This window comes from Janthinobacterium sp. 35 (genome assembly GCF_002754575.1).
In the GTDB taxonomy this organism is placed as follows: Bacteria; Pseudomonadota; Gammaproteobacteria; order Burkholderiales; family Burkholderiaceae_D; genus Janthinobacterium; species Janthinobacterium tructae.
In genome coordinates, this window is the sequence record NZ_PEFN01000001.1 from 1317285 (window position 1) to 1374086 (window position 56802).

Below are 56802 nucleotides of genomic sequence, written 5' to 3' on the forward strand. Positions count from 1 at the left end.
GTTCACGTCTTCGATGCCGCCGCCGCTGGCGTACTCGCTCACCAGCGCGTCGACCATGCTTTTATAGTTCTTGCGGTTTGGCGGGTCGCCGAGGATGCCATCGATCTGGCCTTCCAGCTCGCGCGACTGGTACGCGAATTCAGGGTGTACTCTTCTCATGCTGTGCTTTCCAATGTAATGCGCGGCACTTTTACTTAAAAGCAAAAGCACCATTGTTTGTTGTTTTTCAAATCATTCAGGCTGGCCGGGCGACCGCCCGCAGGCTTAGTCTGCTGGCAGTACTGTGCCATGCAGGCGGAACACGCCGCACCACAGGGCATAGGCTTCCGCTTCCGGATCGATGATGATGCGGTGGTTCACGCTCTGGTCGTATTCGGCGCGCTTGACCGGGTCGGCCAGGATTTCATACGCCTTGGTGACGCTCTTGAAGCGCGCCTCGGCGCCGGGGGCCTGGTTGCGGTCGGGGTGGAAGCGCATGGCCAGCGAACGGTAAACCTTCTTGATTTCATCGTCGCTGGCATTGGGCGCGACACCGAGGACGTTATATAAATTTTCCATAAATGGCTCCGGGGTCACGTTTTGTTTGCTAATTAAAGGCAGATTATCCTATAGAACGGCGCCCGCGTCGCTTGCATGCTGGGATATGGGGGCAAATACGTGCTTATAAAGCGCTTGCGGTACGGTAAAATGCTTTTTACTGTCACTCTTCCGCATTGATCAATGAGCAACGATAAACCGAATACCGCCGCGCCAGCGCTGGCGCCCAATTTCTTGCGTAACATCATCGAAGCCGACCTGGCTGCCGGCACCCACGTGCGTCCCGGCCTGCCCCAGGTGATCACGCGTTTCCCGCCGGAGCCGAACGGCTACCTGCACGTGGGCCACGCCAAGTCGATCTGCGTCAACTTCGGCCTGGCGCGCGATTACGCCGGCCAGTGCAACCTGCGCTTCGACGATACCAATCCGGCGAAGGAAGAGCAGGAATACGTCGACACCATCATGGACAGCGTGAAATGGCTGGGCTTTGACTGGGAACCGAAGCATGCCGATGGCCAGAGCCACCTGCACTACGCGAGCGATTATTTCGACCAGCTGTACGCGATGGCCGAGTACCTGATCACGGCCGGCTTTGCCTATGTGGACAGCCAGAGCGCCGAGGACATGGCCGCCAACCGGGGCAATTTCGGCCAGGCCGGCAAGAATTCGCCGTTCCGCGACCGTCCGCGCGACGAATCGCTGACCCTGTTCCGCGCCATGAAGGCGGGCGCATTCAAGGATGGCGAGCACATCCTGCGCGCGAAGATGAGCGAAGATGCCATGCGTTCGCCGAACATGAACTTGCGCGACCCGGCCATCTACCGCATCCGCCATGCGCATCACCACCGTACGGGCGACGCCTGGTGCATCTATCCGATGTACGACTACACGCACCCGATCTCGGACGCGCTGGAAAACATCACGCATTCGATCTGCACGCTGGAATTCCAGGATCACCGCCCGTTCTATGACTGGCTGCTGGAAACCCTGTCGGCCGGCGGCTTCTTCCAGCAACCGGTGCCGCGCCAGTTCGAGTTCTCGCGCCTGAACCTGACCTACATCGTCACCAGCAAGCGCAAGCTGCGCCAGCTGGTGGAAGAGCACATCGTCGACGGCTGGGACGACCCGCGCATGCCGACCCTGGTGGGCATGCGCCGCCGCGGCTACACGCCGGAAGCGATTCAATTGATGTGCGAACGCACGGGCGTGACCAAGTCCGACGGCTGGATCGATTACAGCGTGCTCGAAGGCTGCCTGCGCGAAGACCTGGACCCGAAGGCGCCGCGCACGGTGGCCGTGCTGCGTCCGTTGAAACTGATCATCGACAATTTCCCTGAAAACGACAGCGTGGAATGCACGGCGCCCGTGCACCCGCACTTCCCCGAGCGCGGCTTGCGCACCTTCCCCATCTCGCGCGAGCTGTGGATCGAGGAAGACGATTTCATGGAAGTGCCGAACAAGGGCTATTTCCGCCTGTACCCGCCCATAGCCGACAAGGCAGGCAGCCGCGTGCGCCTGCGCTACGGCTATGTGATCGAGTGCACGGGCTTTGACAAGGATGCAAACGGCAAGGTCATCGCCGTGCATTGCAACTATTTCGAAGACAGCAAGTCGGGCACGGAAGGCAGCTCGACCTACAAGGTCAAGGGCAATATGCACTGGGTCAGCGCAGCGACGGCGATCCCCGCCGAAGTACGCCTGTACGACCGCTTGTTTACCGACCCGCAGCCGGACGCGGGCGGCAAGGACTTCAAGCTGGCCCTGAACCCGCTGGCCAAGGACGTGGTGCAAGCGTGGCTGGAACCGGGCGCGGAACTGGCTCAGCCGGAACAGCGCTTCCAGTTCGAGCGCCACGGCTATTTCGCGGCCGACCGGGTCGACAGCCAGCCTGGCAAGCCCGTCTTCAACCGCATCGTCACCCTGAAAGACAGCTGGCAGCCCGCCAAGTAAGGCGCCGCACGATCCCCAAAAAAACCGCTGCGGCGGTTTTTTTTCGTTCTCAACAGAAATATTGCCTGTTGACTATATTCACGATAATTTTGTATATTAGGCAGCTATTGAGCAATTTGCAATGTCGTTAGTGCTTGTGCAACTTGGTACAGCCTCCAGCACACAGGCGGCACCCGATTCCTCTTCCTGATGCGGATGGCGATGTCTACTACTGCCGGCAAACACTTATCTGCTGAAAAAAAACCGCTCTGGCTGCTCGGCGTCGTGATGTCGCTGATGGTGGGCCTGCTGTTCTACATGGCCGCCTCGCTGTCGATCGAAAACGATGCCAGCGAGCTATTCAACAATCTGGCGCGCAATACCCAGAAAAACATCGCATCGCGCCTCAAGTCGTATACCAACTTGCTGCGCGGCACGGCCAGCCTGTTCCACGCCAACGAACACGTGAGCCGCGAGCAATTCCACCGCTACGTGGCCAATATCGCCTTGCAACAGAACTACCCGGGCGTGATGAATCTCAATTACAGCCGGGAACTCGACGAGTCGCAGCGCGCCGCCTTCGAAACGGCCATGCAGCGCGACTATGCGCCCGGGCGCGACGACTATCCGGCGTTTGCCATCCATCCGCCCGGTCCGCGCCCCCGTTATTCCGTACTGGTGTACATTGAGCCGATTGCCAGCGCCCCGGAAAAGTATGGCTATGACATCGCTTCGCGACCCCTGATCGCCGAAGCGCTGGAACAGTCGCGCGATACCGGGCAGCTCAGCAATTCCGGCGTGCCCGTGCCGATGGATGGCCGGCCGCAGCTGACGGGCATGGCCATGCGCCTGCCCGTGTACCGCTTCGGCATGCCAACCGGCACGCTGGAGCAAAGGCGCGCGGCCTACCAGGGTTCCGTCGGCATCGGCTACGACCTGGTGACGATGATGCGCAGCGCGCTGGCCGACATGCCGGTCCGCAATGTCCGCCTGACCCTGTTCGATATCGGCCCGCAGGCGCTGGAACAGCCGGACTTGCCGCTGCAACTGCCCCACAATATGCGCCCCATCTTCGACAGCACGACGGCGGGCATGCATGCGCCATGGTGGCTACCCGGCAACTCGGGCCGCTACCTGAGCAGCACGATGCTGATCGAACACAATGGCCGCGTCTGGCAAGCGCTGTTCAGCGTGCGCAAGAGCGACCTGTACACGCGCTTCGACGCCTTCTTGCCGTGGCTGGCCCTGCTGACCGGCTTTACCAGCACCATGCTGCTGTACATGCTGTTCCACACCCTGGCGTCGTCGCGCTGGCGCGCCATCCAGATGGCGACGGGCATGACGGCGGAATTGCGCGCCAGCCAGATCCGCCTGCAACTGTCGCACCAGAAACTGCGCCGCCTGGCGGCCCACGCCGACCGGATCAAGGAAGAGGAGCGCAAGCGCATCGCGCGCGAAATCCACGACGACCTGGGACAAAACCTGCTGGTCTTGCGCATCGACGCCGACATGCTGGCCTCGCGCACGCAGCGCCGCCATCCGCGCCTGAACGCCCGCGCCCGCTCAACCCTGGAGCAGATCGACGCCACGATCAAAAGCGTGCGGCAGATCATCAACGACTTGCGTCCCACCGTGCTGGACCTCGGCGTGAATGCGGCCGTCGAATGGCAGGTGGCGCAATTTCGCCAGCGCACCGGCATCGCCTGCGAAGTGAGCGAAAGCCATGACGACATTTGCCTCAGCGATCAATGCGCCACGGCCCTGTTCCGCATCCTGCAAGAGTCACTCAGCAATATTTCCCAGCATGCGAATGCCAGCCGCGTGCAAGTCAAGCTGGAAAAGTGCCGCGACACCGTATCGATGAGCGTCAGCGACAACGGCGTGGGCGCGGCCATCGACGGACGCAACAAGCTGGGCTCGTTTGGCCTGGTGGGCATCGAGGAGCGCATCAAGTTATTGGGTGGCACTTTCTACATCGAAAGCAGCCCCGGCGCAGGCATGCGCGTGCATGTCAGCGTGCCGCTGGGCGCGGACGCCACGGCGTTTCCCTACCAGGAAGATGGCCGGGCCAGCGCCTGACAGGCACGTCCCGCATGAAACAAGCTAAGCTTGCGTATTTTGTAATTAGATGCAATATTGATGTAGAACAACTCAGCGCCTGCCCGCCATGGGCCAGGCATTCCTCGACTATTTACCAGGAGTACGCACCCGCCACTCTCCCTTGTTGCACTGTATTTCCCACAACGCTCTTTACCACAAGGACATTCATGGATACGAACGACAGTTTCAAGGCAATTGCCGATTTGAATTTGGACGCGATCAAAGTCAAGCTGATGCACCGGGAGTCAGGCGAAGGATGGAGCCTGGAAAAGGCCAATGCGGTGGAGTTCGAGTACCGGCGCTTCCTGATCCTGATGAAACAGTTTCCGCAAGAAGAAACGGCGCCGCTGATGGACGTCGATACCTTCTGGCACTACCACATCCTCGACACCCTGAAATATGCGGCGGACTGCGAACAGGTGTTCGGCTACTTCCTGCATCACTTTCCGTACATCGGCCTGCGCGGCGAAGACGACGAAGCGGCGCACCAGCGCGTGGGCGAGCGCATGAAGCAGTTGTATGAGCAAACGTTCGGGGAAGATTATATCCGCGCAGAAACGGCGTATTCGGGGCGTGCGGTACAGGCAGCGTATTCGGGACGGGCCGTGCAGGCCGCGTATTCAGGGCGTGCGGTACAGGCGACGGCCTACTCGGGCCGGGCCGTGCAAACGGCGTTTTCCAGTGCGGCGGTGCAGGCGACGGCGTATTCGGGCCGCGCGACGGGGGCTGCCAGCACGGCATTTTCCAGCGCGCCCGCCACCTTGGCAGCAGCGCTGCTCAAGTCGTCTTCGAGCGGCCTGGAAATGGGGCGTTTCTATGTCGATCGTCCGGTGCTGAACCGCGACCCGCAATAGAAAAACAGATGTGGCTGCCGCACGCGGCAAGCCTGACTTACCCAGACGGCACCTCTCAGTTTGCCGTCTGTCAGGCGCTCTTAGGCAGCCATCAACTCGCGCAGTTCACGAATGCTGAAATCGCTGATTTCATGCATGCGGATGAGGATCGTGGCGCCAATCGGCAAGGTGTTGTGACGAATCTTGCTGATGACCGGTGGCGCCACTTCCAGCGCTCGCGACAGGGCGGCATCGTTTTTCAGTTGCAGCTTGTCGATGATTGCATCGAGCACGCGATTCGGGTTGTAGGTAGGCAAAGAGGTAATTTGTTTGAGAGACATGATCGAAAATCCGTACTTGTTGTATTAGGGCAAAAAGAAACAAAATGTCTCTTCTGCAATAATTCAGGGTAAACACACTAAAAAGCGCCATCACTTATGCGGCATTCAGGCCACAAACAATATAATACACGCTATTGTTGATTTTTGCGTAACTTAAAGCAAAATTGTGATAATTGAAGAGAATTGACGCACTTGGAATGTGCTAGAGGATAACTCAAATCGGGAAAATTTGCTGCACGTCATCAATTTTTACGATGAGCAACACCGCCGTGCATCAGCCAGGCTATGGCCATGAGGGTGCCCAGGCGGGCCATGTCGGCGGATAAATGCCAGCCTTGCGCGGCCAGGCCGGCCGGGGTGGCCGGAAGGCACATGCCGGGGAAGGCGTCCACGCGGCACCAGGCCAGTTGCCGGCGAATTTCATCGGGCGGCGGTGGCGGCTGCAGCGCACGTTCGCGACGCCGCATATAGGCGCGCACCTGCTCCTTGCTGGGGTGACTCGTAGCTCGCATGGATCGCTCCTGCTGACGGGAAACAACGTCACGCCAATTGTAGATGCCGAGCCCGCCACAACCAGCCAGGACGCGTGACGACATTGCTCAGCATATCGCCAGTTCGCCATGCTGCCCTTGCGTTGCATCAAATGGCCAGGCCCCGGCATTGCGCCGAAGCCCGCACTGCGCCATGCTCCGGCGGCCTGGCGGAGAATGGCTGGCGCTTATTTCTTTTGCTGGCGCACGCGCTGTTGCTGTTTTTCCTGCGTTTGCTGACGATTCTGCTTGCGCTCGAACAGGGTGACCGCATCCTTCTTGGCTTGCTCGGCGGTACGCATTTCCTCATGCGCATCGTGCGGAACAAAAAATTCGGCATCCTGCGCCGCCACGACCAGCTTGATGGCGGCCTCGTCGTCGAGGTCATACAGTTCCGTCAGGACGGTGGTGACCTCGTCCAGGTATTCTTCGTAAGTGAGGGTGGTCATGCTGTAGTCCTTAAGTGAATGGCGCGCCGCCGCAACGGCGCGCTGCGCACCGGTCCGGCAAAGTGCGCAGATAACCGGCCATTTTACCCGATGCCGGCCGTATCGGCAGACAGCGACTGCAAGGCATCGGCCACGCGCGCGTAGCGCAGGCGCACGCCCAGCTCGCGCTTGAGGCGCGTATTGTGCAGGCGGCGCGATTCGGACATGAACGACAACAGCATCGGCGTGACCACTTGCCGCAGCTCGGCACGCGGCAGGCGCGGCGGGCGCGGCAGGCCAAACGTATCGGCCACGGCATCGAAATATTCCGCCATCTTGAGTTCGCTATCATCGCTGGCGTGATACACGCGTCCCGGTTTGCCGCGCCACAAGGCCCGTTCGATGATGCGCGCCAAATCATCGGCATGGATATGGTTGGTGTACACATCATCGCCAGCGGCCAGGGCCGGCGTACCTTCGCGCAGGCGCTTCAGGGGCAGGCGGTCGGGCGCATAAATGCCGGGCACGCGCAGGATGGCCACGCTCGCGCCGCGGCGCGCGCCCCAGCCACGCAAAACCTGTTCCGCATCCACGCGCCGCTTCGCGCGCGCATTGCCCGGCGCCGTGGGGCGCGTCTCATCGACCCAGGCGCCGCCGCAATCGCCATACACGCCGCTGGTACTCACATACACCAGGCGTGCATGCTCGGGTAAAATGGCGACCAGATTGCGCGTGCGCCGGTCCAGCAAGCCCGACGACAGGGGCGGCGCCAGATGCACGATCGTCGACGCCAGTCCCGCCAGCCGTTTCAGGCTGGCGCGGTCGTCGAGGTTGGCCACGATGGGCACGGCGCCGGCTGCCCGCAGCTGCGCGCAACGCGCCGGCTGGCTGGTGACGGCAAAGACGCGAAAGCGCGCCGCTAGCTGCGGCAGCAGACGCAGGCCGACGTCGCCGCAGCCCACGATCAGCAAGCGCGGCAAGCCCACCGGCTTGCGCAAAGAGTGCATTAACATATTTTTCATCTCAAGGATTGTATGACTTTTCAAGTTACTGTTCAGCCCAGCGGCCACCAGTTCAGCTGCGAAGCGGACGAAACCGTGCTGGCGGCGGCGATACGCGCCGGCGTCGGCCTGCCGTATGGCTGTAAAAATGGCGCCTGCGGTTCCTGCAAGGGCAAAGTGGTTTCCGGCACCGTCCAGCACAAGGCGCACCAGCAGCGCGCCCTGACGCCGGAAGAGGAAGCGGCCGGCTTTTCCCTGTTCTGCTGCGCAACCACGGATGCCGACCTCGTCATCGAAGCGCGCGAAGTGGCGGGCAGCAGCGACTACCCGATCAAGAAAATGCCGTCGCGCGTGACCACCATCGACAAAGTCGCGCCCGACGTCGTCGTGCTGACCCTGCAATTGCCGGCCAGCGAGCGCCTGCACTACCGCGCCGGACAGTATATCGAAATCCTGTTGCGCGACAACAAGCGCCGCAGCTACAGCATGGCCAGCGCGCCCGCCGATGGCGGCCCCGTGACCCTGCACATCCGCCACCTGCCGGGCGGCCTGTTCACCGACCAGGTCTTTGGCACCATGAAGGAGCGCGACATCCTGCGCTTCGAAGGCCCGATGGGCACTTTCTTCCTGCGCGAAGACAGCGACAAGCCCGTCGTGCTGCTGGCCTCGGGCACGGGCTTTGCCCCCTTGAAAGCCATCGTCGAGCACATGATCAACGAGCAATCGCCGCGCCCGATCACCCTGTACTGGGGCGCACGCCGTCCGCACGACCTGTACATGGATGCGCTGTGCCGCCAGTGGGCCGCCGACTTGCCGCAGTTCACCTATGTGCCCGTCGTCTCGGAAGCCTTGCCGGAAGACGCGTGGGAAGGCCGCACGGGCTTCGTGCACCAGGCCGTCATCGCCGACTTGCCCGACATGGCCGCGTATCAGGTGTATGCCTGCGGCGCGCCCGTGATGGTCGATGCGGCCCACCGCGATTTCGTGCAATTGTGCCAGTTGCCAGCCGACGAGTTCTTCGCCGACGCCTTTACCACCGAAGCCGACCTGGCCAAGTAAGCCTCACCGTCCAGACAGCGGGGCGCGGCTGGTGCGGCGCCCGCTGCCACCACCGCTCTACCCCGCTGCTTCCCGGAATTTTCATGTCCCTCACGTCCGCCGGCAACGGCTTCAGTATCCTGCGTCACCGCAATTTCGCCTGTTACCTGTCCGCCCGCGTGCTGGGCACCGTGGCCGTGCAGATGCAAAGCGTGGCCATCGGCTGGCAGGTGTACCAGATCACGGGCAGCCTGTTCGACCTGGGCCTGATCGGCCTGGCGCAGTTCGCGCCCTTCCTCGTGCTGATCTTGCCGGCCGGCCACGTGGCCGACCGCTACAACCGCCGCAACATCATCGCCTGGTGCCTGGCGGCGCAGCTCGCCTGCGCGCTGGCCTTGCTGGCGTTTACGTTAAGCAGTATTTCCATCGTCTGGCCCGTGTTTGCCGTGCTGGTGCTGTTCGGCAGCGCGCGCGCCTTCATGATGCCGGCCACGCAAGCCGTGCTGGTGAACATGGTACCCACGCAACACTTCAGCCGCGCCGTCGCACTCAGCTCGTCGAGCTCGCACGTCGCCATCATCCTGGGACCCACCCTGGGCGGCTTGCTGTATTACTTCGGCCCCAAGGTGGTGTATTTGATCTCGTCCGCGCTGCTGGCGCTGTCCGTGCTGCTGATGCGCGCCACCACGCCGGCGCCGCAAGTGGTGCAGCGCGCTCCCGTCAGCTGGCACACCCTGCTCGAAGGCTTGCGCTTCGTCTGGTCGAAACCCATCGTCCTGGGCGCCATTTCGCTCGACCTGTTTGCCGTGCTGTTCGGCGGCGCCACGGCCCTGTTGCCGGCGCTCGCGCAAGACGTGCTGCATATCGGCCCCGGCGGCCTGGGTCTGCTGCGCACGGCACCGGGCGCCGGCGCCGCCCTGTGCTCGATCGCGCTGGCCATCTTCCCCATCACGCGCCGCGTGGGCGCGTGGATGTTCGGCGGCGTGGCCGTCTTCGGCCTGGGCACCCTGGTGCTGGGCAGCACCAGCTATTTCCCGCTGGCGCTGGCGGCGCTGTTCCTGATGGGCGCTGGTGACATGGTCAGCGTCTACATCCGCCACCTGCTGGTGCAGTTCGAGACGCCCGACGAGATCCGCGGCCGGGTCAGCGCCGTGAATGCCGTCTTCATCGGCGCCTCGAACGAACTGGGCGAATTCGAATCGGGCCTGACGGCCGGCTGGTTCGGCCTGGTGCGCGCCGTGCTCTTCGGCGGCGCCGCCACCCTGGCCGTGACGGGCGTGTGGGCCGTGCTGTTCCCCGTGCTGTCGCGCATGGACCGCTTCCCCCACCACGAAAAGGAAACGGCCGCCAGAACGGCCACCGCAAGCGCAAGCTAAGAGCTAAGATGCGCTATTACCACTGCGAACTCGCACCATGAAAATCACGCTTCCCTTGCACAGCTTCATCCGCAGCCGCCCCCACCTGAGCATGGCCACGGCCATCGGCGTGGCGGCCGGCCTGCTGCTGCCCTCGTCCTGGCAAGAGATGACGCGTTTGCTGACGGCGTGGAATGTCGCCGTCTGGTTCTACCTGGCGACGATGGCCTGGATGATGATGCGCGCCAACCATCACAAGGTGAAGGTGATGGCCGCGCGCCAGGATGAGCGGGCCACCACGGTCCTGTCGGCCCTGTCCGTCGCATCCGTGATGAGCCTGGTGGCCATCGTCTCGCAACTGTCTTCGATGAAAGACATGGCGCCGGACGAGCGCGCGCTGCACTACGGCTTGACGATCCTCACCCTGGTCGGCTCCTGGTTTCTCGTCGGCACCCTGTTCTGCTTTCATTATGCCCACCTGTATTACCAGGCCGACCCCGCGCTACGCCCCCTGAAGTTTCCCGACGACGAGCAAAACCCCGATTACTGGGATTTTCTGTATTTCGCCTTCACCATCGCCGTGGCCGTACAAACGTCGGATGTCTGCGTGCAGACGCGGCTGATGAGGCAGATCGTGCTGGGGCAATCCGTGCTGAGCTTTTTCTTCAACCTGGTCGTGCTGGGACTGTCGATCAATATCGCCGCCGGCCTCATCAATGGATAAAGCTGACTCGGCTTGAAAAGATTCCGCAAGGAAACTTGACCTGGCTGAAGGGTTAAGCTCATCTTAATCGTGCGCACCCTCTTGAAATACCAGAAAGAGGAGTAAGATAAGTTCCATGCACAGAGGTCATGTGCATGAGGCAGCAACCAGGCCGCAGCACGCCTGAGATGGGTTTTTTTTGAATTGACAGGAGTAAGCATATGCAAATCAATATTCATACCGACAGCACCATCGCCAACACCGCTGGACTGAACGAACATGTGCAATCCGTACTTGAAAGCGCACTGAACCGCTTCCGCGACAACCTGACCCGCATCGAAGTCCACATCAGCGACACGAATGGCCCGAAAGGCGGCGCTGACGATATCCGCTGCGTCATGGAAGCACGCGTTGCTGGCTATCAACCGATTGCCGTGACCGAACAGAACGCCACCGTGCATCAATCCGTTGCCGGCGCCACGGACAAACTGAAACGCGCCATCGATAGTGCCCTGGGCCGCCTGCAAGACAGCAAGCGCCACGCCACCGGCAAGAATGCCGTGATCGATACGGCTGAAGCGGAAGAAACCGCCGAGTAACTCCCCCACTGCAGCATTCTTCAGAGACCAAGGCAGCCGTTCAAGGCTGCCTTTGCACATCCGCCCCGCCTTTCGCGCGCGGCAACAAGAATGCCAAAACCGGCAGCATTCCAGCGCATGGACGCGAGAATGAAATAATTGTCGTATTTCCCACAGTAAGTGACATCAAGCAAGCCTTTGCCGTTACAGCCAAGGCCGCTTTACGCTATCATGAAGATACCGGTCCTCTGCTCGCGCGCACCGGCTTTTTGAAAGTATGATTGTGGAACAGATCGGCAATTTCGGCGCTTCAGGCTGCAACATCGGCGATTTACAGCTATTTAGCGATGCTGCGGACAGCCAGACTGCCGCCATGCTGGCGCCCTGCCCCGTCATGCGCCTCGAAGCGGGCGAAGCCATTGCCGACAGCCAGGGCACCAGCCTGTACATCGTCCTGCGCGGCTCGCTGGCCGTGGCGGCCGACACCCACACGGGCATGGATGACGGCACCGTCAGCAAGGTCTTGCCCGGCGAAAGCGTGGGCGAACAATCGGTGCTCGATGAAGCGAGCAACCTGGCCGCCATTTCCGCCCTGGAAGAAACCGATTTGCTGGTGATCGACGCGGCCGTCGTCTGGGAATTGATCGAACAATCGAACGGCCTGGCGCGCAACCTGCTGCGCTTGCTGTCCTTCCGCATCCGCGCCGCCAATGCCCTGCTGCGCCGGCGCCAGAAACTGGGCGAATTCTACCGCCAGTTGTCGATGGTCGACAGCCTGACAGGCCTGTACAACCGCGCCTGGCTGACCGATTTACTGCCGAACATGATCATCACCGCCCACGCCAGCGGTTCGCCACTGTCGCTGGTGATGATAGACCTCGACCATTTCAAGCGTTTCAACGACACCCACGGCCACCAGGCGGGCGACCAGGCGCTGCGCATCGCCGCGCAAGTGCTGGGTGCTGCCCTGCGGCCGACGGATTTTGCCGTGCGCTATGGTGGCGAGGAAATGATGGTGATTTTGCCCGATACCAACGAACACGTGGCCCTGCGGGTCGCCGAGCGCCTGTGCGAGCGCATGCAGCACGCCGTCATCTTCGCCGACATGCGCAGCGCGCTGCCGCACATCACGGGTTCCTTCGGCGTGGCCAGCCTGGCGGCCGAACAGGACGATGAAGCGCTGATCGCCGCCGCCGACGCGGCGCTGTACCGCGCGAAGGCTAACGGCCGCAACCGGGTCATGCTGTAGCTCAGGCGGCCTTGCTGTCGGCCGGCTTGGCCGCGTCATCCTTCTTGCTGCTGTGCGCGGCGATGAAATCCGCATAGCCCTTCTGCACCAGCTCGTACGTCTTGTCGATATTGCCGGCGATATCGCCATTCAGTACTTTCAAGCCGTCCAGGATGTCGCGCGCTTCCTTGAAGCCTTTTTCCATGCCGCCGCTGATGGTGTCCATGAACTTGGTCAGGGCCGCATCGTCGTCCATGCCGGGATTCTGTTTTTTGAACGCGTCAAAAAAACCCGTCGACAGCGACACGATGCGGCTCGCCGTCGCTTCGGCGCTATTGTCTTGCGAGGCGGCGTTCTGGATCGCATCGTCGCCGTACTGAGCCTTCAGCGCTTCATTGATATTCGTGATGGCCGTCTTGTACAGCAGCGCCAGCGGCTCGTTTTCCGAACCGATCGAGACATTCAGCGATGCCTGCATGATGGACGCGTTCAACTGCAGCTTGCTGCGCTCGTTCACGCTCATTTCAGTGTTGACGCCATCCTTTTTCTGGACTTTATCGTCCTTGCCGGCAACGCCCGTACTGACGGAAGTCACGGAAGGGGTGGAATTGCCGCTTGCGGCGATGGGAATTGACACGATAGACCTCCTTGAACGGGCAATATATGCCACCATGCGGGAAACGCCATGATGATCATCCTCTCATGTAGTATCGGCAGGTTTTCAGAAAACTGTAGCAGCGACGCTTTGAGCGGCCCAGATAACCAATTCAGCAACGATATCAATGACTACCCAGACTTTCCTTTGGCACGACTACGAAACCTTTGGCGCCCAGCCGCGCCGCGACCGCCCGGCCCAGTTCGCCGCCATCCGCACGGATGCCGAACTCAACGAGATCGGCGAGCCGATCATGCTGTATTGCCAGCCTGCCAATGATTTCCTGCCCGATCCGCAAGCGTGCCTGATCACGGGCATCACGCCGCAGCAATGCTTGCAGTTGGGCGTGCCCGAGCACCAGTTCGCCGCCACCATCGAAGCGGCCTTTTCGGAACCGGGCACCATCGGCGTGGGCTACAACACCATCCGTTTCGACGATGAAGTCACGCGTTTCCTGTTCTGGCGCAACCTGATCGACCCGTATGCGCGCGAATGGAAAAACCATTGCGGCCGCTGGGACATCCTCGACGTGGTGCGCATGACGCACGCGCTGCGCCCTGAAGGAATGCAATGGCCGAAGCGCGACGATGGCCAGACCAGTTTTAAACTGGAACACCTGAGCAAGGCCAATGGCCTGCTGCACGAAGCGGCGCACGATGCGCTGTCCGACGTGCGCGCCACCATCGCCCTGGCCCGCCTGATCCGCGAAAAGCAGCCGAAACTGTTCGAATTCTGCCTGGCCCTGCACAAGAAGGACAGGGTCGCCAGCGAAATGGGCATGCACCTGGCCGCCACCGAGCGCCAGCCTTTCCTGCACGTGTCCGGCATGTTCCCCGCCGAACGGGGCTGCCTGGGCGTCGTCTGGCCGCTGGCCACGCACCCGAGCAATAAAAATGAAATCCTCGTCTGGGATTGCGCCTACGATCCGCGCGAACTGTTCAGCCTGGACGCCGACACGATACGCACGCGTTTGTTTACGCGCAAGGAAGCCATGCCGGAAGGCATGACGCGCCTGCCCGTGAAAAGCGTACATTTGAACAAATCGCCCATGCTGGTCGGCAATTTAAAGACCCTGTCGCCGGCCATGGCCGCGCAATGGGGCATCGACGTGGATGCGGCGAAGGTCAACGCGCAGCTGGCCGCGACGGCGCCGAACATGGATGCCATCTGGGCCGAAGTGTTCCAGCGCCCGGGCGCGAACGTGGCGCTGGACGTGGATGAAGATTTGTACAATGGTTTCGTCAGCAACGACGATCGCCGCCTGCTCGAATCCTTGCGCCGCGACACGCCGGCCAGGCTGGCCACGGCCCGCCCCTCGTTTGCCGACGAGCGCTTGCAGGAATTGCTGTTCCGCTACCGCGCCCGCAATTTCCCGCAAACCCTGAGCGAAGCGGAAAGCCTGCGCTGGGAGCAACACCGCGCCGCCCGCCTGTTCGACGGCGACGGCGGCGCCCGCACCATCGAGATGCTGTTTACGGAAATCGACGTGCTGTCGGAATCGGTGGATGAGCGGGGAGAAGAAATTCTCGGTGAACTGTACGATTACGCGGAGATGGTCGCGCCCATGCGCGACTGAAGGACCACGCCGGGTAGGTCGGATTAGAGGGGCAAAGCCCCGCGTAATCCGACAACATTGTTGACGTTATTGGTGTTGTCGGATTACGCGGCTACGCCGCTAATCCGACCTACGCCGCTAATCCGACCTACGCTGCGCGGTGTTGATTGATCGCATCGCGCGTCTCAATCGCCACGCGGCGCGCCGCGTCGGCGAAATCTTCGCCCGCTTGCGGCGTGGCGTAGATGATGGCGCGCGACGAGCTGATCATCATGCCCATGCCGTTCGCCGTCTGGCCCGCGCCGACGCTCGCGGCGATGTCTCCACCCTGGGCGCCGATGCCGGGCACCAGCAGCGGCATGTCGCCGACGATGGCGCGCACTTGCGCCAATTCTTCAGGGAAAGTGGCGCCGACGACGAGTGCGCACTGGCCATTCTTGTTCCACTTCTCGGCCACCAGGCGCGCCACGCGCTGGTACAACGGCACCCCGTCCGTGTCGAGAAATTGCAGGTCCGAGCCGCCCGGGTTCGAGGTGCGGCACAGGATGATCACGCCGCGGTCTTGCCACGCCAGGTAGGGATCGAGCGAATCCTCGCCCATGTAGGGGTTCACGGTGACGGCGTCGGCGCCATAGCGCTCGAACGCTTCGCGCGCGTATTGCGTGGCTGTCGCGCCGATGTCGCCGCGTTTCGCGTCGAGGATCAGGGGGATGTGCGGGTAATTCTCGCGCACGTAGCGGCAGATGTCTTCCAGCTGCTTTTCCGCGCCCAGCGCGCCGAAATACGCGATCTGCGGCTTGAAGGCGCAGGCCAGGTCGGCCGTGGCGTCGATGATGCGCGTGCAAAAGGTGGTGATTCCATCGGGCAGATCGCGCAGGTCGGCCGGCAGTTTCGCCAGGTCGGGATCGAGTCCCACGCACAGCAGGGAATTATTGGCCGTCCATGCGGCGGATAATTTATTGATGAAATTCACGGCACACCTTCTCTATATTCAGTTGCAAACCCCGTATTGTAACGCGGCGCGGTCCTGTCAAGTCAGCCGGTGGCGGCGGCCGGCGCTGATTAAACCGACATCGCGGGCCGTTTCAGGTATATTTGCCGCATCCCTTTTACTCTGCACGGAACCCATCATGCAAATCACCAAACAATTCACCCAATGGCTGCGTCTGACGCTGAGCATCACCGTCCTGGCCGGCATCCTGACGGGCTGCGGCTACAACGACTTCCAGAGCAAGGATGAAGCCACCAAGGCCGCCTGGGGCGAAGTGGTCAACCAGTACCAGCGCCGCGCCGATCTGATCCCCAACCTGGTCAATACCGTCAAGGGCTATGCCACGCACGAGCGCGAAACGCTGGAAGCGGTGACCAAGGCGCGCGCCGCCGCCACCAGTTTCCAGATCACGCCCGAAGTGCTGAACGACCCGGCCGCGTTCGAGAAATTCCAGCAAGTGCAGGGCCAGCTGTCGTCGGCCCTGTCGCGCCTGATGGTAGTGTCCGAGAAATACCCGGACCTGAAGGCCGATACCAGCTTTCGCGACTTGCAGTCGCAGCTGGAAGGCACGGAAAACCGCATCACCGTGGCGCGCCAGCGTTACATCGTCGCCGTCCAGGATTACAACGTGCATGCGCGCAGCTTCCCGAACAACCTGACGGCCATGATCTTCGGCTACAAGGTCAAGCCATCGTTCACGGTGGAAAATGAAAAAGCCATCTCGACCGCACCGACCGTCAACTTTGGCAAATAAGATGAAAGCCTGGTCCTACCTCGCGGCGCTGGCGACGGCGCTGCTGCTGTGGACGATGGCGCCGGCCGGCGCACAGGGCTTGCAGCCCGTGCCGCCGCTGGTGGCGCGCGTGACGGACAACGCCGGCATGCTCGATGCGAAGCAAAAAGCGGCGCTGGAAGGCGTGCTGGCCGATTACGAAGCCAAGACGGGCAGCCAGATCGCCGTGCTGCTGGTCAAGAGCACGGAACCGGAAGCCATCGAGCAACACAGCATCCGCGTGACGGATGCCTGGAAGCTGGGCCGCAAGGGCGTCGATGACGGCGTGCTGCTGATGGTGGCGAAAGACAACCCATCCTCGCTGCGCCGCCTGCGCATCGAAGCGGGCCGCGGCGTGCAGGGCGTGCTGACGGATGCGCAGTCGAAACGCATCCTGCAAGACGTGATCGCCCCGCATTTCAAGCAAAACGACTATTACGGCGGCCTGGTCGCCGGCGTGGGGTCGATTGCCACCTTGCTGAACCAGGAGCAATTTCCCGCTCCCGCCCAGCAAAAGGCGCCGGCCACCGTGGAAGCGGGCGGCCTGACCTTCTGGCTGCCGCTGCTGTTCTTCGGCTTTCTCGTCGTGCTGACCGTGTTCCGTTCGCGCGGCGGGCCTAACAGGCTGCAGCGCGGCAGCAACTGGTCCAGCGGCGCCACGGGTGTCGTGCTGGGCAGCATTTTGAGCCAGGCGCTGAACAACCGCGGTGGCGGCGGAGGCTTCGGCGGCGGCGGTGGTTTTGGCGGTGGCGGTGGTTTCGGTGGTGGCGGCGGCGGTTTTGACGGCGGCGGCGCCTCGGGAGATTGGTAATGACGAAACAACTGACATTCGGACAACGCTGCGGACGCGCTTTAAAACATTTGCGCGGCACGCCCGCGACGGCGCGCCAGGCGTTTCCAGAACGCACCCTGAAAGCCATCGAGACGACGATTGCCGGCGGTGAAGCGATGCACCAGGCGGAAGTGCGCCTGATCGTCGAGGCGGCCCTGACGCCTGGCATGGCGTACCAGGGCGTGAGCAACCGCGAGCGGGCGCGCGAACTGTTCGCCCAGTATGGCGTGTGGGATACGGAAGATAACGTCGGCGTGCTGATCTATATCAACCTGGCCGAACATCAGGTCGATATCGTCGCCGACCGCAACGTGGGCCGCCGCGTCACGCCGGAACAGTGGCAAGGCGTATGCCGCACCATGACCCGGGGTTTCAAGGACGGCAATTACCACGACAGTACGCTCGATGCCTTGCAGCAGCTGAATGGTTTGCTGCAAAGCCACTTCCCCGCCGATGGCACGCGCGGCAACCAGTTGCCGAACGAACCCATCCTCCTCTGATTCCTTCCCGCCGAGGCGATTACATGAAACTAGTCAATAAAACCGCCATCGTCACGGGCGCCACGCAAGGCATCGGCCTGGCCTGCGCCACCCGCCTGATCGCCGAAGGGGCGCAGGTGATGCTGGTCGACATCAAGGAAGAAGGCGCGCACGCGGCCGCCGCCCTCGGCCCGCAGGCGCGCTTCTTTTGCGCCGACGTCAGCCAGAAGGCGGACGTGGACGCCATGCTGAAGGAAACGCTGGCCCAGTTCGGCCACATCGATATCCTCGTCAACAATGCGGGCGTGACGCACGCGGCCAATTTCCTCGATGTCTGCGAAGACGATTTCGACCGGGTCATGCGCATCAACCTGAAATCGATGTTTCTGTGCGGCCAGGCCGTGGCGCGCGAGATGGTCAAGCGCAACAGCGGCTGCATCATCAATATGTCCAGCGTGAATGCGGAACTGGCGATCCCGAACCAGGTGCCGTACGTGGTGTCGAAAGGCGCCATCAACCAGCTGACCAAGGTCATGGCCTTGAATCTTGCCTCGCATGGCGTGCGCGTGAACGGCATCGGGCCGGGCACCATCCTGACGGAACTGGCCAAACAGGCGGTGCTGTCGAGCCCCGAGGCGCGCCACACGATCCTGTCGCGCACCCCATTGGGCCGCTGCGGCGAACCGGAAGAAGTGGCCGGTATCGCCGCCTTCCTGGCCAGCGACGACGCCACCTACATGACGGGCCAGACCATCTATGTCGATGGCGGACGCATGGCGCTCAACTACACGGTGCCCGTGAAAGAGTGAAACAAGCGAGTTATATCAAAAAATAATAATGCATATCCAAAAAGATCATTAGACACATATCGTGCGACGCAGCATAATGCACCTGTCTCCACTATTCTCCTCCAAGAAAATAGTTTTAAGCCCGCTTTCACCAGCGGGCTTTTTTTTTGCTGTCACTCCTGAAACATGGTCATTCTTGCCACGATGCCCAATCTTCCCGGTCATTCTGCCTGCCGAAAAAAAATGTTGCGGCGTGTCATCAGCCCGTCATGTTCGCCCCCTATACTTGCTTCATCTGCTGTACAGGCAACCGATATGCCTGACTACAGACAGGTGTGCCGCGATGGCACACCACTCCCCTTTCATGACCGTGGCGGGCGCAGGCAAGGCGCGCGACATGGTGAGCACCGAGCAACTCTCAACTCTTGACCCATTTCATTTGGGTTTTTGGCCCGCGTCCCCGCGGGCCTTTTTTTTTGCCTGTCCATTAAGCTCTTGCGCAAAAACATGGTGACCCGCCACGCGCATGATATTGTGACTGCCTTTCCACCGTCCTGACGCACCATGCCTGCACCCTTGCCCGAACTCTGTTTTGCCGACCGCCACGCACGCCTGCGCTACCGCACGGCCCTGGTGTTGTATGCCCTGGTGATTTTGATCGGTGACATACCGGGCATACGCGCGGACGTGGGCCAATATGCGTCGGGCGGCGTGCTGCATTCCGTCGGCTATGGCGTGCTGGCCCTGATCCTGTTCAGCGGCACCGGCGGCGGCATGGCGCGCCGCGCGCTGCTATCGGTACTGATGGTGGCGGCCATGGGTGCGCTGGACGAGTTCATCCAGAGTTTCCTGCCTTACCGCCGTGGCGCCGTGAGCGACTGGGTGGTCGATATCACGGCCGCGGCGGCGGTCTGCCTGCCGCTGTGTTTCCTCTGGCCCAAAATGGTCGCCTCTGCCCTCGGCAAGGGAACGCCGCAACCGAATGCCTGAATGCGGCATGACCGCCAGTCAGGCGCGGTCCGCTTCGCTATCCTGCAATGCCAGCGGCAACTGCCCCTGGCTGCGCGCGCCAAGGCGCCGCATCAGGGCGCGCGTCTCGCGCCGGCTGCCGGCCCCCATGGCGCGTGCCGCATCGCGCTGCATGTCCAGCAACTGTTCCGAGCGCGCCAGCCGCACCAGGCCATGCAAGGCCTGCGCCAGTACATGGCGCGCACGGGCATCGCGCGCAGTGCCAGCGACGGCCAGCACCAACTCATCGATCAGTTTTTCGGTAGGACCAGATGACATTTTTTCTCCCGATTCAACAGTGAGGAATCGTGCGGCCGCACGACCTAGTGATTACCAGCATCGTTTATACCAAGCACGGTAATTCAACGCTTGATCTGGCTCAATCGCTGATGACGGCAGCAGAACATCCCGGCGCCACCATGCTCTTACATGCAGCAATCGCTGCTATCCGCATCACCGCGGGTACCGATCCTGAGTGTTCGACCATGAGGAGACCAAGATGAGATCGAAAAAAACCCTGCTGCTGGCCGGCCTGGCCTGTACCTTGCTGGTGGCCTGTCATTCCACGGACAGTACCAGCCTGGCGCGCAGCAATAGCGGCGAAACCTACGCCGCACCGGCCGGCACGACGCCGCAAAGCAGCATGCGCGCCGATATGGATCAGTCCGGCATGAACATCAGTTCAGCGACGGTGCAGTCGATAGTAACCGTGCCGCGCGGCATGGATCAAGGCAGTGCCGACATGCAGGCGGGCACATCGGGCACCGCCGGCAGCACCTCGGGTGCGGCGGGCAATATGCTGTACCGCGTCACCTTGCGCCTGGACGACGGCACGACGCGCACCGTCATGCAAAATACCCAGCCCGTCTTCCAGATCGGCGAGCGGGTCAGCGTGCAAAAAGGCGTGATGCAGCGCTATTGACGGGTGCCGGGGGTTGCCGATCCCTGCCGATGGCTACTGCACAGGGCCGCATCAGGCCAAGGCCAGGGTCAGCGGGCGGCTGCGCCCCTGCACCATGGCCGAGGGCCAGGCCGGGTCATGCGTCAGGTTGTGCAATTGGTTGCCGTCGAGCAGAAAGGTGTCTTCCACCGTGCTGCCGGGCAGGCTGGGGTGGAAGGCCAGCGCCATGCCCCGCTTGAGGAGGATTTCCGTGTGCGCGCCGGCCGCCACTTCGGGCGCCAGGTAGCCATGGATGCCGCCCTGCCGGCTGGTACGCACCGTATCGGGCTGGCCTGCAAACGCGTAAGCGCTGTCGAGCGCGTGATACACCATGCTCAGCGCATGGCCCGTTTCGCAAGCGTCGAGCGCCACCGCTTCCAGCGCCAGCATGGCGGCATCGGCATCGTCCATGGCCACCGCCGCGCCATCGGCGCGATGCTGCGCCGGGCCGAAGCGGCGTTGACGAGTGAGGCTGGCGCACAGGCCGAAACGCCGCGCGCACAGGGCCAGTACGGCTTGCGTGCCCAGCACCACCTGGGCCGGCGGCGCGCGCCGATACCGCTGTTGGCGCTGCTCGCCGCTGACCAGCACATGCACGGCCTGCAAGCCCCGCAGCCACAGCGCGCGCACGCAGGCGGCAGCCAGTTCCTGCTCGCTCCAGTCGGGGCGAGCATGGCGCAGCGCATCGGCGGCCGCGCCGGCAGCCAGCTGCCCCACCTGGCGATAGCGCTGCTGCTCCGATTCCAGCAGCACCAGCCGCTCTTCGCGCAGGGCCACGGGCAGGTTGCGCTCGTGCAAGCCTGGCCGGTCGGACAAGACAGGCGCACCACCGGCCGCATGCTGCACGAAATGCTCGCGCAACTCATACAGCTGCGGCTGCATCCAGGGCGACACTTGCCACGTCCATGGCCCGCGCACTTCTTCCTCGCGCATGCGCATGGCTTCGGCTTCGTCCGTCAGGATGTAGGCCGCGTCGCGCGTCACGAGCACTTCCGCGCAGCCGCACTCGGCCGTATGGCTATGGCTGTTCGACGCGCCCGCCGTGGCCCACGCAAACCAGTCCACGCCGCGCAGGCGCACGGCACCGGCACGTTCCTGTTCCAGCCAGCCCCGCATTTGCGCCAGCTTGTGCGCCACTTCCAGTTCCAGCGGCCAGTTCATGACCGCCCCTCGTCCGGGTTCAGGCGCGGCACCACCCCGCCTGCCCTGCCTGGCGCCAGCCGGGCCTCCTGTTGCTCATGCATAGCTGCTCCCTTCCTATATGGAAACGTCAGACCCGCATGCGCATAAAAAGTTCGGCGCCCGGATTCGTCTCAGGCTTGCAGTCTATGACTTCCGTCTATTTTTACAAGCAGCTATTTCGCCAGCGCGATCAAGACAGCCGTGTACACTTGCAGCTGCAGTAGCTGCTGCTTTTCCGGGATGAACCCGGGTTTGCCGGCACCAGCGGGTATTGCGCATCGATGCTGATGTTCACCTGCGGCGGCGCATGGGTTTTTCAGGAACGGTTGCAACGCTTCCCAGTCCATGCCTCAGACTTGTACACGTACAGCCCAATGCACTTGCTCAGCGGCACCTGTTTACCCTGGATCGCGTTCATCGCCTAGCGAGTTTTTTACCGATCAGTACGCAAATTCCCGATTCGCATTATCATGTGCACAGCCTGTCTTCCCCGCCATGCTGCCATGGGTGACCCTGCCAGTGTCAGGGGATAGACAAATCGTCCATTGTGATTTTCCACCACGTCCCGATATCGCTACCATGATTCCATTTTCCATACTCGACCTCGCGCCCATCGCCGAAGGCAGCAACGCCAGCCAATCGTTCAAGAACACGCTGGACCTGGCGCAGCACGGCGAACGCTGGGGCTACAACCGCTACTGGCTGGCCGAACACCACGGCATGCCCGGCATCGCCAGCGCCGCCACGGCCGTCGTCATCGCCCATGTGGCGGCCGGCACGACAACCATCCGCGTGGGTGCGGGCGGCGTGATGCTGCCGAACCATTCGCCGCTCGTCATCGCGGAACAGTTCGGCACTCTGGAAGCGCTGCACCCGGGCCGCATCGACCTGGGCCTGGGCCGCGCGCCCGGCTCCGACCAGACCACGGCGCGCGCGCTGCGCCGCGACCTGCAATCCGACGCGGAACAGTTTCCGCAGGACGTGCTGGAATTGATCGACTATATGTCCGACGAGCCGCGCCAGCGCGTGCTGGCCGTGCCCGGCAAGGGCGCGAAAGTGCCCGTGTGGATACTGGGTTCGAGCCTGTTCGGCGCCCAGCTGGCCGCCCACCTGGGCTTGCCGTATGCGTTCGCTTCGCACTTCGCGCCGCAGATGATGCTGCAAGCGGTGGCGTATTACCGCGAACACTTCAAGCCTTCCCAACAATTGGCCAAACCGTACGTGATGCTGGGCTTTAATGTGTTCGCCGCCGACACGGATGCCGAAGCGCACCTGCGCGCCACCTCGATGCAGCAGGCGTTCGTCAACCTGCGCACGGGCCGCCCGTCGCGCCTGCAGCCGCCCGTGCCCGGTTATCTGGAGCAGCTGGGGCCGCAGGAACGCGCCATGCTCGACTCCGTGCTGTCGTGCACGGCCATCGGCGCACCGGACACCGTCAAGGCAAAGATGGCTTCCTTCATCGCCGAAACGGGCGCCGACGAACTGATGATCACCTCGCAAATTTTCGAGCACCAGCACCGCCTGCGCTCGTATGAAATCACGGCGCAGGTGCATGCGGAGTTGGCCCGGCAACAGTAACTGACAGTTTTCCTCCCTCGGTATTTCCCCAAATACCCTTTTCCCGGCCGTCGGCAACGATCGCCGGGATTTTTTTGCCTGCCTCTTGTCTACGTTACAGCCGCAAAACCGGCCCTGCCCGGCAGGAAATGCGCAGCCCCGCTATCATGCTGATCCAAAAGCGTCACTCCAAGAAAGTTGTATCGCATGAAATCCGCACCCTCGCATATCGACGCCAGCACCCTGCTGAGTTCCACCCGCATCCTGTTGTTTGCCCTGTCCGCCGGCGTGCTCGTCGCCAGCCTGTACTACGTGCAGCCGCTCACCTCGATGCTGGCCGCCTCGTTTGGCGTCAGCGTGCCGCAAGCGGGCTACCTGGTCACGGCCACGCAGATCGGCTATGTGCTGGGCATCGTGTTTCTGGTGCCCCTCAGCGACGTGCTGAACCGCCGCCAATTGCTGACGTGGATGCTGATCGCCAAGATCGGCGCCCTGCTGCTGGCTGCCACCAGCCAGAACATCATCGTCTTCGCCATCGCCAGCGTCTTGATGGGCATCACGGCCAGCGCCTTGATGGTGGTGACGGCCATGGTGGCCTCGTATGCACCCGATCACAGCCGGGGCCGCATGGTGGGCACCGTCATGACGGGCTTGTTGCTGGGGATCTTGCTGGCGCGTACCGTCTCCGGCACGGTGTCGCAGATCAGCGGCGGCTGGCGCAGCGTCTACGTGCTGGCCGCCATCGTCGTGGCAGCCCTGCTCGTCATGCTGCGCCGCATCCTGCCGAACGAGGCGCCGCGTGGCAAGCTGCAGTACGGCAAGCTGATGGCCTCCTTGGCCGACATCATCCGCCAGGAACCGTTGCTGCGCCAGCGCGCCCTGTTCTCGGGCCTGGGCCTGGGCACTTTCAGCGTGTTCTGGACGGGCCTGACCTTCTTGCTCAGCGGCGCGCCGTATCACTACTCGGAAATGCAGATCGGCCTGTTCGGCCTGGCCGGCGCCACGGGTGCCTTTGCCGCCAACACGGCGGGCCGCATGGCCGACCGCGGCTATGCACGGCAGGCGACCTGGCTGCTGGCCGTCGCCTCGATCGCGGGCTGGGCCCTGATCGGCTTCGGCGCGCATTCGCTGGTACTGCTGTTGATCGGCATCGTCCTGCTGGACATGGGCGTGATGGGCCTGCAAGTGACGCACCAGTCCATCATCTATAAATTGGCGCCGCATGCCCGGGCGCGCGTGACCACCGTGTTCATCGCAGGCGGCTTCATCGGCGCGTCGGCCGGTTCGGCGCTGGCCAGCGCCAGCTTTGCCGCCGGCGGCTGGCCCGCCCTGTGCATAGTGGGCGGCGCCATGCCGCTGTTGCTGCTGATCGTGTGGAGCAAGTACCGGCATACACAGCGCAGGCTGGAACGGGCGGCTTGATCCGGCGCTGCGGGGCCAACCGTGTTGTCGGATTACGCGCGGCCTCGCCGCACTAATCCGACCTACGCCTGTTCGCTTGGAGCAAGTGCGTAGGTCGGGTTAGCGCGCCAGCGCGTAACCCGACAAAGTATGCACGGACCACCTCTTATTTCGCAGCCTGCTCGCGCGCCTTGCCAAACGCATCGCCCGCCTTCCAGGCCGGCATTTTCGCCGCGTTGGCCACGGCTTGCCCCAGGTTCAGCGTAAATTGCGCCTGCTGCGTCATGCCGGACAAATCCCAGCTGGCATCGTACTCATCGGTGACTTGATGGTAGCGGGGGCCATACGCGGCCGCCTTGGCTTTCGACTCTGCCACGTCCTTGATGTACTCGCGGCCACCATTGATGGAAAACGCGGGCACGCCCGCCTTGGCAAAGCTGAAATGGTCGCTGCGGAAATAACCGCCGGCCAGGTCGGGACGCGCGGCAGCGATATGCATGCCCATGGCTTTGGCGGTCGCCGCCGCCATCGCGCCCAAGTCCGTGCGCTCGCTGCCTTGCGCGCCGATGTCATGCGTGGCACCGACGAAATTCAAGCTATCGAGGTTCAGCGCGGCCGCCGTCTTGCTCAAAGGCCACAGCGGATCGGCCGCATACGCGGCGCTGCCCAACAAGCCCTGCTCTTCGGCCGCCACCCACAGGAAAATCTGCGTGCGCTTCGCCGGATTTTTCACGGCTTCCTGGGCCATGGCCAGCAAGCCGGCCGTGCCCGAGGCGTTGTCGACGGCGCCGTTGTAAATCGTGTCTCCCGCTTTTTCGTCACTCTTACCTTGCTGGCCCAGGTGGTCCCAGTGGCCGCTGTAGATGACGGCTTCATCCTTCAATGAAGGGTCGGTGCCTGGCACCATGCCGGCGATATTGAATTGTTCCACCTTGCGCACGATGGACTTCATTTCGCCGCTCAGCTTGGCATTCAAGGCGACGGCCTTGAAGTCCTTGCTTTCCGCTTGCGCGCGCAAGGCGTCCAGGTCTTGCCCGCCGGCCGCAAACAGACGGCGCGCCGCGTCTTCCGCGATCCAGCCCTGCAGGGGAGTGCCGGCAATGCGCTCCGCCAATTGGAAGCGCTCGCTGCCGCTCCAGCTGTTCTGCACCACGCTCCAGTCGTACGAGGCCGACGGTTTCGTGTGGATCAGCAACACGCCAGCGGCGCCCTGGCGTTTGGCTTCCTCGAATTTATACGTCCAGCGGCCGTAATAGGTCAGCGCCTTGCCGGCAAAGCGGTTCGGATCAAGAGTGGTCGGCTGCGGGTCGTTGACCATCATGACGACGATCTTGTCTTTGACATCGGCGCCCTTGAAATCGTTCCAGCCCTCTTCCGGCGCCGTGATGCCATAGCCGACGAACACCAACGGCGCATCGAACGTGTGCGCGGCAACGGAGTCGCCCGTGGCCCAGACCCAGTCCGGGCCGAACGCCAGCGGCACGGCCTTGCCACCGGCCAGCGCCTGCAGGCTGCTCGCGGCAGGCAGCGACTTCACGCCGGCGATCTGCACGCTCTGGCGGTAGCTGTTGCCGCGCACGGGGCGCAAACCGGCCATCTGCGCCTGGGTTTCCAGATACGCCACCGTCAGGTCGGCACCGCGTTGACCCGTGCCCCGGCCTTCCAATAAATCGTTGGACAGGAAGGCCAGGTGGGCGCGCAGCGGCGCTTCCTGTACCACGGGCAAACCGGCAGCGGCTTGCGCGGAAAACGCCAGCGCAGTCAAGGCGAGGGAAAAAAACAGCTTCTGCATAAGATCCTTTGGGTAAGAGGAGACATTCAGTCCGGCGGATAGCCGGGCCGGCGATTGTATGCCATGGGGCAAGCGCAGCAAAATGCGGACGAAAAAAATCCCCGCAACAAGGGCGGGGATAGGCGATGGGGAAGCGTCAGACCAGCAGGGCCGCCGCCAGCGATTCGATCTCTTCGGCAGATTCCTCGAGTATCGTGTGCAGGGTGCTGCCACCAATCCCAAAGTCGATCTTCGCCGCTGCCAGGCGCCGCTCGGCGCTTTCCGGCGGGTGCAGGGGCGAGCCGACAGGCGACAGATCGTTGGCCAGCACCAGGGTCGCGCCCAAGGTGCGGGGCGGGAACGGGCTGCCGCCATGCCACATGCCTTCCACGGCCTGCAAGACCATGTCGGGTACTTGCAACTGGCGCAGCACGCCGCGGCCGATCAGTTTTTCGCCGTATTCGATCCAGTCTTCCGTGTTGTCGTCGAGCAAGCCAGGATATTCCTCGGCGCGCGACAGCAGATAAAAGCCGCCCACCTCGTGCACGATGGCGGCGAACATGGCCGTTTCCACGTCCACATGCGTGACTTTGCGCGCGATGACCTGGCTCAATGCCGCCACGTGGGCCGTGTGCTCCCACAGCTTGGCCCCCTTGGCGCGCAATTGCGGGTCGGTAATCTGGCTGCCCAGCTGGCGCACGATGACGGACGCCACCATCGATTTCAAGGTGGCAAATCCCAGGCGCGAGACGGCTGCGCGCACATTGGCGATTTCATTGCCAGAACGGTTGTAGGCGGCCGAGTTGGCCAAGGCCACGACCCGCGCCGACAGCAGCGGCTCGGCCATGACCATGCGGGCGGCCGCTTCGATATGGCAATCGGGGTCATCCAGCGCTTCCTGCAGCTTCAAGGTGGCCTTGACGTTGGCGGGGAACGTCAGCTCGCCCTTGCTCGCTTGCAGCGCGATAATCTTGAATACTTCCAGTCTGTCCATGGGTCGATCTCCGGTACGGGCCTATGCAGGCTCTGCTATGTGGATGGGCCGGGAATGCGCATGTATCCCCGGCCTTGCTCCCGTTTCCGGCAATATTACAGCAAGTTTAAAATCAAACCTATTACTTTCCGGAAACTTTCCCTGCCACGCCTTCGACAAAATAATCCATCTTCGTCAGCGCCGCATCGTCCAGCACGCCTTTCTCCAGGCGCACCTTGCCATCGTTATCCTTGATCGGTGCACTGAAAGGATTGAGCTTGCCAGTAACCAAGTCTTTCTCACGCGCCAATACAAACTGTTTCACATCGGCGGGCACGGCGGCGTTGATGCCTTCCAGCTTGACCATGCCATCCTTGATGCCGCCCCAGGTGCTGCTGGACTTCCACGTACCGTCCAGCACAGCTTGCGCCTGCTTCGTATAGTACTCGCCCCAATGGTGGGTGACGGCGGCCAGTTGCGCCTTCGGCCCGTACTTTTTCATGTCCGAGTGATAGGCGATCGCATACTTGCCCTTCTCTTCCGCCGCCTGCACCACGGCGGTCGAGTCCGTGTGGTGGGTGACCACGTCGGCGCCCTGGCCGATCAGGGTGATGGCCGCGTCGCGCTCCTTGCCCGGGTCGAACCAGCTATTTACCCACACTACTTTCACTTCCGCCTTGGGGTCGACGCTGCGCATGCCGCGCGTGAAGGCGTTGACGCCCTGCAGCACTTCCGGGATGGGGAACGCCGCCACATAACCGGCCACATGCGTCTTGCTCATCTTGCCTGCCAACACGCCGGCCAGGTAGCGGCCTTCGTAGAAACGGGCATTCGTGTTGGCCACGTTGACGGCCGTCTTGTAGCCAGTCAGGTGGATGAACTTCACATTAGGAAATTGCTTCGCCACTTTCAAGGTGGGATTCATGTAACCGAACGAGGTCGTGATGACCAGCTTGCTGCCCGTTTGCGCCAGGTCGCGGATCACGCGTTCCGCATCGGCGCTTTCCGGCACGTTTTCCACAAACTTGGTAGTGATCTTGTTGCCCAGCGCCTTTTCCATTTCCTTGCGCGCCTGGTCATGCTGAGTGGTCCAGCCCGCGTCGCCGATGGGGCTGATGTAAACAAAACCGACATTCAATGGAGCGGCGGCGGGCGCGGCGGCCATGGCAGGCATCAGAATGGCACTGCAAACGGCGGCGCACAGTAATTTCTTGGACATGGTTTTCCTTGTGGTGAGTGATTAATTTCCGGGATTGAAATTTTTCCCCAGTGAAGCGGGCATGTTGAGCTTGATGTAATTGGCATTGCTGGAAATGAGCACGAGCACGACGATGGCCGCCACATACGGCAACATCGACAGCAGTTGCGAAGCAATGGGCACGCCCAGCGCCTGCGCATGGAAGGTCAGAATCGTGATGCCGCCAAACAGGTAGGCGCCGCCCACCACGCGCGCGGGGCGCCAGGTGGCAAACGTGGTCAGCGCCAGCGCGATCCATCCGCGCCCCGCCACCATGCCCTCGACCCACAGCGGCGTGTACACGAGCGATAAAAACGCGCCGGCCAGGCCGCAGCAGGCGCCGCCGAACAGCACGGCCGCCAGGCGGATGCGGCGCACGGGGTAGCCGAGCGCATGCGCGGACGCCGGCGACTCGCCCACGGCGCGCAGCACCAGTCCCGCCCGCGTGCGGTACAAAAACCAGGCGATGGCCACGCACAGCAGCAGCGACAGATACACCATCGGATGCTGGCGGAACAGGGCCGGCCCCAGCACGGGAATGTCTTCCAATAAAGGGATGCCGAAGCGGCCGTTCTGCAAGCTGTTGCCCACATACTTCAGGCCGATGTACGTGGACGCGCCCGCGCCGAACAGCGACAAGGCCAGGCCCGTCGCGTACTGGTTCGTGCCCAGCCATACGGTCAGCCAGGCAAAGAAGCCGGACAACACCATGCTGGCGCCCGCCCCCGCCAGAAAACCCAGGGTGGGGCTGCCCGTGTTGACGGCCACGGCAAAGCCCGTGATGGCCGACACCAGCATCATGCCTTCCGCGCCCAGGTTCACCACGCCTGCCTTTTCATTGACGAGCAAACCGAGCGCGGCGAGCATCAGCGGCGTGCCCGCATTGATGCTGGCGGCGATCAAGGGCGCTATCGTCAGAGCCAGGTTATCCATGTTTTCTCCAGCGCAATTTGTATTGGATCAGCACGTCGCAAGCGAGCAAGGCGAACAGCAAGATGCCCTGGAACACGCCCGTGATCGCGCTGGGTAGCCCCAGGCGCGATTGCGCCAGTTCGCCGCCGATATAGAACAGGGCCATGACGAAGCTGGAAAAGAGGACGCCGACGGGATGCAGTCGCCCCACGAAAGCGACGATGATGGCGGCAAAGCCGTAGCCGGGCGAGACCGTAGGCGTGAGCTGCCCCATCGGTCCCAGCACTTCGCAGGCGCCCGCCAGGCCAGACAGGGCGCCGCAGATCAGCAGCGACGACCATAAAGTCTTGCGCGAAGAAAAGCCCGCATACCGCGCGGCAGCCGGTGCCATGCCGCCCACGCGCAGGCGGAAGCCGGCAATGCTGCGCGACAAATACAGCCAGCCGCCCAGCGAGGCCAGCAAGGCGAAGATGATGCCCACATGCAAGCGCGTGTCGCTGATCACCATCGGCAACAGCAAGCCGTCGGACAACAGTTTCGACTGAGGGAAGTTGAAGCCTTCCGGGTCGCGCAGCACGCCGTACACGAGATAGCTGAGCAGCAATTGCGCGATGTAGACCAGCATCAGCGAGACGAGGATTTCGCTGGCGTTGTAGCGGTCGCGCAGCCACGCCACCAGGCCCGCCCACGCCATGCCGCCCGCCATGCCGGCCAGCAGGGACACGCCGATGACGGTCGCGCCGCCCACGCCATCGTCCAGGTACAGGGCTGCCGCGCCGCCGCAGATGGCGCCCAGGGTCAGTTGCCCTTCCGCGCCGATGTTATAAATATTGGCGCGAAAGCAGATGGCCAGACCCACGGCGATCAACAGCAGCGGCGCCACCTTGATGCCCAGCTCGGACCAGCCATGCGCATCGCGCAAGGGTTCCACGAAGAAGACGGCCAGTCCCGCGAGCGGATCGTGTCCCAGCGCAACAAATAGCAAAGCGCCGCACAGCACGGTGAGCAGCACGGCCAGCACGGGCGACAGCCACGACATCAGCCGCGATGGGGTGGGACGGGCTTCCAGGCGCAAGGCAAACTTAGCCATGGGCCACCTCCTGCGGCCACAGCCCGCTCATCCATTGCCCCACCTGGGCCACGCTGGCCTCGCCCACCTCGAGCGACGGTGAAATCTTTCCTTTCGCCATCACCAGCAAGCGATCGCTGATCTCGAACAATTCATCGAGTTCCTCCGAGACGACGAGCAGCGCGCAACCGGCGTCGCGCAGCGCCAGCAATTCGGCGCGGATTTGCGCGGCCGCGCCCACGTCCACGCCCCAGGTCGGCTGCGCCACCACCAGCACGGTGGGCTCGCGCATGACTTCGCGTCCGACTATGTATTTCTGCAAATTGCCTCCAGACAAGCTGCGCGCCAGCGCCTGCGGCCCGCCCGCCTTCACCTGGAAGCGCTCGATGATGGCGGCCGCCCGCTGCGCGATGACGGTATGACGCACGAAGCCGTGACGGATGGTGGCGGGTGTCTGCAAGCTCAACAACACGTTGTCGGCCAGCCCCATGTCGGGCACGGCACCGCGTCCCAGCCTTTCCTCCGGCACGAAGCCGAAGCCCAGGGCGCGCCGGCGTCCCGGCGGCAAGCGTCCCGCCGGCGTGCCGTTCAGCACGATGCTGGCGGGGGCCGCGCGCATGTCCTCGCCCGACAGCGCGGCCAGCAATTCCTGCTGGCCATTGCCGGACACGCCCGCGATGCCGACGATCTCGCCAGCGCGCACGTCGAAATTGATGTCCGTCAACTGCGTGGCAAACGGATGGCTCTTCGGCAAGTTCAAAGCCTTGACGCTCAGCATGACGGCACCGGGCGTGCGCGCCACGCGCGTGACGGCGGGCGGCTCGGCACCGATCATCATGCGCGACAGGCTGGCCGCCGATTCCTGAGTGGGATCGCACACGCCCGCGTTCTTGCCGGCGCGCACCACCGTGCAGGTATGGCACAGGGCGCGGATTTCGTCGAGCTTGTGGCTGATGTACAGGATGCTGCAGCCTTCGGCTGCCAGCTGGCGCAAGGTAGTAAACAGTTTCTCCACGGCGCCCGGCGTCAGCACGGAAGTCGGTTCATCGAGGATCAACAGTTGCGGCTTGGCCAGCAGGGCGCGCACGATTTCCACGCGCTGGCATTCGCCCACCGACAAGGTGTGCACGTGGCGCTGCGGTTCCAGGTCCAGACCGTACTGGCGCGCCGTCGCCTCGATGCGCTGCGCCAGTTCCGCCATGTTGGTGCCGGCGGGCAAACCGAGGGCGATGTTTTCCGTCACGGTGAGCGTGTCGAACAGGGAAAAGTGCTGGAACACCATGGCGATGCCCAGCGCGCGCGCGGCCGACGGGTTGGCGATCTCGACCTCGCGGCCATTCCAAAGGATGCGCCCGCCATCGGGCTGCACGGCGCCATAGATGATTTTCATCAAGGTCGATTTGCCGGCGCCGTTTTCGCCGAGCACGGCGTGAATCTGTCCGGGCGCCACGGTGAGGTGGATGCCGTCATTCGCCACCACGGACGGATAGCGCTTGCTGATGTCGTGTAATTCGAGACGTGCCGTCATTGTTTTTTTCGTGCCTCGCTAAGTTGTCCGTCTATCGATCGGCGCGGCATCAAGCCATCGCGATAGCTATCGTATCGGCATCCGCGGATGCTTGGGGGCTGGCGTTTGGCAGTCCATTTCTATTTCTGCAAAAAAACAACACCTGTATACAATTTTGAAAAAAATTAGCTGCTTTGCAGCCCCCGCCTTGCCCCACAAGGGCTGGAAGATGCGATGATTATATGCAAGAAATGATAGTAGGTATGTAAATACTGCATATTATCTGACGCCGCGCCTCTCCCATCATGGATTGAACGGCGCGCATTCTGCGGCAACGCAGCGCATCATGCGCTCTACGCGCCCCGCCATCCCTTGTATCCGTTTTCCAACACCGCCATCAGGAGCCGAAAGTGCCAAAAACCATACCGTGTCTATTGCTCTGCCTCACTACCACCCTCGGCGTGGGTGCAACCGCCCAGGCTGCCGAATGGAGCGATACCGCGCTGAGCTGGCGCGCCGGCAATGATTACCGCGAGCCGTTCAATCCCGATGACATCAAGAAAAACATCTTCGCCATCACGCACGCCAGCGGCTACAAATACGGCAGCAACTTCGTCAACCTCGATTTCCTCATGTCCGACAGCAAGGACCCTGGCGCGCTGGGCAAGACTTCCGGCGCACAAGAGGCGTATCTGGTGTACCGCAACACCATCGACATCGGCAAGGTGCGCGGCAGCGACATCAAGTTCGGCCCCGTGCGCGGCGTCGGCGTCACCCTGGGCTTCGACGTCAACACGAAAAATGACGTCGGCTACAACTCGCGCAAGCGCATGCTGGTGGCTGGCCCGACCTTGATGTGGGACGTGCCCGGTTTCTTCAACACCAGCCTGCTGTTGCTGCGTGAAAGCAATGCCCCCAGCGGCGCCTTCCCGCCCATCTCGCAAGTGACGGGCCGCTACACGTATAAAACGCACGCCATGCTGACGGGCGCCTGGGGCATTCCGCTGTCGCCGCTGTTCTCGTTCGAAGGCTTCTTTAACCTCATCGATTCAAAAGGCAACGATGAAGTGGGACGCAAAACGGCGGTGGAAACGAATATCGACATGCAGGTGATGTTCGACGTAGGCGCGGCCCTCGGCAGCGCCAAGAACACCTTCCGCGTGGGCCTGGAATACCAGTACTGGAAAAACAAGTTCGGCAACTCGGCCGCCACCACGGGCAACGTGGGCCAGACGGCGAAGACGCCGATGATACGCGCGGAGTACCATTTCTAAGAATCATTGTCACGCATCAACATCCACGCTCGCGCCTGATGCCAGCATGAAGCTTTCCAGCTGGCGGAGAGCGCGACCGTGGAACAACTGCTGCCGTATTACGAGCGTGAGCTGGGCTTGTTTCGCCAGTACACGCGCGAGTTTTCCAGCCGCTATCCGAAAGCGGCCGGGCGCCTGCTGATCGCCGGCGACACCTGCGAAGATCCGCATGTCGAACGCCTGATCCAGTCCGTTGCCCTGCTCACTGCCAGGGTCGCCAAGCGCCTCGACGACGCCTATCCGCAATTTACGCATTCCCTGCTCGACACCCTGTACCCGCACTACCTGCGGCCGTTTCCCGCATGCTCCATCGTGCGCATCGCCGCCGACGAAGCGCCCGGTGGCGGCCAGCTGGCCCAGCTTGTGCATATCCCGCGCGGCACCGTGCTGCGCTCGCAGCCGGTGCAAGGCGTGGCCTGCAAATTCACCAGCGCGTATGACGTGACCCTGGCGCCGCTGGCCATTTCTCGCCTGCATTTTTCAGCCATCATCGACGCGCCGCCCGGCCTGCGCCTGCCCGACGGCGCCAGCGCCCTGCTCAGCATTCACTTCACCAGCAGCAGCGACAACTACCACTTGGACGAGGCCGGCTTTTCCAGCCTGCGCCTGTTTGCCGATGGCGAACCGTCCGTGCGCGCGGCCCTGCTCGACGCCCTGTTCCTGCGCGGCGCGGACGCGTACGTGGCGCTGGACGAACACAGTCCGTGGTTGGCCGTCGATGGCACGCCGCTGATGCCGGCCGGCTATGCGGACGACGACGCGCTGATCCCCATTTCCGCCCGTTCGCACCCGGCACTACGCCTGCTGACCGAGTACTTTGCCTTTCCGGAAAAATTCCATTTCATCGATATCGCCTGGTCCAGGCTGGCGGTCCTGTTGCCGAAGCAATGTTGCCAGTTCACCTTGCACCTGCCGCTCAAGGGCGTGCGCAGCGACAGCCACGAGGCGCGGCTCTTGTCCAGCGCCAACCGCGACAACCTCTTGTTGGGATGCACGCCTGTCGTCAACCTGTTTGCCAAGTCCGGCGTGCCGATCCGCCTCACGCATACCGAGCCCGACTACGCCCTGCTGGCCGATGCCACACATGCGTTTGCCTACGACATCCACAGCATCGAGGCCGTCACCGTGGTGCGCAAGGACGAGACCGGCGAGCGCCTGAGCACCTTCTTGCCGCTGTATGCCTCGCTGCAGGGTTCTCAGGCAGAGCATGGCCAGGAGCATGGTCAATACTGGCTGGCGCGCCGCGACGAAACCGTGGCGGCCATCAGTCCCGGCCACGAAATGCGCCTGAGTCTGATCGACCCGCAATTTTCACCGGGCAGCGCGGCCTGCGCCACCGTCTCGACGCAGCTACTGTGCAGCAACCGCGACTTGCCCACACAGTTGCATTACGGCTTGCCCGGCGGCGACCTGCTGGCCGAAGACGTGCCCGACGGCATCCCCGCGCGCTTCCTGCGCAAGCCCACGCCCAGCATGCGCTTCCTGGCCGACACGCACTGGCGGCTGATTACGCACCTGTCGCTCAATTACTCGGGCCTGACGCAATCGGGCCTGGGCGAATTCCAGAAAATGCTCAGCCTGTACGACCTGCCCCGTTCGCCCACCACGCAGCGCCTGATCCAGGGCATCGTCACGCTCGAACACGGCAGCACGCGCGCGTGGATGCCGACCGTGCCGTTTCCCACCCTGATGCCCGGCATCGCCATCCGCCTGGGCATCGACGAACAAGCCTTCGTCGGCAGCAGCATCTATATTTTCGCCCAGGTGCTGCAGCGCTACTTCGCCCTGAACAGCCAGCTCAACTGCTTTAGCCAACTGACGCTGCTGTCGCAGCGCAGCGGCGAGGAACTCATCCGATGCCCGGAACGCAGCGCCGACGCCACCCCAGCGTGATCCAGCAATTGCTCGACGCGCCGCAGCGCTTCGAGTGCTTCCAGGCGCTGCGCCTGCTGCTGGCGTGGCTGGCCGAACACGGCATCGATGAGCACGCGGCGCTGGCAAAGATCATGCGCTTCGACAACAGCGTCTCGCTACGCTTTCCCGCCAGCCAGATCGAGGTGCTGGCGACCAACGGCATCGCCGATGCCGATGCCTTGCTGCAAGCGCTGCTGTCGGCTCATTTACAACATATCCACCTCACGCCCGCCTTCATGGGCTTGCTGGGCTGCCAGGGCAGCTTGCCCAGCCACTATTCGGAGCGCATCGCCGCGCACCAGCATAGCGAACGCGACACCAGCGCGCGCGCTTTTCTCGACCTGTTTTCCAGCCGTGCCGTCACCCTGTTTTACCAGGCGTGGCAAAAATACCGCATCGAGCAGGCCGGCCACAGCGGCGCCTTCCTGTCGCGCCTGCTGGACCTGGCCGCGTGCCAGCCGGGCCAGGACCAGGGCCAGGAGCAGGAGCAGGAGCAGGACCAGACGGCGATCGGCCTGTACAGCGGCTTGCTGCAGCAACGCAACATCTCGTCCATCGTCATGGCGCGCATCCTCAGCGACCACTTTGGCGTGCCCTGCCACATCGACGAGGCGACGGGCGCCATGGACGCGCTGGCGCCGCGCGAACAAACAGCACTGGGCATGGCCAATGCCGTGCTGGGCCAGCGCGCCACCATCGGCGAGCGCTGCCGCCGCCCCGACCTGGCCGTACGCCTGCGCCTCGGTCCGCTCACGGCGCAGCAGCACGCCAGCTTCCTGCCGCGCGCCCCTGGCAGCGAAGCGCTGCGGCACATGCTGATGCTGTTCGGCCAGCCGTTCGTGCGCTACGAGATCGTACTGGTGCTGCGCGCCAGTGAGGTACGGGGACTGGCATTGACGAGCGCGCCACAAGGCGGACTCGGCTGCAACAGTTTCCTCAGCGCTGCAGCATCACCGCGCCACCGCGACGACATGCATTACGAAATGCAATTGATGCCCTCACTCAAAGAGTGAAGCTTGCGGCCGCGCAAAACGCTTGTGTTCGCTATTGCTACAGTCGCTCAACGATTCCTACCGTGAAGCGATGCGCGATGAGCCAGTTCCCCGATACGACGGCGGCATGGACGGCATTACTGGACGACATGCAGGGCCAGCGCCTGCTGCGCCTGCACTTTCCGCATGGCGACGGCCCTGCCAACGTCCAGTTCCTGGCCAACAGCCTGGCCGCCAGCGAAAGCCTGTCGCGCGACTTTTCCCATGTGGTGGAAGTATTGTCTGACGACGCCGCCATCGCGCTCGACAAGGTGATGGGCAAGATGGTGACCACCGAACTTTTACCCACAAATCACCAGCACAAAATATTGAGTCCAAAAAAATTAAAGGAGAAAAATTATGGAAAAAGTCCGAAAATTTGATGACGAAATTTCTGGGAAATATTTTAGATATACAACAATTGCCTATATTGATTTTGAAAAAAAACAAAAAAATATTGAAGATTTCATTATCCACATAAAAGAGGAAGATGATGAAATAGAATTAACATTCCACCCAAACCTTGCAAAAGGAGAGAGTCCAAAGTTAGGAGGAAAAACCTCCCTGGGTCGGACGGTGGTTTATCTTATATCAAAAAAATACAAGAAAATAATTAAAATTAATTATCAAAAGTGAATTTTATTAAACTGCATTAAAGAAAGATATGTTCATTAAAAAAATTATTAACAATGACCAGGAACCAAGAAAAACACATGGCATTTTCAATTTTATCTAGATATTTAGTTTTGTGTGATCATATTCCTCGTCACAGCATGACCTTGTTCGGTGCCAGAACCGTGCTTGACGGGTTGATCAGCGGTTTACCACTGAGGTCGTCCCATCGGTTATAGCACGTCACATAAACTTCAGTCCATGATCAATACTTTATTGATGATTCAGATATATCAAAACTCAAAGCTAACGCAAAAAAATATTTAAATTTCCGAGACCGCAAATGAATATAAACAAGAATACTGGCGATATCGAAATAAATGAGAATTTTCACGTAAACAAAAACACATCAACAAAAGAAATAAAAAACATAAATTTTCTTGAAAGTTTTGGAGAAATAAATGAATTTGAAACATATAGCATGCAAAATATCAAATTTCTCAATCTGGAAACAATAGTAAATTTCAGATTTAAAAATGGAATCCTTTACATTATTGAAATAATCTGGACAGATGGAATCACAAACAGACTTGGATATGACTCCAGTCACTCGGACATAATAAATGAAAAAAAATATCTAAGTAAGTTAATTTCAAAGTCACTAGGTCAATCAGCTGAAACATCGACTAAGCATGAGGATTTTTTTTCTTTCTCGTGGGGATACATAATAGTCAAAGCAGATCAAAAATCATCACTTTGTTCGACAATGATAATATATGGTAAAAACACAAATATATAATAAATAAAATAAATATTAATTAGCAGAGTACTCCAACAAACCTTTCTTATTCCGATATAGATATGGAAAAATACACACCCGACATAGAAAACTTAGAAGAAAAAATTTCCGGAAAAAATCTTGAAAAATTGCTCGTGGTTTTAGATGAATTCAAAAAAGAGCAAAGAAATATTTCAGATTTTGAAATATATATTCAAGACAACAACGAAGATATTAAAATAACTTTTGTACCAAATTTTGCACCCGGTGAAAAAATACTAGGTGGAAAAACATCACTGGGAAGATCCATCACTTATACCATTTCAAAAAAGACGAGAAAAATCATCAGTTCAAACTATCATAGATAAAACCAGACCACAAATGAAATAGAGTTCACTCTAATTAGTCATGAAAAAATTGCGTCTGGAGGAAAAATATCTTAAAAATTTGCGAAGAAAAATTATCGCAAAAAAAACTGCGCCACTTACAAGCAAAGAACTTGATTTTTTTGCCAGTTTGCTCGAACGCGAATTTTATAGCCCGGAACTACATCAGGTCATCTGGGATATAGCATGGCAAAGTCCTGCAAACGCAACCATGTTAAAAATTGCACAAAATATCATCGCCATCAATGTATCTGCCGACGACGACGATGTTTTCAATAGCCATATTGAACCTGTATTTAGTTACCACCTACACAACTCACCAAGCTATGAACAAGAGGAAATTCTTGATAGCTTCGAAAAAAGCAAATCCCTGAGACTGCGCATGATTGTGGCCGAATTCCACATGTGGAAAAATCATGTTTTAAAAGGTTTGCACATGATGGCAAAAATACTTGATGAGAAAAATATAGATCATGCTATCGCTGATTCTATTTGCATGTGGATCGCGCAAAAGAGAACTCCGGAACTACAGAACTCTTTTCTTCATGAAGCGGCCTTGGAACGAAAAAAAGGAAATATTTCCTATGCGAAAACTCTAGAGTGGATATGCGAAAATCTCATCCGTTAACGGTCAAGGCATAGTGTCCGGTTGGAGATTATCGTATTACCGCTCCGTACCAAGTCATCCGGCAAGGTTTCAAAAAAAATGAAAAAAATATCCTTTGATACAAAAAATGGTTACCTCTTATTGGACGACATTATGATGGCACCACTTAACGAATCTGAGTTTATTAAAACTGCAAAAGAAAATGACATTGAAATAGAAGACAAAAAAACAAATACTTATGTGCACAATCTATCAACGTGCGGAAGCTTAAATGAATTTGAGCTTGGCATAAATTTTACTTTTGAGAATTATTGCATGAAAAGCGTTTGGCTATCGTGGGATGGAGGAAATACAAAAAAATATGGTTATGACACGACAGAAAACCAATTAATAGCCGATAAAAACAGGTTAGCCAAATTACTTGCTAAAGTCTTGGGAAAAGGTCCTGATGAGATAAAAAAAACGTTCTCCGCATTTAATTTTTCATGGGGCAACATTTCAGCTTCAGCATCTCTTCAATCAGCGATGACATCAATTGGATTATCCTGGAATATGCACTATTTTCATACGTAATAAATCAAAGGACAAAAATGAAATTTCTTATTTATCCACATAAGGAATTTTTGTCAAGCATGACGTTTGAAATTAGAAATGGAACTGATATCCACATTAAGCTATCCAAGGCTTGGAATGCCAAACTAATCACGCCAGAAATAATCAATCTACTGATCAATGAAAATTCAGAGGAAAAGAGTTGGAAATATGTTTTTTGCATTTTTCTAAATCCGAGTTTATTCTCCGCTTATTTTTATGCTCAATCAGAAAACTATAGGGTAAGCCTGATTGATGAAAATAAGAAACTGATAAAATTTCACAAAATTTAAATTATTGACAATGAATATAATTCATGATGTTATATTTGAAGATGGATATTTTTCTATAAACGAATCGATCATTCTATGTAGAGGAATGAAAAGAAAAAATCTACACTCGATGGATCAAGGCTGGGAAGCATGGGTAAAGCATGAAGAAGAGGTAATCGCCTACAAAACAAGTTTCAAACGAAAAAAATTGAGAATAATCGTTATTTGTTTTTTTGAGAAAGGTGATGGACCCATAAAATACTGGGATTTTGGTCCGGAAAATTGCATGGATGGTTTTCAGTCTAAACCCGAAGGAAAATATACAAGAAGATTGAGACGCTGGTTTCTGGATGAGTTTGGCATCGTTCTGCCGCAAGCAGGGCCTTGGGGGGAAATAGACGCCTGTCACGATCCACATAATCAAACCACATCAGTTTTTTGTGCCTATCAATAAAATCAATATTAAATTCAGATTACGATATAGATGAATATTTCAGATATTGGACACGAGATGGCAATTTCAAACATACCATCAAATGCTTTCTCGATTGGCGATGCGACTCAGGATGAGAGTCTGTGCATAAGAGAACAAAATGGACATTGGGAAGTTTTTTACTATGAACGAGGAATAAAGACAGGGCTTCGCATTTTCAAAGAAGAACATGAAGCCTGTTGCAATTTTTTATCCACAATAAAATCCTGGTTTATACAATTTTAAAATAATATTTTTTTATTTATCCTCTCCTCCAAGGATAACCGTGATATCCAGAAAAAATCACATTTTAGACACTATCAATATAGGAATACTTTGCCTGAATTTTGACGAAGCAAAAAAATTTTACATTGATAATCTCGGTTTTTTTATTACGATGGATAGCATCATTCAGTATGATTCAGGTACCAGTCGTCGCCTCACAATGGCGCACGAGTCCAACAAAAAATTCTCAATAGAATTCATGCCTCCTTCAAACATTGAGCAAGCACATCGCGTAGGTAGCAAAGGTGGCACGATAAATCTACTCACTTTACCAACGAAAAATATTGACACGCTCAAGGAGCGACTGGAGAAAACTGCTTTTTTCGTCAGTTACGTGGAGACTCCCTACGCAAATTTTCTGAACGTCGAAGATCCGATGGGGAACAATATTTGCCTCTACGAACCGTGCTGAATCACTGCAATAATTCATACGAGATGCCTCATTCAAAATTCCGCATCACAGAATGAAAAAATTTGAAATCCCAAGCTATATTTTTGATTTCATTGATGGATTACTGCTCGTCAATGGAGAGATTGCCTTATCGAAAAAAACTCCAGCAAACGATTTCATAAATAGCATTATCAATACATTCCATACCAAACCCACAACAACAGGGACTGGACTTTATATTTTTGATATCAATGGATGGGTAGGCGATTACGTTGTCGAGTTGATTATTGTGAAAGAAAATTTCCTCGAAATAGATCACATAATAATGCATTACTTTGAAAATAATTCTGTAGGCAACGGCGTGAGCGAATCATCGCTAGTCAAACAAATTCAAAGAAAGTCGGGAATTCCCGGCCAAGTGAAAGGACTATCAGAAATAGTATTTCAATTTTCGTGGGGAAGCGTTATCGTACAGCATGACATAAAAATATCCTCATCATGCATAATATTGCAGTACAAAATAGCCAGAAAATCACCCATCCGATTGAAAATGAACGATCATCGTGAATCGTATATCAATCTAGATAAATCTATAGAAGTGCAGCAACGAATAATAGCATTCATAAAAAACAGTGATACCTTTTTTCCAAAAGCAAGTGAGATACGTTGGCTGATTTTATTGAAGAAGCTACCCAAAAAAATAAAAAACTGTCTTCTCAACGAGATTTCTTTGGGAAATTCATTGATAGCATTGCATTCTTCAGACTGGCCAGATGAGGGGAGCGTGGTGGCACTGCTGAGTAACAAGTTCAAAACGAAGGAATTCGACAAGGATCTACATTTCAGAGCGTTGAATGACGCGCATTACTGCAAGGAAGAAATTTCATATGTTGAAGATAACGTTACACACCTGATTATCAATTAGATAATACTGAGAACAGCCCAGGATTTGACTTGCCCATCGCCCTGCACGATACTTGCCGCTGTTGCCAAAGCTCCCCATCCTGAGCAATAAACGCCTGTCACCACCGCCTACACTCACAGCATGCCGTCTCCGAACTCTCCCACCGCCCCCTACATCGGCCGCTTCGCCCCCTCCCCCTCCGGTCCCCTGCACATGGGCTCGCTCGTTGCCGCCATGGCCAGCTATCTCGATGCGAAGGTGCATCGCGGCACGTGGCTGCTGCGCATCGAGGACCTGGACTATGACCGCAATGTCGAGGGTGCCGATATGGCGATCCTGGCCACCTTGCAGCGCTGCGGCATGACGTGGGATGGCGAGGCGACGTGGCAGAGCCGCAGGCTGCCGCTGTACCAGGCGGCGCTGACGCGGTTGCAGGACGCTGGCCTCGTGTATGCGTGCGGCTGTTCGCGCAAGGAGATCCACGATTCGGTGTTGCACGCGGGTGTCCCCAAGGGCGGGGCCGCCGTGTATCCGGGCACTTGCCGCCACGGCCTGGCGCCGGGCAAGGCGGCGCGGGCCTTGCGGTTGCGCGTGCCAGAGGGGCCGCAAGCCGTGTATGGCTTTGCCGACCGCTGGCATGGTCCGCAGCGGCAGGATCTGGCCGGCGAGGTGGGCGACTTCATCGTGCTGCGCGGCGATGGTTACTGGGCGTACCAGCTGGCCGTGGTGGTTGACGATGGCGTGCAGGGCATCACGCAGGTGGTGCGCGGGGCGGATTTGCTCGATTCGACGCCGCGCCAGCTGTATCTGCAGGATGCGCTGGGCTTGCCGCATCCGGGCTTTCTGCACGTGCCCGTCGTCAACAATGCCAGCGGCGAGAAACTGTCGAAGCAGACGGGCGCCCTCGCCTTCGATACGGGCACGCATGCCGGCGAACTGCTGGCGTCGGCGCTGCTGCCGGCCGCCCGCTTCCTCGGTCTCGACGTGTACGCCGACGACGTGGAAGACTTCTGGCGGCAAGCCATTCCCGCCTGGGCGCAGCGGCTGGCGCGCCTTCCCGAGCGCACATAAAAAAATCTATGGTCACCCTCCTTTTTGCAAGCTGATTTTGTATGATGTGAGTAGGCTTGCTTAAATCTATCCGGCGTCTGGTTGGAGATGGATCTCCGCGCCACGATGAGAGTCGCGCCTGTCGGTCCTGAAAACCCGCTCGGCTTTCACAGCCGATTTTTTAGCCAGAGTATCCGGCAGGCCGGTGTGCCGTTCACGTCATCCAATATCAGCAGTCGCAAAACCAGGTAGGTGTGCTGTCAAACGGTGAGTCTGGGAGGCCCTCATGTTGTCATGGGGGCCTCTTTTATTTCAAATTCGGTATGGTGGGCCGCGATGGCCCATGCCATGCGCGCCAGTTTGTTGGCCAGGGCGCACGCCACCACATTCGAGTGGCGACGCGTGAGCATAGAGCGGACCCATTGTGCCAGCTGTCCGCGTTGGCGCTCCAGTCGCTGCATGTAGGCCCGCGCGCACTGCACCAGCAGGCGCCGCAGATTCTTGTCGCCGCGCTTGCTGATGCCCAGCAACTTGTTTTTACCGCCGGTACTGTACTGGCGTGGCACCAGCCCGACGGCGGCGGCGAAGTCACGCCCGCAGCGGTAGTGCTTGCCGTCACCGACTTCGGCGGCCAGCACGCTGGCGGTGATCGGTCCGATACCCGGTACCGTCATGAGCCGCTGGCCCAGATCATCTTCAGTGACTTGCCGGGTCAGATCCTTCTCGATCTCGGCGATCTGCTGGTCGAGGTACTTGAAATGGGCATGCAGTCGCTCCAGCACTTGTACCAGCCGTGCTGGCAGGCGCTGTTCTGCCAGCACGGAAGGCAAGCGCTTGATCGCCGCGTGGCCGACGGGCAAGCTGATACCGAACTCCAGCAGAAAGCCGTGGATTTGGTTGCTCGCCTTGACACGCTCGCGTACCAGCGATTCGCGCACGCGGTGCAGCGCCGAAAGCGTCTGTTGGGCCTCGTTCTTGGGCGTGACAAAACGCATGGCAGGACGGCTGGCCGCCTCACAAATGGCTTCTGCATCGATGAAGTCGTTCTTATTGCTCTTGACGAAGGGGCGCACGAACTGCGGCGAGATCAGCTTGGCCTCATGGCCAAAGCTGGCCAGTTGCCGGGCGATGCAGTGCGCTCCGGCACAGGCCTCCATGACGATGGTACAGGGATGAAAAGTGGCGAGAAACGCGATCAGTTGTGGGCGGCTGAACTTCTTGCGCAGCAGTGTTTTACCTTGACGATCCTGTCCGTGGACATGAAAGCTGTGTTTGCCGAGATCGATGCCGATGAGCATGACGTTTTCCATGATGGCCTCCTTCAGAAATGAAAACACCCTATAAGTTTAGTAACTTATAGGGTGGAGGGTGACCATCTCATTACCCGCCGCGGCGCAAACCGGGCGGGTTGAAGCAGGCGCTGGCCGCAAGGGCCGGCGCCTGGTATCAGGCAATTAGAAGTTGCCTTTAAACTGCACACCAAACTGACGTGGCTCATTGATGAAGCCCGTGCGGTTGTTGAAGTCGATGGCGCCCGTGATGCGGCGGGTATCGGTGATGTTGCGGCCAAAAGCGGCCACTTCATACTTGCCGGCATCCCAGATGTAGCCTACGCGCAAGCCGCCTTCCAGCAACGATTTGCCCGTGTATTCGGCCGCTTCGTACAGGAAGAAGTTGATCTTGCTGCGGTATGCCCAGTCCGTGAACAGGAACAGTTCGCCGTTTTCCAGCGGGATCGAATAGCGGCCGGTGGCCGTGACGATCCATTTTGGCGCCTGTGGCAGCGGATTGCCGTTGATAACGACGTTGCCGGCGGCATTGATCGGATCAAGAATGGTGCAGGAAGCAAAACCGCATTTGCTGACGGCCAGGCCTGGGTCATTGATCTGGGTGAAGTTGTAGCTGCCACCCACGGACATTTTCAGGCTAGGCGTCACGAAGCCTTCCAGGTCCAGCTCAACGCCGCGACCGCTGGTCTTGGCAGCATTGATCAGGCGGTTGACGTTCGAGCTGCCGCCGACCACGGTCAATTGCTGGTTCTTGATCTCGTAGTCGTAAATGCTGAAGGCGACGCGGGCGCGGCGGTTGAACAAGTCAGCCTTGATGCCGGCCTCGTAGGACAGGATGGTTTCCGCATCAGCGATGGTGACGGGCACCTTGTCGCCAGCTGGCGCGATACTCGGCGCGCGGAAGCCGGTGGCGATGCGGGCGTAGAAGTTCACGTCCTTATTGTATTTATAGGTGCCGCTCAAGTCCCAGTTGACCTTGCCCTTGCTGACATCGGCGCTGGTGGGGGAGATTTGCTTCACGCGGTCCGCTTCGACCGTGTTGAAATCCTTCTTGTCCTTGGTATAGCGCAAGCCGCCGCGCAACATGACATCTTCGTTGACGGCGTAGTTGACGGAACCGAAGGCGGCCCAGGCCTTGTTTTTCTGATGGCTGGCCACGTGCGAGGTCAGCGCACCCGTGTCGCTGTTGAAGTTGTCGGTGAAACCGTTGGCATCTTCATCGAAGAAATACAGGCCCGACTGCCAGTTCAAAGGACCGGCGTTTTTCGATTCGACGCGGAATTCCTGGCTGTACTGGGTGACGCCGCTGATGCCGCCAGCCGTCTCTACCTGGAATGGCAAATAATTGGGGGCGCCAGGCACGCCGCCGTCGATGTCGCCATGGCTCAGGTAATTGTTGACCTTTTCATAGCCGGTGATCGAGAACAGCTTGACGCTGTCCAGATCCCAGCTCAGGCGGGCGCTGGCGCCGCTGGTGCGCAGGCGCTGGAAGTTCTGGCCATTGGTGTACGATTTTTTCGGGTCGAAACCATCGACCAGGTCATTCGTGCCCTGCTTGATTGCATTGGCGAAGAACAGGCGCGCGCTGCCGGTCGTGGTGCGCTGATGCACATTGAACAGGGCGTTGAAGGTGGTGTTCGGTGCGTACAACAGTTGCACGCGTTCGGCGTGTTCGTTGTAGCCGTCCAGCGCATCTTTCTTGCCCGTAAACGTGTTGTCGACATAATTGTCGCGGTGCTGGCGCAGGGTCGAAACACGCATGGCCCATTCTTTGCTCAGTGGCACGTTGACGGCGCCATCGAAATTGGTCGTGTTGTGCGTGGCGGCGGAGACGTTGTAATAGCCTTCAACCTTCTCCAGCTTGGGCTTGGCCGATTCGAATTTCACCACGCCGGCCGGCGTGTTGCGGCCGAACAGGGTACCTTGCGGTCCGCGCAACACTTCCACGCCGGCCACGTCAAAAATCGGGAAACCCTTCAAAATGGGATTTTCTTGCACGACATCGTCGTAGATCAGGGAAACAGGTTGCGATGCAAACGTATTGAAGTCCGTATTGCCGTAGCCGCGGATGTAGAAGCGGGGGAAGGTGCGGCCGTTCGACGATTCCACGTTCAGGCTAGGCACTTTGCCGGCCAGCACGCGAATATCTTGTCCGCCCGATACCAGCACGTCGAGCTTCTCGTCGCGCAGCAGCGATACGGAGACGGGCACGTCGCGGATATTTTCCTTGCGGCGCTGCGCCGTCACGGTCACGGTTTCCAGCTGGCTGGCGGCAGGGGTCGTATCAGCAGCGACTTCATCAGCATACGCCGAGCCGATAGGCAAGGCAGCGGACAGTGCCAGCATGGCGGCGCTTTTGGCGCACAAACGCTGGTGCATCTTGGACATCTTGATCATGTTGTTTCCCAGAAGTTTAAAAAAGAATTGCGAAATCTGTCTTCCAACCTGTCTCCGGCTTATGTACGGCGCTGGCGTTCCCTGCACCATCATGGTGCAGCAGCGCGAGCGGATGTTTCTCCGCTCCTGGCGTCACTGGCTCTGCCCTGGCTGTCGTGCTAGCTGACAGCGGTGGCGGCCGCATCTCTGGGATGTCTGATGAACACCAACTTTTAAGTAAGGCGCCAATTTAATTCAAGCGCCTTATGCGCTGCAAGAATATTGTTATGTAAAATATTCATTCATCAACATAAAGGGCTGACTAGTGGTTATTCAGCCACAACAGCGCCAGTGCCTGGCTGTTTCACCCGATGATTTGCCGCACGGCGTGCCTTTTTCTCATGGCCTGCAGAAAGCAGAATTAGCGTCCTGCAAGACAACCCTGAGGGTAAAAATAGTTGTAATATCGCCAGAATTGAGCTGCCATGCCGCCCCATCCCAGTGCGCAGGCGGTCCCTTGCACCATCGTCGATCGCCTCCATGCCAGAACCGAGCCAGCCCAGCAACGCCGTCCCGTCCTCCATCGCCGCCGCCCAGGCCGCCCATTCACTGCTGCGCGCCCATTGCGACATTGTCTGGAGCACGAAAACCTTCGGCCAGTTCGATGCCGACCAGCCTTCCTGGCGCGCCTTCACGGGCCAGACCGAAGCCGAACTGCTGGGCCGCGGCTGGCTCAATGCCCTGCATCCGGACGACCGCAACTTGCCTTACGTCATGCCGTCACATCTGACGAGCGTGTTCGAAGCGGAATACCGGCTGCGCCACGTCAGCGGTACCTACTGCAATATGGTCGTGCGCATGCTGCCTGTGCTGGCGCCCGACGGCAGCATCGTTGAATGGCTGGGTTCACATTGCGACGTGACGCAGCAACGGCAAACGGAACAGCGGCTGCGCCTGGCCATGCAGGGCGGGCGCATGGGCACGTGGGAAATCGACCTGGGCAGCGGCAGCATGGCCGGCTCCGACGCGTTCAAGGCCAATCTGGGCCTGCCACCTGCCAGCCACATCGACTACGCACAGCTGACCGGTGCCATGCTCGACGGCGAACTGCAGCACTGGCAAACGGTGGTGCACGCCGCCATCGCCAGCGCCAGCGATTTCGAGATCGACATCCGCGTGCGCTGGCCCGATGGATCGCTGCACTGGGCGCACATGCGCGGCACCTGCACCAGCGACGGCGCCGGCAACGTGATCGCCCTGTCCGGCATCTCGCTCGACTTGACGACCAGCAAGCAGAACGAAGAAACCCTGCGCCTGACCCTGGAGGCCGGTGAAGTGGCCACCTGGAACTGGGACATCGTGGCCGACCGGGTCACGGCCGACAGCAATATGGCGCGCCTGTTCCCCGTCAATGCCGAAGCGGCCACGGCGGCACCGCTGGCGCGCTACCTGGACATCATCCATCCCGATGAGCGCGAGCAAGTCAGCGCGCAGATAAGCCAGGCGGTGCACGCGCACACGCCGTTCGAGGCCAGCTACCGCGTCACTGCGGGCGATGGCCAGTACCGCTCGGTCATCGCGCGGGGCCGCGCGGAATACGCACCCGATGGCACGCCCTTGCATTTTCCCGGCGTCCTGCTCGACGTCACGCGCCAGAAACAGGTGGAAGATGCGCTGCGCCGCAGCGAGGAACGCTACCGCACCCTGATCGAGCTGATGGACCAGGGCTTTTGCGTCATCGAAATGCTGTACGACGAGCAAGGCCGCCCCATCGATTTCCGCTACCTGGAAGGCAACGCCGCCTTCGTCAAGCAGTCGGGACTGGACAACGCCATCGGCAAAACCATCCGCAGCTTCGTGCCCGAGCACGACCAGCACTGGTTCGACCTGTACGAGCAGGTCGTCAAGACGGGCGAGCCCGTGCGCTATGAAAACGAAGCCGTCGCCATGGAGCGCTGGTTCGAAGTTTTCGCCGCGCGCCTGGGCGGCCCCGGCAGCCGCCTGCTGACGGTGCTGTTCAGCGACATCAGCGAGCGCAAGCGCTCGGAGCAGCAATTGCGCCAGCTGGCCGACAACCTGTCCGAGATGGACCGGCGCAAGACGGAATTCCTGGCCACCCTGGCGCACGAATTGCGCAACCCGCTCGCGCCCATCCTCAACGGCTTGCAGATCATGCACCTGGCCGCCGACAAACCCGCCACCGTGGCACGAGTGCGCGACGTGATGGAGCGGCAAGTCAATCAGATGGTGCACCTGGTCAATGATTTGCTGGACGTGGCCCGCATCACGCGGGGCCAGATCGAACTCAAGCTGGAACGGGCAGACTTGAAAACCATCATCGCCAGCGCGGTGGAAACGAGCATGCCGCTGATCGAGGCGGGCCGCCACCAGTTCCAGATGCAACTCGCCGAAGACCCGCTGCCGCTCGATGCCGACCCCACGCGGCTGGCGCAAGTACTGGGCAATTTGCTCAACAATGCCGCCAAGTACACGCCCGCCGGCGGCCATATCAGCTTGCGCGCCCTGCGCGATGGCAACGAAGCCTTGATCGAGGTCAGGGATAGCGGCGTGGGCATCCCCGCCGAGTCGATCGCCACCGTCTTCGACATGTTTACCCAGGTGGGACAGAACATGGGCCGCGCGCAGGGCGGTCTGGGCATCGGCCTGTCGCTGGTGCGGCGCCTGGCCGAGCTGCATGGCGGAATCGCCACGGCGGCCAGTCCCGGCGCCGGCCTGGGCAGCACCTTCAGCGTGCGCCTGCCCCTGCTGCAGGAGGAAGCGAAAGCGCTCGCCGTACCGGCCGCGCCGGATAGCGACGCCAGCGGCCCGCACTTCCGCGTGCTGGTGGTCGACGACAACGTCGATGCGGCCGATACCCTGGCCGCCGTGCTCGACATGATGGGCCATGCCACGCAAGTGGCCCACGATGGCGCGCAGGCGCTGGCCGTGGCGCCGCAGTTCTTGCCAGACGTTATCTTCCTCGACATCGGCTTGCCCGGCATGAACGGCTACGAGGTGGCGCGCGCGCTGCGCCGGATACCGGCCGGCGCCAACGTCGTGCTCGTCGCATTGACGGGCTGGGGCGCCGAAAACGACCGCAGCCAATCGAGCGCGGCCGGCTTCGACCACCATCTGACCAAACCGGCCAACCTGCTCGTCATCGGCGAACTGCTGGCCACCCTTTCCACACCGAAAACACCGACAAACCATGACTGAATCCCCGAACCAGATCCGCCGCCACCTCCTGCTGGCCAGTGGCGCCGCCCTGCTGTGCCCGGCACCGCTGCTGTTTGCCGCGCCCGCCACCAGCCTCGCCGCCGCCCATACGCAACTGGCCGCGCTGGAACAAGCCGCTGGCGGACGCCTCGGCGTTGCCGCCTGGCGCCAGGGCAGCGAGCTGCGCGTGGCCTACCGCGCCGACGAACGCTTTCCCCTGGCCAGCACCTTCAAGGCGATGCTGGCGGCCGCCGTACTGGCCCGCAGCGTCAGCCAGCCGGGCTTGCTGGACCAGCACGTGCGTTACGATAAAAAGGAACTGGTCACGTATTCACCGATCACGGAAAAGCATCTGGCCGACGGCATGAGCGTGGCCGACCTGTGCGCCGCCACCTTGCAATACAGCGACAATAGCGCAGCCAATTTCTTGATGACATTATTAGGCGGGCCGCAAGCCGTGACGGCGTTTGCGCGCAGCATCGGCAATACGGTATTCCAGCTGGAACGCTGGGAAACGGAACTCAATAGCGCCATTCCCGGTGACGTGCGCGACACGGCCAGCCCTGCGTCGATGGCGCACAGCTTGCAGCAATTGTTGTTGGGAAATAGCTTGCCGGCCCCGCAGCGCCAGCAGCTGGACGCCTGGATGCGCGGCAACACGACGGGCGACAAGCGCATCCGCGCCGGCGTGCCGGCCGGCTGGCAAGTGGCCGATAAAACGGGCTCGGGCGCGTATGGCAGCGTCAACGATATTGGCGTGGCCTACCCGCCCAGCGGCGCGCCGCTGGTCATCGCCGTGTACTACACGCGCGAACAGAAAAAAGCGGACACGAACCAGGACATCATCACGGCCGCCACGCGCATCGTGGTGGCCGCATTGGCGTAATTACTTCGGCAGGGAAGCCATAAAGCCCGCGTAAGTCGACCAGGCGGGGTCGGCCGCGCTGCGGATTTCAATCGGGAATTTCGGACGCGGCGCCAGCGCCGTGTTGAGGCGATTGAAAAACTCTTCGCCCGACTGCGTGTAATAAATCCATTCGCGCAAGTTTTCACCGGTCGACACCAGCGCCAGCGTGGCGAAGCCGCCCTCTTCCACCACGGGCGCCAGCGCCGCTTCCAGCTCTTCCATATGCTCGCGCTCATTCGGCGCGGGCATGCCCGTTTCATCTTCATAACGCCAGGCGATGATGATGCGGTCCGGCTGCGACGACAGGTCCCAGTCGTCATGGAAGGCCTCGACATAGCGGTAGATGATGGCCATCTCGTCGCTATGCGTGACGATGGTGCCCCAGCTGCGGGCGGAAGTGGAATTTTCGTTCATGGTTGCAACAGTCAAAAAAATCAATCGAGGGGGCGCAGCTTACAGCACTGGCGGGCAAGTCACATTCCAGGCGTCATACTGGGCGCCGCTCTTGCGCAGCCAGACGCGGGCGTAGCTGTCGCGGTCGCTCTTGAACACCAGCGCATAGCGCTCTTCGGCGCGCGGTGCGGCGGCGCCCACGTCGACGGCCGCCAGCGTAAACTTCAGCGCGCGCAGCGGCGCGCAGGCCGTGTTACCCGCCATCAATAATCGCGCCCGCTCCAGCAGCGGCTTCTGGTACAGCAACACGCCTTCCAGCTCCACATCGGGGATGCGTTGCAGCATGCGCACGGGTTCGGCCACCGCGCGGCAAGTGCCACGGTCGAGCCAAGCGTAATACTCCATGCCCGCCTCCTGCCAGCGCGCCTGCTTGCCCTCACCGTGCTGCACGAACTTGGTGCGCTGCGTGCGGCACAGCGCGCCATGGCCACGATATGGCGACGTTTCCACGCTGCCCACCACTTCGCTGCCACGGCCGCCTACCACGGGCACGCTCTCGAACACGGTGCGCGCAGCGGGCTCGCCCGGATATTGCTGCGCATAAAATTCCAGCAAGGACGCGCGCTGCTGCGCATCCACTGCCACCACCTCGGCGGCGCTGGCAGAGATGCACACGGCCGATACGGTAAAAAGCGCTACAGAGCGCATGAAATATCCTGGCATGGCATTCCTTCAATCGACGTTCAGGGGCGGGTATCGCCCAAGCGCAGATTATATAGTTACCAGGAAATACCAGGAGCGCGCCGCGTCAGGAGGTGCGCAAGGTGGCGCCGCCAGCGAGCAGCTTGGCGCCGCAGGTGGTGGTGTCGCCCTCAAAGGCGATGGCGATACCGTTGATGTTATGCCGGGACGAGCCGCTGGCAATCTTGCAACCCTGATGTCCCTTGATGGGGCAGCTGCACAGGTCCCCGACGCAGGCGACAGCAATCCCCTTGACCGTAAAATGCGTGGCGGCACAACTGAGCACCTTGCCGCCGTGCGACGTGGCGTCGCCCAAACGGATGACTTTGCGCATGCTGCCTCCCGAATTATTGTCCCGCCGAGCTTTCCAGGATGGCTTCCACCGATGGCGCCGCATAGTTGGCCGGATCGACGGCAGGCGTGACGCGGCTGCGGAAGATATTGCCGCCGGCATCCTGCTTCTTGCGGGTTGCGTCCGATGGCGGCGCAATAAAAATGATGCTGGCCTCATTACCGTCACGCAAGTTAATCGCAGCACTGGCGCCACCATCGCGATAGCTTCCCATCACGCCGATGGCCATCTGCATGAACCAGGTGGCTGCACCCGTGTTGCCCAGGCGAAGATCGGTATTGATGAACTGCGCGCTCTTGCCGCTGTCGATTTCCGGCCCGCCCTGCGCCGCGTAATCGTGCAGCATGCTTTCCAACATCAACAACTGTTCCGGCTGATTTCCCGTGCCGGCCACGATGCGCGCCGGCCCCTTGCCGCGCTCCGCCTCCGGCAAGGTCTGCAGTGCCTGCTGCCAGCCTGCATTGAATATCTTCTGGCGCGCGTCGCGCCGCGTGACGGGCTTGCCTTCCTCATCCGCGAACTTGACGAATACGGGCCGATGCACGAAACCGAACGAGGGCAGGCGGTCAAATGTTTCCATCTGTTCCCGGTTCCACGGAATGGGAAACCACGGCGTCGGCTTCCAGTCACGCGGGGGGCGATTTTCCCAGGGATTGAGCTTGTCGAACGTATGCAATCCCACGCCACGGATATCGGGCCGCTGGGCAAAAGCGGCGGCAGCGGCGAGCCATTCGGCGACAGTGGGTTGACGCTCGCTGAAGGCTTCGGGTCGCTGCTGTTTCGCGCGTGAAGGCAGCGACTGCATGACGTCGTAATACATGCCACGCAGTTTTTCCTGGACGAACTTATTCTCCGGGTCATCCCATACAAAAGGGCGCAACGGTTCTATTCGTTCGCGGCGTGCCAGGATGAATACCGCCGTGGCATCAGGCATATCCGGAATGAAATACCCGTTTACCAATTTTCTTGCAGTACCTGGTTTCCGGTTGCCATCTCGCGTGCCAACACTATCCTCGGAGTGTAAGGCGACGTAAGGTACGTCAGGATGCTTATCGAAAAAATCAAACACATCAATCAGCAATTGGTCGGGATGTTCATCCAGCTTCCATGAAGCCACGGAAAATAGATGCAAGGGCATGCCCCCCGTACCAGCGCCAGCCACAAGTCCCGCCATCGGCTCTATCAAGCTCGGTTGTGCAGCCGGGTCAAGAATGGGCGTTCCAGCATAAAACGAAGGCAGGTTCCAATACATCGGAGTGAAATTGATGCCATTTTCCAGCGCATCGTAGGCTCTGCTACCACCGTCGCCATCCTTGTCATCACCCGTCCAGGGATACTTCTTGGGATCTTGTTCGCGGATGCTCGTATAAGGACTTCCTTTTTGCAAGGCTCCCCACAATTTACCCTGCCGATATTTGTCCAGCGTCACACCCAATGCGATCACTTCCAGCACATACTCTTGCCGTGGCTCCACCGGTTTCTTTGGCTGTTTTTCCTGAACCTGTAATGCAATTTCACGCGCCTGGCTCTTCGACAAAGCACCTAGCCATAACAAGCCAAAAAATAATATTACAATAACTATTGATATTCCCAACCAACGAAGCGTCATCATAGCTTTCACCTTTTTGGTCTACTATTCAGGAGAAAAGATCATCGGTCCAAACAAGTTTTTTCGACGAGTCCTAGACCATCCAATTATTTTTCAGTCACTACCTTCATGTCTTTTGTTTGTGACACAACGATCTTCCATAAAGCACCCGATAACAATGGAAGTCCTGCGGGCAGAATTCCAGTGTTGTAATAGTCTATGCCGCCATTGATCGCAGCACTTCTCCATGCAGGTTCTACGGATAAATATGCTGCAAAATCAGATAAGAATTTTTCCTTTATCAGCATTCCTTTACGCCCTTTATCATTAGTCTTCAAGTCCTTCACTCGCCAATCCGCCACAGCACATAAGTACTCGTAGAACTGCGGATCAGAGCTGGCCTTGCCACTACCTATGGCAACGTCATACGCCGTCACCTGGCTATGATTCTTCACGTTGCCAATAATCGAACTGTGAAAGGACTTGGCACTGACCTCGTGTTGCCAACGCAGACGTGCTTCGTTAGGGCTTTCCTGGATATTTGCCCATACATTGCCTTTCTTGTCCCTCGTCGCAGAAATCACCTTGCGTTGTGCCAACGGGCCTTTGTCATCCAGCTTCTGTTCCTTGTTATAGGCCACCGTCATCTTTTGCAATTCGGTTTCGCGTAAGGCCTCAACACGCTCTGGAAACTTGCGATAACCAGAAGGATCCGGACGTTCTTCCGATTTACTGATCAGGCCGCGACCGCTGGCAATTGCCGTTGCCGCGTCATTAGGATCCACCGCTTCCGTCGGCCCCTCATCCTTCTTCGCTCTACCGTGCATTATTGAATCGCGGGGTATGTCTGCCGGGTCAATTTGCGAGGTGCCGCGCAGGTCTGCAGGAACAGGCTTGCGCAATGCTTCACCAGTAATTGTGCGTATACCGTTTCGCTGCTCGACAGGTTTCAGCTTGGTATTGATGGGCCATGCGACTGCCTTGTGCGTACCCCGGTTGCCGCGTACAGATGCCTCCACATGTGCATGTTCGTCTTCTTTTTCCAGGCACAGTGGGTAATCATGGGGTGGTGGCATGCCGACAAGAGACACTGCCTTCTTTCCAGTGCCTGGATCGAGACGTATCTTGTTACTGAACACCCGTTGATAAAACCTGGTTCCCAATTCGGAGAGTGCTTTTCGTACTTGTTCGGTACCCCGATTATGAAAGCGACCAGTGGAGTAATTTCTTCCTCCATAGGCATAAATTTCCTCTTCGGACTTCACCTCGGTTCCTGTTACAAAATCGGGTACGCCATCCCAGCCAATTCCCTGAATGTTATCGAGCGCTACAGTCATGTCTTCGGGACAAAAATACAGATATACTTTCCTGCGGTTATCTCGATCCGCTGCATTGCTCCAACTGCCGCCGACCATACCGCGATGCTGATCACCATTCAACTCAGTAAATAACGGAACGCAGGGTTGTCCATTCCCTTTCGCTACCCCAGCAACAATATTGACAAGCGTCTGCAGGCGCGCGGCCAGCGTCTGAACACCGTCGAGTAGATGATAGTGCGCCCGCATCGCCGCATCCTCGCCACCATCGAATCCGCTTGCCTTCCTCAGCAGAAAGGGAATATTTTCCACCAGGCTATATGGCGGATGCGTGAGTATCAAATTATCGGCCGGCGCCAACCCTTTCTCCATCAGCATGGCTTGCGCCAACAGCGACAGCAGGCAACCCTGGCTGTGCGCAACGATGCTGACGGTATCATCCGCGTCGTAATCGCGGATCATGGAAATCAATGCTGCCAGCCGCTGCGCCGCCAGCACCATATACATGCGCCCGGGCGCCGTTTTCAGCGGACGCAAGGCATCGCCCATGGGGTCCGCAGGCGCATAAATACCCCTGCGCCACATGTCGGGCAAGCTGCTGGTAGCGTTGCCGAACGGCCCGCCTTCCTTGGACAGATCCTTGTCCAGCCGGTTGCCATAGCGATCAACGAACTGCCCATTGACGATGTCGATTTTGTCCTTCACCTCACGGTAGCCCCAGTAAAATGGAATCACCGGACTGTTGGTATCCTTGGCTATCGTGCGCTTGAAAAAGACGGCGTCGGGATCATCTTCCAGCTTGTCCTTGTCCGCCGCCCCGGGCATGCGGTAAGTGGCCGGCGTAAATGGCCGCCCCAGCCTGGCTTCCAGGCCAGTGCACAAGCCGTGCTCCACCGCCTTGTAGCTGACACCCACATCGTTGACGCCATGAATGACGATGATATTGCCCGGCAGGTTGCGGCGTATTTTCACCTTCTTGCACACGCTGCGTTCGCAATGCAGGAGCGTCACGTCTTCGCCCACCACGTACGGCACTTTCGGATAGCTGCCCATCGCACTCTCCTGGCGTCATCAATCCTTGTTGTTGAACACTTCGATGGCGGCCAGGTGCATCGCTGCACGCTCCAGCACCTCCGTCTTGCCGCCTCCATCGCTGCGGCCATCGGCCGACGAGCCATCGCCCAGCTTCACGGCAAAGTGCGCCTGCGGCGCCAATTGCGGCGCTGGCGGCACGCCATCGACGGCGCTGTCGTCGCCCTCATACTGAAAAATGAATTGCTGATCGGCCTTGCCCTCGGCAAAGTTTGGCAATTGCACCTCCATGCTTTGCGGGTCGTTGAAGACGAAATTGGGCGCATTGAAGTTCAGCGGCGACTTGCTGCCGAAGGTGATGCCGTCGGCGATGCGGATGAAAGCGCCATGCTTGGAAATCAACACGATTTCATCGGCCATGCCCGTCAGCTTGCCTTCGCTGGCAGTGAGCTTCAGGTTTTTCCCGGCATTGAGTTCCATGTCGTCATGCTGGCTTTGCAGCAAGAACTTGCCATGGTGGGCGATGGCGCGGATGCCATCCGCATGAGCAAACAGCGAGATGCCCTTGCCGGCGTTCACGCTGTAGCGCTGGCCTGCCACCGCTTGCAGGTGCTGCTGCGCCACCGTATCGATATTGCTGACGGCATAGCTGACAATGGCCTTCGAACTGGCAAAGCTGATGCCGGCGGGCGCCGTGATGGCAATCGCCGCCGCACCACCCAGTTCGGCACGGGGCTGCGTATTGCTGCCGCCTTC

57 protein-coding genes (2 of these 57 running past the window's edge) are annotated in these 56802 nt (G+C 59.6%); 33 read left to right on the plus strand and 24 right to left on the minus strand.

Annotated features, from left to right (window positions below):
• Together CLU93_RS05975 and CLU93_RS05980 are read right to left on the minus strand one after the other, a co-directional pair.
• A protein-coding gene (locus CLU93_RS05975; protein ID WP_099760375.1) for a hypothetical protein crosses the window boundary here: on the minus strand, nt 1-159 show its start. The gene continues 354 nt to the left of window position 1, outside the view; the window shows 159 of its 513 coding nt (coding positions 1-159); its start codon is at nt 157-159; the stop codon falls past the left edge of the window.
• 105 nt (nt 160-264) lie between these two features.
• Nucleotides 265-558 carry a DnaJ domain-containing protein gene (locus tag CLU93_RS05980; protein WP_096234166.1) on the minus strand — a complete coding sequence of 98 codons (294 nt, stop codon included), beginning with the start codon at nt 556-558 and terminating at the stop codon, nt 265-267.
• Nucleotides 559-720: 162 nt separating this feature from the next.
• Between CLU93_RS05980 and CLU93_RS05985 the strand changes: the two genes are divergently transcribed.
• The 3 genes from CLU93_RS05985 to CLU93_RS05995 all read left to right on the plus strand — a co-directional run bounded on the left by CLU93_RS05985 (nt 721) and on the right by CLU93_RS05995 (nt 5420).
• The gene (locus CLU93_RS05985) at nt 721-2487 is read left to right on the plus strand and encodes a glutamine--tRNA ligase/YqeY domain fusion protein (protein WP_099760376.1); all 1767 of its coding nucleotides are present in this window, start codon (nt 721-723) and stop codon (nt 2485-2487) included.
• A 201-nt stretch (nt 2488-2688) separates the two neighbouring features.
• Nucleotides 2689-4545, plus strand: a complete 1857-nt coding sequence (locus CLU93_RS05990; protein ID WP_257224896.1) for a CHASE domain-containing protein — start codon at nt 2689-2691, stop codon at nt 4543-4545.
• 188 nt (nt 4546-4733) lie between these two features.
• A complete protein-coding gene (locus tag CLU93_RS05995; protein ID WP_099760377.1) occupies nt 4734-5420 on the plus strand; it encodes a glycine-rich domain-containing protein in 687 nt (228 codons plus the stop codon).
• Between the two features lie 80 nt (nt 5421-5500).
• Here CLU93_RS05995 and CLU93_RS06000 read toward each other — a convergent pair whose 3' ends face one another.
• The 4 genes from CLU93_RS06000 to CLU93_RS06015 all read right to left on the minus strand — a co-directional run bounded on the left by CLU93_RS06000 (nt 5501) and on the right by CLU93_RS06015 (nt 7720).
• Entirely contained in the window at nt 5501-5740 is a 240-nt protein-coding gene (locus tag CLU93_RS06000) for a hypothetical protein (RefSeq protein ID WP_029496207.1), read from the minus strand.
• 242 nt (nt 5741-5982) lie between these two features.
• The gene (locus CLU93_RS06005) at nt 5983-6252 is read right to left on the minus strand and encodes a hypothetical protein (RefSeq protein ID WP_099760378.1); all 270 of its coding nucleotides are present in this window, start codon (nt 6250-6252) and stop codon (nt 5983-5985) included.
• Nucleotides 6253-6458: 206 nt separating this feature from the next.
• Nucleotides 6459-6719 (minus strand): hypothetical protein, encoded by a 261-nt coding sequence (locus CLU93_RS06010; protein ID WP_099760379.1) that lies wholly within the window; start codon nt 6717-6719, stop codon nt 6459-6461.
• 83 nt (nt 6720-6802) lie between these two features.
• The gene (locus tag CLU93_RS06015; RefSeq protein WP_099760380.1) at nt 6803-7720 is read right to left on the minus strand and encodes an SDR family oxidoreductase; all 918 of its coding nucleotides are present in this window, start codon (nt 7718-7720) and stop codon (nt 6803-6805) included.
• A gap of 12 nt (nt 7721-7732) precedes the next feature.
• On the opposite strand from CLU93_RS06015, the gene CLU93_RS06020 reads away from it, so the two are divergent.
• From CLU93_RS06020 to CLU93_RS06040, 5 genes are all read left to right on the plus strand, one after another.
• Nucleotides 7733-8758: a CDP-6-deoxy-delta-3,4-glucoseen reductase gene (locus tag CLU93_RS06020; RefSeq protein ID WP_099760381.1), complete on the plus strand. Its 1026-nt coding sequence runs from the start codon at nt 7733-7735 to the stop codon at nt 8756-8758.
• Between the two features lie 83 nt (nt 8759-8841).
• A complete protein-coding gene (locus CLU93_RS06025; RefSeq protein ID WP_099760382.1) occupies nt 8842-10113 on the plus strand; it encodes an MFS transporter in 1272 nt (423 codons plus the stop codon).
• A gap of 37 nt (nt 10114-10150) precedes the next feature.
• Nucleotides 10151-10816 carry a DUF1345 domain-containing protein gene (locus tag CLU93_RS06030; protein WP_099760383.1) on the plus strand — a complete coding sequence of 222 codons (666 nt, stop codon included), beginning with the start codon at nt 10151-10153 and terminating at the stop codon, nt 10814-10816.
• A 200-nt stretch (nt 10817-11016) separates the two neighbouring features.
• Nucleotides 11017-11394 (plus strand): HPF/RaiA family ribosome-associated protein, encoded by a 378-nt coding sequence (locus tag CLU93_RS06035; protein ID WP_034781728.1) that lies wholly within the window; start codon nt 11017-11019, stop codon nt 11392-11394.
• 262 nt (nt 11395-11656) lie between these two features.
• Nucleotides 11657-12622 carry a GGDEF domain-containing protein gene (locus CLU93_RS06040; protein ID WP_099764259.1) on the plus strand — a complete coding sequence of 322 codons (966 nt, stop codon included), beginning with the start codon at nt 11657-11659 and terminating at the stop codon, nt 12620-12622.
• A gap of 1 nt (nt 12623) precedes the next feature.
• Here the strand turns inward: CLU93_RS06040 and CLU93_RS06045 are convergent, their stop codons facing one another.
• Entirely contained in the window at nt 12624-13238 is a 615-nt protein-coding gene (locus tag CLU93_RS06045) for a DUF5610 domain-containing protein (protein WP_243420137.1), read from the minus strand.
• A 145-nt stretch (nt 13239-13383) separates the two neighbouring features.
• On the opposite strand from CLU93_RS06045, the gene sbcB reads away from it, so the two are divergent.
• Entirely contained in the window at nt 13384-14832 is a 1449-nt protein-coding gene (gene sbcB / locus CLU93_RS06050; RefSeq protein ID WP_099760385.1) for an exodeoxyribonuclease I, read from the plus strand.
• 127 nt (nt 14833-14959) lie between these two features.
• On the opposite strand, the gene pyrF is transcribed toward sbcB, so the two are convergent.
• Nucleotides 14960-15784 carry an orotidine-5'-phosphate decarboxylase gene (pyrF, locus tag CLU93_RS06055; protein ID WP_099760386.1) on the minus strand — a complete coding sequence of 275 codons (825 nt, stop codon included), beginning with the start codon at nt 15782-15784 and terminating at the stop codon, nt 14960-14962.
• Between the two features lie 157 nt (nt 15785-15941).
• On the opposite strand from pyrF, the gene CLU93_RS06060 reads away from it, so the two are divergent.
• From CLU93_RS06060 to CLU93_RS06080, 5 genes are all read left to right on the plus strand, one after another.
• Nucleotides 15942-16556: a LemA family protein gene (locus CLU93_RS06060; RefSeq protein ID WP_243420136.1), complete on the plus strand. Its 615-nt coding sequence runs from the start codon at nt 15942-15944 to the stop codon at nt 16554-16556.
• A gap of 1 nt (nt 16557) precedes the next feature.
• Nucleotides 16558-17385: a TPM domain-containing protein gene (locus tag CLU93_RS06065; RefSeq protein ID WP_099760387.1), complete on the plus strand. Its 828-nt coding sequence runs from the start codon at nt 16558-16560 to the stop codon at nt 17383-17385.
• Complete coding sequence (locus tag CLU93_RS06070) at nt 17385-17906, plus strand: TPM domain-containing protein (RefSeq protein WP_099760388.1); 522 nt, start codon at nt 17385-17387, stop codon at nt 17904-17906. Before CLU93_RS06065 ends, CLU93_RS06070 begins: the two co-directional genes overlap by 1 nt.
• A gap of 23 nt (nt 17907-17929) precedes the next feature.
• Nucleotides 17930-18694, plus strand: a complete 765-nt coding sequence (locus CLU93_RS06075; RefSeq protein ID WP_099760389.1) for an SDR family NAD(P)-dependent oxidoreductase — start codon at nt 17930-17932, stop codon at nt 18692-18694.
• Nucleotides 18695-19237: 543 nt separating this feature from the next.
• Nucleotides 19238-19663: a VanZ family protein gene (locus CLU93_RS06080; protein WP_257224897.1), complete on the plus strand. Its 426-nt coding sequence runs from the start codon at nt 19238-19240 to the stop codon at nt 19661-19663.
• Nucleotides 19664-19681: 18 nt separating this feature from the next.
• Here the strand turns inward: CLU93_RS06080 and CLU93_RS06085 are convergent, their stop codons facing one another.
• Entirely contained in the window at nt 19682-19960 is a 279-nt protein-coding gene (locus CLU93_RS06085; RefSeq protein WP_099760390.1) for a hypothetical protein, read from the minus strand.
• A gap of 220 nt (nt 19961-20180) precedes the next feature.
• On the opposite strand from CLU93_RS06085, the gene CLU93_RS06090 reads away from it, so the two are divergent.
• Entirely contained in the window at nt 20181-20603 is a 423-nt protein-coding gene (locus CLU93_RS06090) for a hypothetical protein (protein ID WP_099760391.1), read from the plus strand.
• A 51-nt stretch (nt 20604-20654) separates the two neighbouring features.
• Here CLU93_RS06090 and CLU93_RS06095 read toward each other — a convergent pair whose 3' ends face one another.
• Nucleotides 20655-21782, minus strand: coding sequence for a peptidase M24 (locus CLU93_RS06095; RefSeq protein ID WP_099760392.1), 1128 nt, complete (start codon nt 21780-21782; stop codon nt 20655-20657).
• Nucleotides 21783-22382: 600 nt separating this feature from the next.
• Between CLU93_RS06095 and CLU93_RS06100 the strand changes: the two genes are divergently transcribed.
• Nucleotides 22383-23381 carry an LLM class flavin-dependent oxidoreductase gene (locus CLU93_RS06100; RefSeq protein ID WP_099760393.1) on the plus strand — a complete coding sequence of 333 codons (999 nt, stop codon included), beginning with the start codon at nt 22383-22385 and terminating at the stop codon, nt 23379-23381.
• Between the two features lie 186 nt (nt 23382-23567).
• On the plus strand, nt 23568-24782 hold the full coding sequence (locus CLU93_RS06105) for an MFS transporter (RefSeq protein ID WP_099760394.1): 1215 nt from the start codon (nt 23568-23570) through the stop codon (nt 24780-24782).
• Nucleotides 24783-24927: 145 nt separating this feature from the next.
• On the opposite strand, the gene CLU93_RS06110 is transcribed toward CLU93_RS06105, so the two are convergent.
• From CLU93_RS06110 to CLU93_RS06135, 6 genes are all read right to left on the minus strand, one after another.
• The gene (locus CLU93_RS06110) at nt 24928-26553 is read right to left on the minus strand and encodes a M28 family peptidase (RefSeq protein ID WP_099760395.1); all 1626 of its coding nucleotides are present in this window, start codon (nt 26551-26553) and stop codon (nt 24928-24930) included.
• A 136-nt stretch (nt 26554-26689) separates the two neighbouring features.
• A complete protein-coding gene (locus CLU93_RS06115; RefSeq protein WP_071079117.1) occupies nt 26690-27526 on the minus strand; it encodes an HDOD domain-containing protein in 837 nt (278 codons plus the stop codon).
• Nucleotides 27527-27647: 121 nt separating this feature from the next.
• Nucleotides 27648-28724, minus strand: a complete 1077-nt coding sequence (locus CLU93_RS06120) for a BMP family ABC transporter substrate-binding protein (protein WP_099760396.1) — start codon at nt 28722-28724, stop codon at nt 27648-27650.
• A 21-nt stretch (nt 28725-28745) separates the two neighbouring features.
• Nucleotides 28746-29675, minus strand: a complete 930-nt coding sequence (locus CLU93_RS06125; RefSeq protein WP_099760397.1) for an ABC transporter permease — start codon at nt 29673-29675, stop codon at nt 28746-28748.
• A complete protein-coding gene (locus CLU93_RS06130) occupies nt 29668-30744 on the minus strand; it encodes an ABC transporter permease (RefSeq protein WP_099760398.1) in 1077 nt (358 codons plus the stop codon). Before CLU93_RS06130 ends, CLU93_RS06125 begins: the two co-directional genes overlap by 8 nt.
• Complete coding sequence (locus CLU93_RS06135; protein WP_099760399.1) at nt 30737-32251, minus strand: ABC transporter ATP-binding protein; 1515 nt, start codon at nt 32249-32251, stop codon at nt 30737-30739. Before CLU93_RS06135 ends, CLU93_RS06130 begins: the two co-directional genes overlap by 8 nt.
• Nucleotides 32252-32640: 389 nt before the next feature.
• On the opposite strand from CLU93_RS06135, the gene CLU93_RS06140 reads away from it, so the two are divergent.
• From CLU93_RS06140 to gluQRS, 14 genes are all read left to right on the plus strand, one after another.
• On the plus strand, nt 32641-33504 hold the full coding sequence (locus CLU93_RS06140) for an outer envelope protein (protein WP_373629797.1): 864 nt from the start codon (nt 32641-32643) through the stop codon (nt 33502-33504).
• 78 nt (nt 33505-33582) lie between these two features.
• On the plus strand, nt 33583-35436 hold the full coding sequence (gene tssF / locus CLU93_RS06145) for a type VI secretion system baseplate subunit TssF (protein WP_099760400.1): 1854 nt from the start codon (nt 33583-33585) through the stop codon (nt 35434-35436).
• The gene (gene tssG / locus CLU93_RS06150) at nt 35400-36470 is read left to right on the plus strand and encodes a type VI secretion system baseplate subunit TssG (RefSeq protein WP_099760401.1); all 1071 of its coding nucleotides are present in this window, start codon (nt 35400-35402) and stop codon (nt 36468-36470) included. Before tssF ends, tssG begins: the two co-directional genes overlap by 37 nt.
• Complete coding sequence (locus tag CLU93_RS28160) at nt 36467-36871, plus strand: hypothetical protein (RefSeq protein WP_180287816.1); 405 nt, start codon at nt 36467-36469, stop codon at nt 36869-36871. The genes tssG and CLU93_RS28160 overlap by 4 nt, the downstream gene beginning before the upstream one ends.
• On the plus strand, nt 36849-37124 hold the full coding sequence (locus CLU93_RS27805) for a hypothetical protein (RefSeq protein ID WP_143451704.1): 276 nt from the start codon (nt 36849-36851) through the stop codon (nt 37122-37124). Before CLU93_RS28160 ends, CLU93_RS27805 begins: the two co-directional genes overlap by 23 nt.
• Nucleotides 37125-37443: 319 nt before the next feature.
• The gene (locus CLU93_RS27810; RefSeq protein ID WP_143451705.1) at nt 37444-37899 is read left to right on the plus strand and encodes a hypothetical protein; all 456 of its coding nucleotides are present in this window, start codon (nt 37444-37446) and stop codon (nt 37897-37899) included.
• 62 nt (nt 37900-37961) lie between these two features.
• A complete protein-coding gene (locus CLU93_RS27815; protein ID WP_143451706.1) occupies nt 37962-38246 on the plus strand; it encodes a hypothetical protein in 285 nt (94 codons plus the stop codon).
• Between the two features lie 40 nt (nt 38247-38286).
• Complete coding sequence (locus tag CLU93_RS06160) at nt 38287-38892, plus strand: hypothetical protein (protein WP_099760402.1); 606 nt, start codon at nt 38287-38289, stop codon at nt 38890-38892.
• A gap of 78 nt (nt 38893-38970) precedes the next feature.
• Nucleotides 38971-39444 carry a hypothetical protein gene (locus tag CLU93_RS27820; protein WP_143451707.1) on the plus strand — a complete coding sequence of 158 codons (474 nt, stop codon included), beginning with the start codon at nt 38971-38973 and terminating at the stop codon, nt 39442-39444.
• A 17-nt stretch (nt 39445-39461) separates the two neighbouring features.
• Entirely contained in the window at nt 39462-39755 is a 294-nt protein-coding gene (locus CLU93_RS06165) for a hypothetical protein (protein ID WP_143451708.1), read from the plus strand.
• 109 nt (nt 39756-39864) lie between these two features.
• Complete coding sequence (locus CLU93_RS27825) at nt 39865-40188, plus strand: hypothetical protein (protein ID WP_143451709.1); 324 nt, start codon at nt 39865-39867, stop codon at nt 40186-40188.
• 304 nt (nt 40189-40492) lie between these two features.
• On the plus strand, nt 40493-40903 hold the full coding sequence (locus CLU93_RS27830) for a VOC family protein (RefSeq protein ID WP_143451710.1): 411 nt from the start codon (nt 40493-40495) through the stop codon (nt 40901-40903).
• Nucleotides 40904-40955: 52 nt separating this feature from the next.
• The gene (locus tag CLU93_RS27835) at nt 40956-41807 is read left to right on the plus strand and encodes a hypothetical protein (RefSeq protein ID WP_143451711.1); all 852 of its coding nucleotides are present in this window, start codon (nt 40956-40958) and stop codon (nt 41805-41807) included.
• Nucleotides 41808-41927: 120 nt separating this feature from the next.
• Nucleotides 41928-42857 carry a tRNA glutamyl-Q(34) synthetase GluQRS gene (gene gluQRS, locus CLU93_RS06180; protein WP_099760406.1) on the plus strand — a complete coding sequence of 310 codons (930 nt, stop codon included), beginning with the start codon at nt 41928-41930 and terminating at the stop codon, nt 42855-42857.
• A 263-nt stretch (nt 42858-43120) separates the two neighbouring features.
• Here gluQRS and CLU93_RS06185 read toward each other — a convergent pair whose 3' ends face one another.
• Together CLU93_RS06185 and CLU93_RS06190 are read right to left on the minus strand one after the other, a co-directional pair.
• Nucleotides 43121-44146: an IS110 family transposase gene (locus tag CLU93_RS06185; protein ID WP_099760057.1), complete on the minus strand. Its 1026-nt coding sequence runs from the start codon at nt 44144-44146 to the stop codon at nt 43121-43123.
• Between the two features lie 144 nt (nt 44147-44290).
• Entirely contained in the window at nt 44291-46522 is a 2232-nt protein-coding gene (locus tag CLU93_RS06190; RefSeq protein WP_099760407.1) for a TonB-dependent receptor, read from the minus strand.
• A 519-nt stretch (nt 46523-47041) separates the two neighbouring features.
• On the opposite strand from CLU93_RS06190, the gene CLU93_RS06195 reads away from it, so the two are divergent.
• Together CLU93_RS06195 and bla are read left to right on the plus strand one after the other, a co-directional pair.
• Complete coding sequence (locus CLU93_RS06195) at nt 47042-49717, plus strand: hybrid sensor histidine kinase/response regulator (protein ID WP_099760408.1); 2676 nt, start codon at nt 47042-47044, stop codon at nt 49715-49717.
• On the plus strand, nt 49710-50603 hold the full coding sequence (gene bla / locus CLU93_RS06200) for a class A beta-lactamase (RefSeq protein ID WP_099760409.1): 894 nt from the start codon (nt 49710-49712) through the stop codon (nt 50601-50603). The genes CLU93_RS06195 and bla overlap by 8 nt, the downstream gene beginning before the upstream one ends.
• On the opposite strand, the gene CLU93_RS06205 is transcribed toward bla, so the two are convergent.
• The 6 genes from CLU93_RS06205 to CLU93_RS06230 form a co-directional block, all read right to left on the minus strand.
• A complete protein-coding gene (locus tag CLU93_RS06205; protein ID WP_099760410.1) occupies nt 50604-51038 on the minus strand; it encodes a DUF695 domain-containing protein in 435 nt (144 codons plus the stop codon). It abuts the gene before it with no gap.
• A 39-nt stretch (nt 51039-51077) separates the two neighbouring features.
• Complete coding sequence (locus CLU93_RS06210) at nt 51078-51725, minus strand: hypothetical protein (protein ID WP_143451712.1); 648 nt, start codon at nt 51723-51725, stop codon at nt 51078-51080.
• Nucleotides 51726-51825: 100 nt separating this feature from the next.
• Nucleotides 51826-52092, minus strand: a complete 267-nt coding sequence (locus CLU93_RS06215; RefSeq protein ID WP_099760412.1) for a PAAR domain-containing protein — start codon at nt 52090-52092, stop codon at nt 51826-51828.
• A 13-nt stretch (nt 52093-52105) separates the two neighbouring features.
• Nucleotides 52106-53722, minus strand: coding sequence for a type VI lipase adapter Tla3 domain-containing protein (locus CLU93_RS06220; RefSeq protein WP_099760413.1), 1617 nt, complete (start codon nt 53720-53722; stop codon nt 52106-52108).
• Nucleotides 53723-53805: 83 nt separating this feature from the next.
• A complete protein-coding gene (locus tag CLU93_RS06225; protein WP_099760414.1) occupies nt 53806-56067 on the minus strand; it encodes a T6SS effector phospholipase Tle3 domain-containing protein in 2262 nt (753 codons plus the stop codon).
• A gap of 18 nt (nt 56068-56085) precedes the next feature.
• Nucleotides 56086-56802, minus strand: the end of a protein-coding gene (locus CLU93_RS06230; protein ID WP_099760415.1) for a type VI secretion system Vgr family protein. The gene runs 2079 nt beyond the window's last position; only the last 717 of its 2796 coding nucleotides appear in the window; its start codon lies beyond the right edge, outside the window — the gene reads right to left on this strand; the stop codon is at nt 56086-56088.

Excerpts from the sequence above, each read along its gene's own strand:
- CLU93_RS05980 (WP_096234166.1), bottom strand. The coding sequence starts at position 558 with ATGGAAAATTTATATAACGTCCTCGGTGTCGCGCCCAATGCCAGCGAC.
- CLU93_RS05985 (WP_099760376.1), top strand. The coding sequence starts at position 721 with ATGAGCAACGATAAACCGAATACCGCCGCGCCAGCGCTGGCGCCCAAT.
- CLU93_RS05990 (WP_257224896.1), top strand. The coding sequence starts at position 2,689 with ATGTCTACTACTGCCGGCAAACACTTATCTGCTGAAAAAAAACCGCTC.
- CLU93_RS05995 (WP_099760377.1), top strand. The coding sequence starts at position 4,734 with ATGGATACGAACGACAGTTTCAAGGCAATTGCCGATTTGAATTTGGAC.
- CLU93_RS06000 (WP_029496207.1), bottom strand. The coding sequence starts at position 5,740 with ATGTCTCTCAAACAAATTACCTCTTTGCCTACCTACAACCCGAATCGC.
- CLU93_RS06005 (WP_099760378.1), bottom strand. The coding sequence starts at position 6,252 with ATGCGAGCTACGAGTCACCCCAGCAAGGAGCAGGTGCGCGCCTATATG.
- CLU93_RS06010 (WP_099760379.1), bottom strand. The coding sequence starts at position 6,719 with ATGACCACCCTCACTTACGAAGAATACCTGGACGAGGTCACCACCGTC.
- CLU93_RS06015 (WP_099760380.1), bottom strand. The coding sequence starts at position 7,720 with ATGAAAAATATGTTAATGCACTCTTTGCGCAAGCCGGTGGGCTTGCCG.
- CLU93_RS06020 (WP_099760381.1), top strand. The coding sequence starts at position 7,733 with ATGACTTTTCAAGTTACTGTTCAGCCCAGCGGCCACCAGTTCAGCTGC.
- CLU93_RS06025 (WP_099760382.1), top strand. The coding sequence starts at position 8,842 with ATGTCCCTCACGTCCGCCGGCAACGGCTTCAGTATCCTGCGTCACCGC.
- CLU93_RS06030 (WP_099760383.1), top strand. The coding sequence starts at position 10,151 with ATGAAAATCACGCTTCCCTTGCACAGCTTCATCCGCAGCCGCCCCCAC.
- CLU93_RS06035 (WP_034781728.1), top strand. The coding sequence starts at position 11,017 with ATGCAAATCAATATTCATACCGACAGCACCATCGCCAACACCGCTGGA.
- sbcB (WP_099760385.1), top strand. The coding sequence starts at position 13,384 with ATGACTACCCAGACTTTCCTTTGGCACGACTACGAAACCTTTGGCGCC.
- CLU93_RS06060 (WP_243420136.1), top strand. The coding sequence starts at position 15,942 with ATGCAAATCACCAAACAATTCACCCAATGGCTGCGTCTGACGCTGAGC.
- CLU93_RS06065 (WP_099760387.1), top strand. The coding sequence starts at position 16,558 with ATGAAAGCCTGGTCCTACCTCGCGGCGCTGGCGACGGCGCTGCTGCTG.
- CLU93_RS06070 (WP_099760388.1), top strand. The coding sequence starts at position 17,385 with ATGACGAAACAACTGACATTCGGACAACGCTGCGGACGCGCTTTAAAA.
- CLU93_RS06075 (WP_099760389.1), top strand. The coding sequence starts at position 17,930 with ATGAAACTAGTCAATAAAACCGCCATCGTCACGGGCGCCACGCAAGGC.
- CLU93_RS06080 (WP_257224897.1), top strand. The coding sequence starts at position 19,238 with ATGCCTGCACCCTTGCCCGAACTCTGTTTTGCCGACCGCCACGCACGC.
- CLU93_RS06085 (WP_099760390.1), bottom strand. The coding sequence starts at position 19,960 with ATGTCATCTGGTCCTACCGAAAAACTGATCGATGAGTTGGTGCTGGCC.
- CLU93_RS06090 (WP_099760391.1), top strand. The coding sequence starts at position 20,181 with ATGAGATCGAAAAAAACCCTGCTGCTGGCCGGCCTGGCCTGTACCTTG.
- CLU93_RS06095 (WP_099760392.1), bottom strand. The coding sequence starts at position 21,782 with ATGAACTGGCCGCTGGAACTGGAAGTGGCGCACAAGCTGGCGCAAATG.
- CLU93_RS06100 (WP_099760393.1), top strand. The coding sequence starts at position 22,383 with ATGATTCCATTTTCCATACTCGACCTCGCGCCCATCGCCGAAGGCAGC.
- CLU93_RS06105 (WP_099760394.1), top strand. The coding sequence starts at position 23,568 with ATGAAATCCGCACCCTCGCATATCGACGCCAGCACCCTGCTGAGTTCC.
- CLU93_RS06110 (WP_099760395.1), bottom strand. The coding sequence starts at position 26,553 with ATGCAGAAGCTGTTTTTTTCCCTCGCCTTGACTGCGCTGGCGTTTTCC.
- CLU93_RS06115 (WP_071079117.1), bottom strand. The coding sequence starts at position 27,526 with ATGGACAGACTGGAAGTATTCAAGATTATCGCGCTGCAAGCGAGCAAG.
- CLU93_RS06120 (WP_099760396.1), bottom strand. The coding sequence starts at position 28,724 with ATGTCCAAGAAATTACTGTGCGCCGCCGTTTGCAGTGCCATTCTGATG.
- CLU93_RS06125 (WP_099760397.1), bottom strand. The coding sequence starts at position 29,675 with ATGGATAACCTGGCTCTGACGATAGCGCCCTTGATCGCCGCCAGCATC.
- CLU93_RS06130 (WP_099760398.1), bottom strand. The coding sequence starts at position 30,744 with ATGGCTAAGTTTGCCTTGCGCCTGGAAGCCCGTCCCACCCCATCGCGG.
- CLU93_RS06135 (WP_099760399.1), bottom strand. The coding sequence starts at position 32,251 with ATGACGGCACGTCTCGAATTACACGACATCAGCAAGCGCTATCCGTCC.
- tssG (WP_099760401.1), top strand. The coding sequence starts at position 35,400 with ATGCCCGGAACGCAGCGCCGACGCCACCCCAGCGTGATCCAGCAATTG.
- CLU93_RS27805 (WP_143451704.1), top strand. The coding sequence starts at position 36,849 with ATGGAAAAAGTCCGAAAATTTGATGACGAAATTTCTGGGAAATATTTT.
- CLU93_RS27810 (WP_143451705.1), top strand. The coding sequence starts at position 37,444 with ATGAATATAAACAAGAATACTGGCGATATCGAAATAAATGAGAATTTT.
- CLU93_RS27815 (WP_143451706.1), top strand. The coding sequence starts at position 37,962 with ATGGAAAAATACACACCCGACATAGAAAACTTAGAAGAAAAAATTTCC.
- CLU93_RS06160 (WP_099760402.1), top strand. The coding sequence starts at position 38,287 with ATGAAAAAATTGCGTCTGGAGGAAAAATATCTTAAAAATTTGCGAAGA.
- CLU93_RS27820 (WP_143451707.1), top strand. The coding sequence starts at position 38,971 with ATGAAAAAAATATCCTTTGATACAAAAAATGGTTACCTCTTATTGGAC.
- CLU93_RS06165 (WP_143451708.1), top strand. The coding sequence starts at position 39,462 with ATGAAATTTCTTATTTATCCACATAAGGAATTTTTGTCAAGCATGACG.
- CLU93_RS27825 (WP_143451709.1), top strand. The coding sequence starts at position 39,865 with ATGGATCAAGGCTGGGAAGCATGGGTAAAGCATGAAGAAGAGGTAATC.
- CLU93_RS27835 (WP_143451711.1), top strand. The coding sequence starts at position 40,956 with ATGAAAAAATTTGAAATCCCAAGCTATATTTTTGATTTCATTGATGGA.
- gluQRS (WP_099760406.1), top strand. The coding sequence starts at position 41,928 with ATGCCGTCTCCGAACTCTCCCACCGCCCCCTACATCGGCCGCTTCGCC.
- CLU93_RS06185 (WP_099760057.1), bottom strand. The coding sequence starts at position 44,146 with ATGGAAAACGTCATGCTCATCGGCATCGATCTCGGCAAACACAGCTTT.
- CLU93_RS06190 (WP_099760407.1), bottom strand. The coding sequence starts at position 46,522 with ATGATCAAGATGTCCAAGATGCACCAGCGTTTGTGCGCCAAAAGCGCC.
- CLU93_RS06195 (WP_099760408.1), top strand. The coding sequence starts at position 47,042 with ATGCCAGAACCGAGCCAGCCCAGCAACGCCGTCCCGTCCTCCATCGCC.
- bla (WP_099760409.1), top strand. The coding sequence starts at position 49,710 with ATGACTGAATCCCCGAACCAGATCCGCCGCCACCTCCTGCTGGCCAGT.
- CLU93_RS06205 (WP_099760410.1), bottom strand. The coding sequence starts at position 51,038 with ATGAACGAAAATTCCACTTCCGCCCGCAGCTGGGGCACCATCGTCACG.
- CLU93_RS06210 (WP_143451712.1), bottom strand. The coding sequence starts at position 51,725 with ATGCGCTCTGTAGCGCTTTTTACCGTATCGGCCGTGTGCATCTCTGCC.
- CLU93_RS06215 (WP_099760412.1), bottom strand. The coding sequence starts at position 52,092 with ATGCGCAAAGTCATCCGTTTGGGCGACGCCACGTCGCACGGCGGCAAG.
- CLU93_RS06220 (WP_099760413.1), bottom strand. The coding sequence starts at position 53,722 with ATGATGACGCTTCGTTGGTTGGGAATATCAATAGTTATTGTAATATTA.
- CLU93_RS06225 (WP_099760414.1), bottom strand. The coding sequence starts at position 56,067 with ATGGGCAGCTATCCGAAAGTGCCGTACGTGGTGGGCGAAGACGTGACG.